38 protein-coding genes and 1 tRNA gene are annotated in these 45,765 nt (G+C 42.9%); 11 read left to right on the top strand and 28 right to left on the bottom strand.

Annotation, left to right across the window (positions count from 1 at the left end; translation table 11 throughout):
• Positions 1–12: 12 nt before the first annotated feature.
• Positions 13–86 (top strand) — tRNA-Asp (locus RG47T_RS02415).
• Between the two features lie 144 nt (positions 87–230).
• Here RG47T_RS02415 and RG47T_RS02410 read toward each other — a convergent pair.
• The 5 genes from RG47T_RS02410 to RG47T_RS02385 form a co-directional block, all read right to left on the bottom strand.
• Positions 231–1,097: an alpha/beta hydrolase gene (locus RG47T_RS02410; protein WP_074487859.1), complete on the bottom strand. Its 867-nt coding sequence runs from the start codon at positions 1,095–1,097 to the stop codon at positions 231–233.
• A gap of 29 nt (positions 1,098–1,126) precedes the next feature.
• Positions 1,127–2,764 carry a L,D-transpeptidase family protein gene (locus RG47T_RS02405; RefSeq protein ID WP_074493058.1) on the bottom strand — a complete coding sequence of 546 codons (1,638 nt, stop codon included), beginning with the start codon at positions 2,762–2,764 and terminating at the stop codon, positions 1,127–1,129.
• 175 nt (positions 2,765–2,939) lie between these two features.
• Positions 2,940–3,164, bottom strand: coding sequence for a hypothetical protein (locus RG47T_RS02400; RefSeq protein WP_074487858.1), 225 nt, complete (start codon positions 3,162–3,164; stop codon positions 2,940–2,942).
• Between the two features lie 227 nt (positions 3,165–3,391).
• A complete protein-coding gene (gene dacB, locus RG47T_RS02395) occupies positions 3,392–4,762 on the bottom strand; it encodes a D-alanyl-D-alanine carboxypeptidase/D-alanyl-D-alanine endopeptidase (protein ID WP_245770775.1) in 1,371 nt (456 codons plus the stop codon).
• A 322-nt stretch (positions 4,763–5,084) separates the two neighbouring features.
• Positions 5,085–6,527, bottom strand: a complete 1,443-nt coding sequence (locus RG47T_RS02385; protein WP_074487855.1) for an APC family permease — start codon at positions 6,525–6,527, stop codon at positions 5,085–5,087.
• Between the two features lie 140 nt (positions 6,528–6,667).
• On the opposite strand from RG47T_RS02385, the gene RG47T_RS02380 reads away from it, so the two are divergent.
• The 7 genes from RG47T_RS02380 (at position 6,668) to RG47T_RS25910 (ending at position 16,387) form a co-directional block, all read left to right on the top strand.
• The gene (locus tag RG47T_RS02380; RefSeq protein ID WP_074487854.1) at positions 6,668–8,905 is read left to right on the top strand and encodes a sodium-translocating pyrophosphatase; all 2,238 of its coding nucleotides are present in this window, start codon (positions 6,668–6,670) and stop codon (positions 8,903–8,905) included.
• A 567-nt stretch (positions 8,906–9,472) separates the two neighbouring features.
• Positions 9,473–11,005: an amino acid permease gene (locus RG47T_RS02375; RefSeq protein ID WP_074487853.1), complete on the top strand. Its 1,533-nt coding sequence runs from the start codon at positions 9,473–9,475 to the stop codon at positions 11,003–11,005.
• A 92-nt stretch (positions 11,006–11,097) separates the two neighbouring features.
• Positions 11,098–11,895, top strand: coding sequence for a carbon-nitrogen hydrolase family protein (locus RG47T_RS02370; protein WP_074487851.1), 798 nt, complete (start codon positions 11,098–11,100; stop codon positions 11,893–11,895).
• 11 nt (positions 11,896–11,906) lie between these two features.
• Positions 11,907–13,085: an MFS transporter gene (locus RG47T_RS02365; RefSeq protein ID WP_074487850.1), complete on the top strand. Its 1,179-nt coding sequence runs from the start codon at positions 11,907–11,909 to the stop codon at positions 13,083–13,085.
• Positions 13,082–13,651 (top strand): MarC family protein, encoded by a 570-nt coding sequence (locus RG47T_RS02360; RefSeq protein ID WP_091690710.1) that lies wholly within the window; start codon positions 13,082–13,084, stop codon positions 13,649–13,651. Before RG47T_RS02365 ends, RG47T_RS02360 begins: the two co-directional genes overlap by 4 nt.
• A gap of 131 nt (positions 13,652–13,782) precedes the next feature.
• Positions 13,783–16,143 carry a TonB-dependent receptor gene (locus tag RG47T_RS02355; RefSeq protein WP_074487848.1) on the top strand — a complete coding sequence of 787 codons (2,361 nt, stop codon included), beginning with the start codon at positions 13,783–13,785 and terminating at the stop codon, positions 16,141–16,143.
• A gap of 70 nt (positions 16,144–16,213) precedes the next feature.
• Complete coding sequence (locus tag RG47T_RS25910; RefSeq protein ID WP_171972461.1) at positions 16,214–16,387, top strand: hypothetical protein; 174 nt, start codon at positions 16,214–16,216, stop codon at positions 16,385–16,387.
• A gap of 12 nt (positions 16,388–16,399) precedes the next feature.
• Here the strand turns inward: RG47T_RS25910 and RG47T_RS02350 are convergent, their stop codons facing one another.
• From RG47T_RS02350 to RG47T_RS02330, 5 genes are all read right to left on the bottom strand, one after another.
• Complete coding sequence (locus tag RG47T_RS02350) at positions 16,400–17,359, bottom strand: ligand-gated ion channel (protein WP_074487847.1); 960 nt, start codon at positions 17,357–17,359, stop codon at positions 16,400–16,402.
• 67 nt (positions 17,360–17,426) lie between these two features.
• Positions 17,427–18,647: an RsmB/NOP family class I SAM-dependent RNA methyltransferase gene (locus RG47T_RS02345; protein WP_074487845.1), complete on the bottom strand. Its 1,221-nt coding sequence runs from the start codon at positions 18,645–18,647 to the stop codon at positions 17,427–17,429.
• Positions 18,644–19,927, bottom strand: a complete 1,284-nt coding sequence (locus RG47T_RS02340; RefSeq protein ID WP_083627273.1) for an ABC transporter substrate-binding protein — start codon at positions 19,925–19,927, stop codon at positions 18,644–18,646. The genes RG47T_RS02345 and RG47T_RS02340 overlap by 4 nt, the downstream gene beginning before the upstream one ends.
• The gene (guaA, locus tag RG47T_RS02335) at positions 19,884–21,413 is read right to left on the bottom strand and encodes a glutamine-hydrolyzing GMP synthase (protein WP_074487843.1); all 1,530 of its coding nucleotides are present in this window, start codon (positions 21,411–21,413) and stop codon (positions 19,884–19,886) included. Before guaA ends, RG47T_RS02340 begins: the two co-directional genes overlap by 44 nt.
• A gap of 167 nt (positions 21,414–21,580) precedes the next feature.
• A complete protein-coding gene (locus RG47T_RS02330; protein WP_074487841.1) occupies positions 21,581–22,432 on the bottom strand; it encodes a ComEA family DNA-binding protein in 852 nt (283 codons plus the stop codon).
• Between the two features lie 58 nt (positions 22,433–22,490).
• Between RG47T_RS02330 and RG47T_RS02325 the strand changes: the two genes are divergently transcribed.
• Positions 22,491–24,245, top strand: a complete 1,755-nt coding sequence (locus tag RG47T_RS02325; RefSeq protein ID WP_074487840.1) for a bifunctional lysophospholipid acyltransferase family protein/GNAT family N-acetyltransferase — start codon at positions 22,491–22,493, stop codon at positions 24,243–24,245.
• Positions 24,246–24,553: 308 nt separating this feature from the next.
• On the top strand, positions 24,554–24,874 hold the full coding sequence (locus tag RG47T_RS02320) for a hypothetical protein (protein ID WP_074493052.1): 321 nt from the start codon (positions 24,554–24,556) through the stop codon (positions 24,872–24,874).
• Positions 24,875–24,951: 77 nt separating this feature from the next.
• Here the strand turns inward: RG47T_RS02320 and RG47T_RS02315 are convergent, their stop codons facing one another.
• The 10 genes from RG47T_RS02315 to rpsT all read right to left on the bottom strand — a co-directional run bounded on the left by RG47T_RS02315 (position 24,952) and on the right by rpsT (position 36,309).
• Positions 24,952–25,416, bottom strand: coding sequence for an RES family NAD+ phosphorylase (locus RG47T_RS02315; RefSeq protein ID WP_074487839.1), 465 nt, complete (start codon positions 25,414–25,416; stop codon positions 24,952–24,954).
• Positions 25,416–25,925, bottom strand: coding sequence for an Xre family toxin-antitoxin system antitoxin (locus RG47T_RS02310; RefSeq protein ID WP_139235624.1), 510 nt, complete (start codon positions 25,923–25,925; stop codon positions 25,416–25,418). Before RG47T_RS02310 ends, RG47T_RS02315 begins: the two co-directional genes overlap by 1 nt.
• Before the next feature lie 250 nt (positions 25,926–26,175).
• Entirely contained in the window at positions 26,176–29,460 is a 3,285-nt protein-coding gene (locus RG47T_RS02305; RefSeq protein ID WP_074487837.1) for a TonB-dependent receptor, read from the bottom strand.
• Positions 29,461–29,625: 165 nt separating this feature from the next.
• On the bottom strand, positions 29,626–30,141 hold the full coding sequence (locus RG47T_RS02300; protein WP_083627271.1) for a hypothetical protein: 516 nt from the start codon (positions 30,139–30,141) through the stop codon (positions 29,626–29,628).
• 64 nt (positions 30,142–30,205) lie between these two features.
• Positions 30,206–31,768: a ribonuclease Y gene (gene rny / locus RG47T_RS02295; RefSeq protein WP_074487836.1), complete on the bottom strand. Its 1,563-nt coding sequence runs from the start codon at positions 31,766–31,768 to the stop codon at positions 30,206–30,208.
• 194 nt (positions 31,769–31,962) lie between these two features.
• Positions 31,963–32,253: a cell division protein ZapA gene (locus RG47T_RS02290; RefSeq protein ID WP_074487835.1), complete on the bottom strand. Its 291-nt coding sequence runs from the start codon at positions 32,251–32,253 to the stop codon at positions 31,963–31,965.
• 22 nt (positions 32,254–32,275) lie between these two features.
• Positions 32,276–32,566 carry a hypothetical protein gene (locus RG47T_RS02285; protein ID WP_074487833.1) on the bottom strand — a complete coding sequence of 97 codons (291 nt, stop codon included), beginning with the start codon at positions 32,564–32,566 and terminating at the stop codon, positions 32,276–32,278.
• A 98-nt stretch (positions 32,567–32,664) separates the two neighbouring features.
• Positions 32,665–35,064 (bottom strand): phenylalanine--tRNA ligase subunit beta, encoded by a 2,400-nt coding sequence (gene pheT, locus RG47T_RS02280; RefSeq protein ID WP_074487832.1) that lies wholly within the window; start codon positions 35,062–35,064, stop codon positions 32,665–32,667.
• Positions 35,065–35,274: 210 nt separating this feature from the next.
• Entirely contained in the window at positions 35,275–35,973 is a 699-nt protein-coding gene (radC, locus tag RG47T_RS02275; protein ID WP_074487831.1) for a RadC family protein, read from the bottom strand.
• Between the two features lie 81 nt (positions 35,974–36,054).
• The gene (rpsT, locus tag RG47T_RS02270) at positions 36,055–36,309 is read right to left on the bottom strand and encodes a 30S ribosomal protein S20 (RefSeq protein ID WP_074487830.1); all 255 of its coding nucleotides are present in this window, start codon (positions 36,307–36,309) and stop codon (positions 36,055–36,057) included.
• Positions 36,310–36,495: 186 nt separating this feature from the next.
• On the opposite strand from rpsT, the gene RG47T_RS02265 reads away from it, so the two are divergent.
• Positions 36,496–37,461: a zinc dependent phospholipase C family protein gene (locus RG47T_RS02265; protein ID WP_074487828.1), complete on the top strand. Its 966-nt coding sequence runs from the start codon at positions 36,496–36,498 to the stop codon at positions 37,459–37,461.
• A 157-nt stretch (positions 37,462–37,618) separates the two neighbouring features.
• Here RG47T_RS02265 and RG47T_RS02260 read toward each other — a convergent pair whose 3' ends face one another.
• From RG47T_RS02260 to RG47T_RS02225, 8 genes are all read right to left on the bottom strand, one after another.
• The gene (locus RG47T_RS02260) at positions 37,619–38,263 is read right to left on the bottom strand and encodes a DedA family protein (protein WP_074487826.1); all 645 of its coding nucleotides are present in this window, start codon (positions 38,261–38,263) and stop codon (positions 37,619–37,621) included.
• 54 nt (positions 38,264–38,317) lie between these two features.
• Positions 38,318–39,073, bottom strand: coding sequence for a DUF4397 domain-containing protein (locus tag RG47T_RS02255; protein ID WP_074487824.1), 756 nt, complete (start codon positions 39,071–39,073; stop codon positions 38,318–38,320).
• An 11-nt stretch (positions 39,074–39,084) separates the two neighbouring features.
• Positions 39,085–39,828 (bottom strand): DUF4397 domain-containing protein, encoded by a 744-nt coding sequence (locus RG47T_RS02250; RefSeq protein ID WP_074487822.1) that lies wholly within the window; start codon positions 39,826–39,828, stop codon positions 39,085–39,087.
• Between the two features lie 104 nt (positions 39,829–39,932).
• Positions 39,933–41,057 carry a DNA polymerase III subunit beta gene (dnaN, locus tag RG47T_RS02245; RefSeq protein WP_074487820.1) on the bottom strand — a complete coding sequence of 375 codons (1,125 nt, stop codon included), beginning with the start codon at positions 41,055–41,057 and terminating at the stop codon, positions 39,933–39,935.
• 307 nt (positions 41,058–41,364) lie between these two features.
• Positions 41,365–41,967: a hypothetical protein gene (locus tag RG47T_RS02240; RefSeq protein WP_074487818.1), complete on the bottom strand. Its 603-nt coding sequence runs from the start codon at positions 41,965–41,967 to the stop codon at positions 41,365–41,367.
• A gap of 41 nt (positions 41,968–42,008) precedes the next feature.
• The gene (gene gldG / locus RG47T_RS02235) at positions 42,009–44,405 is read right to left on the bottom strand and encodes a gliding motility-associated ABC transporter substrate-binding protein GldG (protein WP_074487816.1); all 2,397 of its coding nucleotides are present in this window, start codon (positions 44,403–44,405) and stop codon (positions 42,009–42,011) included.
• A gap of 97 nt (positions 44,406–44,502) precedes the next feature.
• The gene (locus tag RG47T_RS02230) at positions 44,503–44,802 is read right to left on the bottom strand and encodes a GIY-YIG nuclease family protein (protein ID WP_074487815.1); all 300 of its coding nucleotides are present in this window, start codon (positions 44,800–44,802) and stop codon (positions 44,503–44,505) included.
• A 132-nt stretch (positions 44,803–44,934) separates the two neighbouring features.
• Positions 44,935–45,639 (bottom strand): ATP-binding cassette domain-containing protein, encoded by a 705-nt coding sequence (locus tag RG47T_RS02225; RefSeq protein WP_074487813.1) that lies wholly within the window; start codon positions 45,637–45,639, stop codon positions 44,935–44,937.
• Positions 45,640–45,765 lie beyond the last annotated feature (126 nt).

Genomic DNA, 45,765 nt, shown 5'->3' with positions numbered 1-45,765 from the left:
TCCCAAACGGGAGGAGTGGTAGTTCAGCTGGTTAGAATGCCTGCCTGTCACGCAGGAGGTCGCGGGTTCGAGTCCCGTCCATTCCGCTAAATATGTTAGCAAAAACATCAAAAAGGCCTTTAATCGATGATTAAGGGCCTTTTTTTATGTCAAAGAACCCGTATCAAACCAATAAATATGACTTATCCGGTTACGTTATTCGGTTAAACTCTAAAGAACTTATGCAGCTGTTAATGTTTATCACCGGGATAGATCAATCTTAGAGCATTAAATATGGCCTGGTGAGAAATAGTTGCATGGTCTTCTGCCGGGAGGTAATCAAAATAAACTGTTACCGTTTTGCTTTGCGTCTTTTTTATTTTCTCTGCTAATAAATTGGCATCTACCTCCATCACCCGGGAAACTTGTGTAGGTGTAAGTCCTTCTTTACCCACTCCAATATAAATTGCTATTTTTTGCGAAAAAGCACTTAACAGCATGGGAGAAGATTGAGTTAGTAACGAACCATTATCCCACCAGATACTCGGGCTAACTATGATATATTTACCAAAGAGTGTTGGTTTTTTGAGCAAAATCTCTGTGGCTAACAGCCCGCCTAATGATTGGCCAATGATAGTTTTATTGCTATTTGCCTTGTATTTTTTTTCTATAAACGGCTGCAGCTCTTTTTCAATAAATGCAATGAATTTATCAGAATGGCCTGCCGTTGGATATCTCTTTTTATCGGCGTCGATAGTGGTTGGATAGGTGTAATCCCTTTTCCTGTCTACCGTAGCTATACCAACTACAATAGATTTAGGCACGCGGTTTATCCATTCGAAACTATTAAATTGATACAAGCCTACAACATGGATAAAATCCTCATCGGCCGAGCCATCAAGGAGGTAGGTAACGGGATACGAAACAGTATCCTTTTTGTTATAACCTTCCGGAAGATAGATATTCAAAACCCGCTTCTCTCCCAGCTCATTTGAATTAATTTCATCAGTAACCCCAAGTACAAAGGGTTTGGCTTTATCGGCTTTAACCGCATCTTTAGTTTGGCAGAAGGCCTGAATGGTTAGAAAGGCGATAAAAATGGTTGTAATTATTTTCATTAGTAGTGTATAACCTGGCTGTATTTTTTTTAGTATTTTCCCTTGCCAGATACGATCATCGATGCCAGGTGGTCATCCAGGTTATAAATATCCTTGCGGAAGTTTACTTTACCGTCGCGGTCTACAAATGAGGTTAGATAGGCGATATAAACAGGCACTTTTTTAGTGAGCGTAAAATACTGCTCCCGGCCCTGGTGCATGGCTTTATCTATTTTTTCGGGCGACCATTGCGTGTAATCTTTTAGCAGAAAGTTGGCCAGCTTAACCGGCTCTCCCACCCTGATGCAGCCGTGGCTAAACGCCCTGGTGGTTTCGCCGAATAATGATTTAGAAGGCGTATCGTGCAAATAAATATTATAGCTGTTGGGGAACAGAAACTTAACCAGTCCCAGTGAATTTTCTGGGCCAGGCTTTTGCCTTACCGCCGGCAAACCACCTTCATATCCGGTTAGTTCCATATTATGCTGCGCCAAATAGTTTTTATTGCGTTTCATCCCCGGGATGATCTCTTTTTGTAATATCCCCGGCGGGATGTTCCAGTAAGGGCTGAATACTACATACTTAATCTCGCCCGAAAATACCGTGGTTTGATGCACCGTTTGGCCCACCACCACATTACAGCTCCACAACAAACTATCGGCATTGTACACATGTAGTTTAAATTCGGGGATGTTAACGGCTAAATAATAAGAATCCATACTTACAGGCAGCCAGCGACTACGTTCCATGTTCACTAAAATGGTGGTAATACGCTTATTAAGCGGCACATTAAGTTCGGCTATGGTGGCCTTGTTCAATATCCCGTTACCGGTAAGGCCATGTGTTTCCTGAAAGCTCTTTACAGCGGTTTGCAATTCGGGCGTAAATACCTTGTTTGTGGTATCGCCCTTAAAATCTTCGAGCAGGTATAAGCGCCTTTTTATGGTTGTTATAACCGCAGATGAATCGCCTGCTTTGTAAGCCTTTGTTGCCGCTATTGGCGCCCAGCTTTCGTCTTTTTCTAATTTACGATATTTGCGTAAGTAGCTTCGCAATAACTCGTACTGGCGATATACAGGCTCGTTAATGTGGCCTTTACCAGCGGGCTCACTTAAAAGGCTATCGAGGTATTGGTTATAATCAACCTTTTTGCGCGGCACATACCACTTTGCAGATTTACTTGCCGACTCGTCCATCCCTCTCCATACCAGTTGCGAGAAAGCAAAGTACTGGTACGTAAGCATCAGCTCGAGTTTAATATCGGTTTGTTTTTTCTTTGGGCTGATGTTATTAATCAGCGAATCGAGCGTTTTTTGATAGGGTAATTCTTTGTAAACCCCGTTTCTTTCTAAATTACCTACACGGTTGGCCAGGTTAGCTGCTTGTTCTATCAGCGTGCCGTTCTCAAACCAGGCATAAGCATAATTTCTTTTTTTGTAAAACTCGGCAACATCGCCGGTATAAGTCTTGAGGTTGGGATACAGCTTAACAAACGAGTTAATCTGTGTACTATCAAACACAGAACTCACTTGCTCGCTAAAGTTACCGGGGATGGTTTTATCCCATGCTTTGGCTAAAGAATCTTTCTTGGCAGGCTTTTTAGCCGGTTGATTCTGGCTACAGCTGCTTAACGAAAAGCTACTGATTAATACAATAAATAGTAAATAAGAGAATTGCCTAAACCTCATAACCTGCATAACAACTAAAGCATTGTGATAAATTCACAATAATTGAATGTAGCTTTTTTTAGAGATAAATAAGCGAAACGAACACCTTTTTTAGTTGTGTTACTACGAAAAGGTATGGTTAACAAAATTGATCCGCCATAACCGGCGAATATGATAACTTGTTTAAAGGTTTTTTTTAGATCCTGTAGCGCAAAGCAATCATGTTACCAATTGCATTGATAACACCGTGCTTAGGTTCGCTGGCATTATCGGTACCCCATTTACCGGCGAGTTTACGCAACTGATAGTTTTCACCATCCAACATAATATCTATTTGCTGGTTGTTGAAAGATGGCTTTTTATTCAGGATGTAAAACGTTACATCCGAGTTTCCATAAGTTAAACGTAAAGGCTGGCTCATATCAATTTGCTTTTGTATTTAACTATAAGCCAATAGCATACCAAACTCAACAGTTAACCATAGTGAAACTTATTACAACTATAGGTTGAATTTTGAGGCCATTACTTGATTGAGTAATAAAAGTGTTGTATCGTTTAATATGCAAGAGGTGTAGCAAATACACAATTACCTCGCAATAACGTGCTGGTTGGTATCATCTTGATTCTTGGCTCTCTATTCCTGGCTCTCTATTTCAGTTCATCCAAAACCCTGAACATTTTTTGCTTAATGCCCGCTGATGGCCCGTTATAATTATTAACGATGATAGAAAAGCAAAGCTCGCGGCCATTATAGGTTTGATAGCCTGCGTAAGCCAGGGTGTTATTAATGGTACCGCTCTTCATGTGCATGTTATTGTAAACGGGCAGGCTTTCGTAAAAGTCAGCAAACCAGGCTTCCTTTTTAGCCGTTTGCAAGATGCGGGCCATGGTCATGGTGGTAATGCGGTTGCCGGGCGATAGGCCGCTGCCATCAACAATATTTAAAGAATTAATGTCGATACCATGCGCTTTCCAGTAATTACGGGTAACGGATGGATAATCCTTAGTCTTCAACGAATCGGCCATGGCCAGCAGTAATTGCTCGGCATACAGGTTGATACTTTTTTGATTGAGCCAGTAAATGATCTTTCGTAATGGCGGCGAATAATGGGTAATGAAAACTTTTCCTAAAGCAATATCTACAGGAGCATTCGCGGTTGTCAACGTTGTCTCTGATTCTGTTTTGCCGGTTACCGTAATACCAGCACTCACTAAAGTATCTTTTAAGCGCCGTGCTGCTTCATAAGCAGGGTCGGGTAAGGCAGCGGCAATCTTTTTTTTCTCCTGGTCGATGGCATAAGTACCTTGCAAAAGAACCTTGTTGCTATTAACCGGTAGTGTAGCATAAGCATTATCGCCACTCCCTGCCGAACCCGTAATTAGCTCGTTTATAAATTGCAGATAAGGCATTGCCGGTACAGTACCTGCCATGGTAACAGGTTTACCAACCTGGCCGGGCTTCAGCAAAACATCATACGAATTTTCGCGCCAGCATAAATTATTAGGAAAGGCACCGTAATAATTACCCATATCCTGCCAGATCCATCCCTGTGGTGGGTGGTTGGTGCCCGTGGCTATGATAGAACCATTGATCTTTTTAACACCTGCCTTTTTTAAGCCGTCTACAAATTGGCGTAACACAATACGCTCTGTAGTCTCTTCCCAACGAAAACTACCCAAAGTAGGATCATCGCCACAACTAATGATGACATTACCATTCCAGATACCACCCGCGCTTAACGAACCGCCTGCGCTACCAGCTATAGTGGTTTTAAAACGATAATCGGGCCCTAATAAATTCATGGCCGTAATGGTAGTCACGGTTTTTAAGGTGGATGCCGGGGCCAGGCCCATGTTTGGATTGGCAGAGAATATAACTTCACCTGTTTTAGCATCAAGTACAGTTAGCGAGATTGACGCGTAAGTATTTTGCGCATCCTGCTGAAGATGAGATACCGCCGATTGTAGTTTTTGATTGAGGGTTTGAGCTTTTGAAATGCTAATCGATAGTAAAAGCAAGATGGCTAAAACACACCCCTTATTAAGTGTTAGTGCTAAAACTTCTGCCCTACAATTCCCCTCTCGAGAGGGGATAGTACTGTCATTGCAACTTGCAGTAAGCGTTGATTGGGGTGTGTTCTTTAAACTAATGCTTCTATTTCTTCTTCTACCTTTATTCATAACAAACTTCCAACTGCTCCACAGAACCCCTAATAACCTAAGAACACCGTTATTGCAAGGTACGAAGCAATCCCCGACTGTGCAGTTCTAATCTACAGAGCCGCTCTGTATGTTTGAGATTGCTTCGTACCTTAATAACGTGGTATATTATCGCATGTTACTAAACCGGACTTTCATAAACCGCTTCTCCACCATTCTTCACATTCCGTTGCGATATATAATAAATAGGGATACCTATCAGCACGATGATAAAACCGGGCCAGGTAAACTCTGGTTTGTAAATAATTAACAAGATACAAAAAGCCAGCCCCATCACTACATAAATGGCAGGCAGTACCGGGTAACCGAAAGCTTTGTAAGGGCGTTCTGCATTGGGTCTTTTTACGCGCAGTATGTAAATACCGACGATGGTAAGCACATAAAACAGCACAACCACAAATGAGATCATATCCAGCAAATCACCATATCTGCCACTGAGGCAAAGTAAGGAAGCCACAATGCACTGTAACCACAAGCCAAATTCGGGTACGGCATTTTTATTTAAGTGGCCGGTACGTTCAAAAAACACACCGTCTTTAGCCATCGTGTAATACACACGGGCACCAGCAAGGATTAAGCCGTTATTACAGCCGAACGTGGAAACCATGATCATCAGCGCGATAACCACCGTACCAATATTCCCGAATATTACATGCGATGCCGCTACCGCAACACGGTCTTTTTCGGCATTGGCAATATCGTGCAAAGGCAAAACAGCAGTGTACATTACGTTGGCCGCTACATAGATCAGCGTTACAATTAAGGTGCCTAAAAATAAGCTTAAGCCAACATTGCGTTGTGGGTTTTTCATTTCCCCGGCAATAAAGGTTACACTGTTCCAGGCATCGCTACTGAAAATTGAACCCACCATTGATGCTGCAATAGCACCCAAAGCAGCTGTAATACCCAGGCCTGCAACCGTTCCGCCTGTACTAAACTCGTGGATATTCCAGGGGTTTGTCCAGTTGGCATGCCATACATCACCTTTAAACATAATGAAACCGAAGATGATCAGCCCGAATAAACTGGCCAGCTTAGTTAAGGTAAATGTAGTTTGGATAATTTTACCGGTTTTAACACCTCTTGTATTGATATAGGTAAGCAGGATAATCAATATGATTGATACCACCTGCGCAGCACTAATGTGAAACTTACCCGCCTGAAAAAGGATATTATCCTCGCTAACAGCAGGAATCAAATAGGCAGTAAATTTCGAGAATGCAACTCCTACTGCAGCTATGGTACCAGTTTGTATTACGGCAAAAAAGCTCCACCCGTATAAAAAGGCGATCAGTTTGTTGTAAGCTTCTTTCAAATACACATATTGACCGCCTGCTTTGGGGAACATGGCGCTTAATTCGCCATAGCTTACGGCGGCGGTAAGCGTCATAAAACCGGTAAGCAGCCAGATGGCAATAAGCCAGCCGGCCGAGCCTACGTGCCTGATAATGTCGGCACTTACAATAAAAATACCAGAGCCAATCATAGAGCCTGCTACCAGCATGGTGCCGTCGAGCAAGCCCAGCTCGTGCTTCATTTCTTTCTTTTCGGTAGTGTGTTTCATCAATAGTTTGTGATTTGGACTCCTAAGCTATTTAAAAAAATTTACATGCCCATACATACGCTACAAATTCAGGCTCAAATACTTGCAAGTCCCAAAAATTTTACGAACATTCGTTTTATACCAATTATAAAACCGACCATATGGATTTCTTGAACACTTACTTAATTTATCTGATCCCTGTTTTCGGTCTCATCAGTATTGCCGTAATGATCGGCAAATCTGCATGGGTAACCAAACAGGATGCGGGCGACGAGGGTATGCAAACCCTTGCAGGTTACATTGCCGATGGGGCGATGGCATTTTTACGTGCAGAATGGAAAGTGATGGGTTACTTTGCCGTTATTGCCGTTATTTTACTGGCCTGGTCGGGTACTACGGTACCAACCTCTAGTCCGGTTATTGCCATCTCGTTTCTTATCGGGGCATTTTTATCGGCTTTTGCAGGCTTTTTAGGGATGCGCATTGCTACCAAAGCCAATGTGCGTACCACACAAGCAGCCAAAACAAGTTTGGCGCAGGCACTAAAAGTATCGTTTACCGGCGGCACCGTGATGGGCCTTGGTGTTGCCGGTTTGGCGGTAATAGGGATAGGGTCGCTATTCATTGTTTTTTACACCATTTATGTTAAAAATGTACATGGCAACGTAAACGGCGAAGAAATGCAGAAAGCCCTCGAGGTTTTAGCCGGATTTTCATTAGGGGCCGAATCTATCGCCTTATTTGCCCGTGTGGGCGGCGGTATTTACACCAAGGCTGCCGATGTAGGCGCCGACCTGGTGGGTAAGGTTGAAGCCGGCATCCCCGAAGATGACGTGCGTAACCCTGCCACCATTGCCGATAACGTAGGCGATAACGTGGGCGACGTAGCCGGCATGGGTGCCGATTTATTTGGCTCGTATGTAGCCACCATGCTGGCCACCATGGTACTGGGGCGCGAAATTGTATCGCATGATAATTTTGGTGGCATTGCCCCTGTTTTGCTCCCGATGGTTATTGCCGGTGTGGGTTTAATATTTTCAATTATCAGTGCCTCTTTTGTGCGGATAAAGAAAGAAACCGACAGCGTACAAACCGCACTAAATATGGGTAACTGGATGAGCATCATACTTACCGCAATTGCCACATTTTTTGTAGTAAGGTGGATGCTGCCATCTGGCAATATGTACCTCACCCGCGATCTGGACCTTAGCGGCAACATTAAAACCGGCTCGCTGGTATTTACCAAAACCGGCGTGTTCCTTTCAATTGTTGTGGGGCTTATTGTGGGCACGCTAATGTCTATCATTACCGAATATTATACAGCCATGGGCAAGCGCCCGGTGATGAGCATCATCAGGCAATCGTCAACCGGGCATGCTACCAATATTATTGCAGGTTTGGCCGTGGGGATGGAATCAACCGTGCTGCCTATCCTGGTTTTAGCCTCGGGCATTTATGGTTCTTACCACTTTGCCGGTTTATACGGTGTGGCTATTGCCGCAGCAGGGATGATGGCAACCACGGCAATGCAGTTAGCTATCGATGCCTTTGGGCCGATTGCCGATAACGCCGGTGGTATTGCCGAAATGAACCAGCTACCCGAAGAAGTACGCCACCGTACAGACAACCTGGATGCCGTAGGTAACACTACCGCTGCTACAGGCAAGGGATTCGCCATTGCTTCGGCGGCGTTAACCTCACTGGCTTTATTTGCGGCATTTGTGGGTGTTGCCGGCATCGACCATATTGATATTTACAAGGCCGATGTATTAGCCGGGTTATTTGTAGGCGGGATGATCCCGTTCATCTTCTCTGCCTTGTGTATTGCGGCTGTAGGCCGCGCCGCGATGGCCATGGTTGAAGAAGTGCGCCGACAGTTTCGCGAAATTCCCGGCATTATGGAATACAAGGCCAAGCCCGAGTACGAAAAATGCGTGGCCATCTCTACCAAGGCTTCTATCCGCGAAATGATTGCCCCCGGCGCCATTGCGCTCATCACTCCGATTATCATCGGTTTCGCTTTCGGCCCCGAAGTATTGGGTGGTTTGCTTGCCGGTGTAACCGTATCAGGTGTGCTGATGGGTATGTTCCAGAGCAATGCCGGCGGTGCCTGGGATAACGCTAAAAAATCATTCGAAAAAGGTGTGGAGATCAATGGCGAGATCTTCTACAAAAAATCTGAGCCACATAAAGCATCTGTTACCGGCGATACCGTGGGCGATCCGTTCAAGGACACCTCCGGCCCGTCGATGAATATTCTGATCAAGCTGATGTCTATCGTTTCGCTGGTAATTGCACCGCATTTACACAAGGAGGTTGATACCAACAAGCATATTCAGAAAGAGATTAAAATACAATCGATGATTGTGCATGGGGTTAAGGTAGAGAAGAAAATATAAATAATTAAGGAGGCGTTTCGTCTCCCTTTTTCATTCTCACCTTTACGTCATTGCGAAGAGGTACGACAAAGCAATCCCCGATCTACAGAGCCACTAAGTAAGTTTGATCTGCAAAGTTGGGGATTACTTCGTACCTCGCAATGACGTACTTAAGTAATTACCGATACCTAAACCCGATTGAAGTGGATACCGGCCCGCGCCTAATGCCAGTGTAGTATGAGCGTAAAGCGGGACCAGCGGAACATCAGTGCTACCACCTTAAATTTTAAAATACCCAACCACTACATCTCTAAAATTCTGTAGATTTTATAGTCATTCATAGATTAAACAAACTATCAGGAACCATTGCCGGCTATCACTTCACATTTTGCCATTTTCCACCAATAAATTAACAACAAAACATTAGTTCTGCCTTTATTTAATACCCAAATAGCATACCGATACATGTATTTAGGCTTTTTGTTTTCTTATTCTTGATTGTTACAAGTGTACTATTCTGTTTTTGGAGAAAATTAAGTACGTTTGGGCTGCTAAACATGATTAAATCTTTACAACAGATCAAAAACAATGAGTTTATTTATTAAGAAGTCCATTCAGTCGTTGTTGGCGGCATCTGCCGAATCAGAAAAAACACTTAAGCGAACGCTTGGACCAACTGCACTAATTGCTTTAGGCATAGGTGCTATTATTGGTGCAGGTTTATTTGTACGTACTGCTGCTGCTGCCGGTGGCAACGCAGGCCCTGCCGTAACCATATCTTTTATTATAGCCGCTATTGGTTGTGCGCTTGCAGGCCTTTGCTATGCTGAATTTGCGAGTATGATCCCGATTGCGGGTAGTGCTTATACTTATTCTTATGCCACCATGGGCGAATTTATTGCCTGGATAATCGGCTGGGATTTGGTTTTAGAATATGCACTGGGTGCAGCTACCGTAGCCATAGGCTGGTCGCAATACCTCAATGATTTACTGCAAACGTTTTTCGGGCTCTCCATACCCTATCAGTACTGCCATTCGCCTTTCCAGGTATCTGAAGCGGGCGTACATGGTTTGGTTAACTTACCAGCCATACTCATTATCTTTTTACTAACCCTGTTATTGATCCGCGGTACGGCCGAGTCTGCAGCGGTTAACAACGTTATCGTATTGGTAAAAGTAGCCATCGTATTGCTGATCATCGGTTTCGGCTGGCAGTTTATTAACCCGCTTAACCATACACCATATATGATACCTGCAAATGCCGGTACTATTAAACTAAATACAGGTGTGCTGCATGATTATGCAGCCAGTGGTAACCACGGCTGGTTTGGGGTATTGCGCGGCGCGAGTATCGTATTCTTTGCCTTTATTGGTTTTGATGCCGTATCTACTGCTGCACAAGAGGCTAAAAACCCACAGAAAGATATGCCGATGGGTATCTTAATTTCGTTGGTTATCTGTACTGCTTTATATATCCTGTTTTCGCACGTGCTAACCGGTATAGCATCTTACAAAGAGTTTTTAACCCAGGGCAGCGAGGCTTCTGTATCATACGCAATCCGCCATCACATGCCGGGTTTCGAATGGTTGGCCAAACTGGTTACGGTTGCAATTCTGGCAGGTTTTTCATCAGTAATACTGGTGATGTTAATGGGACAAACCCGTGTATTTTATACCATGAGCACAGACGGATTGGTACCGGGCGTATTTGCAAAACTGCACCCTAAACACCGCACCCCATACAAATCGCAATGGTTATTTTTTGGTTTCGTATCTATTTTTGCCGGCTTTGTGCCAGATAGCATTGTAGGCGACATGGTGAGCATCGGTACACTATTTGCGTTTGTATTGGTATGCATCGGTATTTTCATTCTTCGCAGAACCGACCCTAACATTAACCGCCCTTTTAAAACACCTTTATACTACATTGTTTGCCCGCTTGGCGCACTGGTTTGTTTAGGTATGATTTTTAGCGAAGGCTGGGAAAACTGGGCACGTTTAATTGTATGGTTAATTATTGGCTTTATCGTTTACTTTGGTTACAGTATTAAGCACTCTAAGGTTCGCCACGGTGTAAACGAGCTTCCTAAAGATCCGCCAAACCCACATTACGTAGACTAAATTTATTATTTTAATAATATTGAAAAAGGTTCTGTGAAAACAGAACCTTTTTTGTTGATATTGCCTAAAAATTACCACCAGTTATTAAATCAATGAAAATAGCGTTAGCCTCGCCCCCCTTCCCAAAATCTATCAACGACGGTTTGTACTGGGTAGATAAACTAACAAAAGAGGCTGCAGACCAGGGTGCGGAAATTATCTGCTTCCCCGAATCATACATACCGGGATACCCGGCAACGGAGTTTACGATAGAAACGCATGCGCAGGAAAAATTGGAAATAGCCTTAAAACGAATCTGTGAAATTGCAAAACAACATCAGCTCGCCATCATTATCCCGATGGACTGGGAAACCGGGGAAGGAATTTTTAATGTTGCCTTTGTAGTATCTGCCCTGGGCGAAATACTGGGTTATCAGACTAAAAACCAACTCGACCCGACAGAAGATAACAGGTGGATGCCTGGTAAAGAACGGCACCTGTTTGAAGTAAATGGCCTAAAGTTTGGCATTGTAATTTGCCACGAGGGTTTCAGATACCCGGAAACTACCCGGTGGGCTGCGCGGCATGGTGCGCAAATTGTGTTTCATCCGCATTTTGCAGGCAGCAATAGCAGTGGCGTTAAGCCTACGCAATGGGGTGCTCCGGAAAACCCTTATTACGAAAAAGCGATGATGATGCGCAGCATCGAAAACACCATTTATTTTGCCAGCTCAAATTATGCAACAGATTTCCCAGAGTCGGCCACCTCAATGATTGACCCGGATGGAAAGTGCATAGCCTACCAGCCATACGGCAAAATTGGCGTACTTGTTACCGAAATAGACCCTGCATTAGCCACCGGATTTTTGGCTAAAAGATTAAAGCCGGAACTGTACCCCAATAATATCTAAGAATATATTTAATGAAAGCTGATAAAAATCTGTGGGTACTTATTTGTGTTTGCGTAATTAACTCGCTGGGGTTCGGCATCATTGTTCCGCTCATTTACTCGTACGGCAAAACGTTTGGTATTAATCAGCAAACGGTTGGCTATCTTACAGCATCATTCTCTATCGCACAGTTTTTTGCTACACCATTGTTAGGCGCTATTTCAGACAAATGGGGGCGTAAACCTGTTTTGGCCATCAGCCTCGCCGGTACCTGCCTGTCGTTTATCATGTTTGCTACCGCACATAGCCTGGTTATGCTGTTTGCTGCGCGGATATTAGATGGCATTACAGGCGGTAATATATCCGTAGCGCAGGCCATGGTATCTGATACAGCTACCCCTAAAGACAGGGCCAAGAAGTTTGGCTACCTCAGTTCGGCTTTTGGTTTCGGCTTTATAGGGGGGCCTGCAATAGGGGGATTACTAAGCAGGTTTGGCTTGCAGTTTCCATTTTACTTTGCAGCCGGCATAGCCCTGTTGGGTACATTGGCTACCGTTTTTCTACTGAAAGAAACTTACACTAAGGATAAACGCGCACAAAGCGAAAAAAGCAGGTTCACTTTTGTATCCCTGCTAACGGCTATGAAAAAACCGGTTATCGGCACAGCTGTATTTACCGGTTTCCTCCTTACCATGGCACAGTTTACCATGATTGTGGGCTTCCAAACCTTCAGTGTAGATGTACTAAAATTTAGCCCTACCGGTATCGGTTTATTTTATGCAGGTTTTGCGGTAACCGGTATCATTATGCAAATGTGCGTATCTTTATTTACCAAGATCTTCCCCTCGAAATCGGTCATATTGCTGCTTTCAACCATGCTGTGTATGGTAGCTATGTTTATGGCCGGATTTACGCAAACCTTTTTACTGTTTGGCGCATGCCTGTTTGTATATGGCATGTTTAACGGCTTACGCAACCCTATGCTCAACGCCATTATAGCCGACCATAACGACCCACGGAAACAGGGTGAAATACTAGGTGTTAATCAATCTTACGCATCTATCGGACAAACCTTAGGCCCGATTGGTGCCGGGCTTATCAGTGCCATATCCATCCATTCGGTATTTTTTCTGGCTTCATTCTACATTTTAATAGGTTTTTTACTTACTTTCAGGTTAAAATCTAAAGAACAACAAAACCGCATAGCGTGACCTATTTTAACTTTAACCAAATACTTTCTGTAACCATGATCCTTTTTGCCATCATTGATGTGCTGGGGACCATACCTGTTATCATTGAATTGAGAAGCCGCGTTGGCCACATTCAATCAGAGCGGGCAAGTATTGCGGCATTAGTTTTAATGATTGGTTTTCTTTACGCAGGCGAAGCTATATTGAAGGTGATAGGCCTTGATATCGCCTCGTTTGCTATTGCAGGTTCATTAGTGATCTTTATTATTGCCATGGAAATGATACTGGGCATCAACCTTTTTAAAGAGGAAATGTCTACCACCGTATCTATTGTACCCATCGCGTTTCCGCTTATAGCCGGTGCCGGTACCATGACTACCCTTTTGTCCCTTAAATCGCAATATCAAACCCAAAATATTGTAGTAGGTATTGTGCTCAACACCATAGTAGTTTACCTGGTACTTAAAAACGTACAATGGCTCGAAAGGCTGCTCGGCCCAACCGGGGTTAATATTTTACGTAAAGCCTTTGGTGTAATTTTGTTAGCCATTGCTATAAAGCTGTTTAGAAGCAATACGCATTTATAGCTCTTAAATGCCAGCCCGCTATTAAAAATTATACGCATTTAGGCTTAAAAAATATCTTAAACCTAAACCATACATTTACCATGTGTAAACATTTAAATTTGTAGTGCATATACATCGGTGCGGTTAACTACATGAAAATAACTTTTACTTTTTTGCTGCTGGCTTTTATAGCTACGTCTGCTAAAAGCCAGGCATTAATCAATTTATCGGGCTCGGTATCCGACAAACAAAACCACCCGATAGCCGGGGCTGCTGCTCACCTTTTAAATACCAACTATTATAGTCTTAGTGATAAAGACGGCAAGTTTAGCTTTAAACAAATTACAAAAGGTAGCTATATACTTCACGTTAATGCTGTTGGTTATGCTGATAAAAATTATTCTGTAAACTTAACGGGGCAAAATCAGGCTGTCACTATTCAGCTTAGTCCGTTCAACATGCAGCTGGATGAAGTGACCGTTACAGCACAAAATTTTGAACAAGATGAGCAAGTGGTACCATCAGCCATTACCACATTAACCGCCAAACAGGTGCGTGATTACGGACTACGGGATTTAAAGGATTTAACTGCCATAGCGCCCAACCTCTACTCGGCCGGGCCAGGCGATAACCGTACCGTTACCGGGATAAGGGGCATTGTAACCACTTCGTATGATCCTGCTGTTGCCACCTATGTAGATGGTGTAAACCAATACAACCTGGATACTTACATCCCCCAGCTGCTGGATGTTGAGCGTGTTGAAGTTTTAAGTGGCCCGCAAGGTACACTGTACGGCCGCAACGCTACCGGTGGTGTAATTAATATCATTACCAAACAGCCATCCAATACATTAAGCGGTTTTGCCGGTTTGGATTTTGGCAATTACGGTGCGCAGCGTTACACGCTCGGCATTAAGGCCCCTTTAATAAATGATAAGTTATACCTCGGCATCGCCGGCGTTTATTCGGCGTTTAATGGCTTCTATACCAACACTTATAATAACAGCCATTTTGATAAACAGCACTTTTTTTTAGGTAATTACTTCTTAAAGTTTCTGGCAAGCTCCAGGCTGGCTTTAACTTTAAATGTTAAAAACTACAACAACCGCAATAACGGCGCTTTCCCCCTGGCGGGCACACCTGCCGATGCCCTGGCTAACCCGTACCAGGTTAACCAGGACGCTACCACCAAAATGGTTGACAATACTTTCTATACTTCGCTGGCTGTTAATTATACAGGGCGTAATTTCAACTTTACGTCATTATCATCATACCAGGTTAATAACCGCTATTACACTACCCCTATCGATGGTGATTTCTCACCACTCGATGCGGTTTCTGTCGTGAATAATTATGGTGCCGATTGGAACAAGGTAAAAACCGGGATCCAGGAATTTCGATTCAGTTCGCCTGCTTCATCTACTTCTAAATTAAAATGGACCGGCGGTGTTTATGGCTTTTATCATTATGCGCCCAACCGCGTAGGTACACATTACGGTGCCGATGCGGCAGCTGTAGGTTCTCCGGTAAGCGATTTTACCAGTATTAACACCAATACCGACAGAAACTTTGGCCTCGCAGCCTACGCGCAGGCAACTTACTCCCTAAACGCCAATCTGGATATTACTGCCGGTTTACGGTACGATTACGAACACAAGAAAGAAAACGTACTGGGAGAATATCAGCCTAATGGACAGTCCTCTATCATTATCCGGCCGGATACCGCTGCAAAAGCTAACTTTAAGGCATTTTCGCCCAAGGTTAATATCGCTTACCGGCTTTCGGCCAGTAACAATTTATATGCCGGTTACAGCAGGGGTTTCAGGGCGGGCGGCATTACAGAACTATCGTCAGACCCATCGCAGCCACCACTGTATACCTTTAATCCCGAATACAGTAACAACTTCGAGATTGGCTCAAAAAATACCTTCTTTAATAATATGCTGCGATTGAATGTAGCCGCATTTTACATTCATGTAAACAACGCCCAGGTGCCTACGCTCATTTTGCCCGATGCCATAACGGTTACCAAAAATGCGGGCAGGTTGAACAGCAAGGGTGCCGAGCTAAGGCTTAACGCCACACCTGTTAAGTGGATTGCATTCGACTACAACTTTGGCTATACCCATGCCCGTTATACCGACCTGGTTATTGGCGACAACGGTGCCGTGGCAGATCTGAAAGGCAACCATCAAATTTATACGCCTAATATAACCTCTATGCTGGCCGCGCAATACAACTACGCTTTGGGAGGCCCGCAGATGGCAAGGCTTATTGCCCGTGCCGAATGGCGTTACCTGGGTGATCAATACTTTGATCTGGCTAACCAGATTGAGCAAAAAGCTTATAGTAAGTTTAACGGCCGTATTGGCTTAGAAACCAAAAACTTCAGCTTGTTTTTGTGGGAAAGTAACATAGCCAATAAAAAAGTTATTGACTACGCTTATGATTTTGGTGCTTCGCATCTGGCTAATCCACGCACTTACGGGGTATCTTTAAGTACTAATTTTTAATTGGAGGCACTATAGGCGTGTTGGTTCCTATCGATTTAAAACCATCCTTTCAAATACCTGTTAAAGCCATATGAACAATTTTTTCAGAACTATTATAGCGGCATGGGGTGCTAAGAAACTAGGCGGCGGTTGCCTGTCTACCATCATCATATTTGTTTTAATCTACACGTTGCTGGGCAAATGCAATAACCCATCTCGCGCCGCAGCTATTAACCCTGCTCATTTAAAAACGCAGTCACGTTAATCAGTTTGCTGATTAACCCTGGTTGGCTTTATAAATAAAGTAAGTATTTAATAACAGGTAAATAGCCAATACCACTTGTGCTGAGATGAGATCGAACCTGCGGGCTTGATCTACCTTTTCGGCTTTAACCATTTTAAGGCTGAATGAGGTGGCAATAATCACCGTGAGGATAAATAAGAGCGTGATGCCGTGCAGGGTATCAACCAGGGTAAAGGTGGTAGACTCGGGCAGAGACGAATCGATAATATACTTGTTACCGATTACCGCAAAAAGCGCACCCACGCTTAACCCAAACCGCGAATCGATACTGTCCCGGTGGATGTAAAAGCACATATAGGCAATCAGGAAAGCCACATACATGCCCAAAAACATTTTCCAAAACAAGCCCATGGCGTCCCGGTTAATCACCATCCTAACCTTATAATTACTGTATTCTGTATGCGGTTTTTTAACGCTCTCATCACCAAAGGCGGTTTCATAAGCTTTAGTGCCCGTAGAGGCCTCCAGAGTATCAATACGCCATCCCCTGAGCGTAAAGCGGGGGTCGAAATGCTTGCCTAAAGTATCGGCAGCAAAAACCAGTGAATGCGAATCGAACTGCGAATTTTCGATAGAAAACCTCAGCCTCTGCTTGTCAAAAGGGAAGTTATCAATCGCCCAGGAATCTTTCATTACACACTGCAGTTTCATTAGTATGTAGTATTTACCCCCTGTAGAGTCGATTGTAGAAAATGAAGTGGTCACCGTTTTGGCCTGTGGCACCTCGAGGTTCTTCAGAAAATCAAAATCTTTGTTTTTGTATTTGAGCCAAAGCCAAAGGGTTATGGTGTACTCTTTGTCTTTAAAATTAATGTCATGGATGCTGGTGATGTAGATGCCGGTTTTTACAGTATCGGGGGCGCTATGCTGAGCCCTGGCTGCTGCAGAAACAAACAATGCGATAATAAATAGAAATACCAGTTTATACTTCATTGCCAGGCAGCTTATGGTTATACCGAAGGTAACACAAATTAAGAAATAATGTTTATTGGCTTCTCGCTTAAGACAATACCATATTCATATCAAAGGGTACTTGCTCGGGTTCTATCACCGGTCGTGGGTTTTGAATCAGCCTTGCCGCAAACATGGTATCAGATTTATGCTCGTAGCCTTGCAAAACGCGCTGGTCTTCCAGCCTGAGATTAAGGTTCTTTACCAGGTAATTAACAACATCTTCGTTTTCGGCTTTAAAGGCAGAGCAGGTAATGTAGATCAATGGCTTGCCCTCTTTTAAGTATTTAACCACGTTTGGGGTGATGGTTTTTTGCAGACGCTGGAAAAATTCCATACGGTGCGTTTCGAACTGACTGATCATCTCGGGCGTTCGGCCCCAGGTACCAGAGCCGCTGCAAGGCGCATCAAGGATAATCCCATCAAACTCGTAGCCATGCAGCTCGGGTTCCACGTTACCGGTTAAATCAACTAACTTCTTCTGATATTTACGGATGCCAACCTGCTCAAAACGCTCATCGAGGTTGGCCAGTATGCTTTCGCGGATGTCTGATACTACCAGTTTAATGCTGGGCTCCATCTCGTACAGTAATAATGATTTACCGCCCGATGCTGCGCAGGCATCCCACCAGTGCTCCCACTTCTGGGGCTGAAAAAATTGCGCTGTTTGCTGAGATGATCTGTCTTGCACCTCAAACCAATGCTGTTTTTGAAATATGGCTTCGAGCCGGGTACCGTTTGGCAAAGCCAGGCAACCGTCGCCTTCATCACGGAAGGTAACTTCAGCATTTTTGAGTTCGCTTTTAACCTGTTGCTCAAAACCTTTGCGCACACGGATAAAAAGATCGGGTTGAATAAAAAATGATTTCAGGAATGCTTCGCGATCTATCCCGGCCGATAACTGCGTAGACCAGGGGAATATATCTTCCAGTTTAAAGTCCGGATAAGAAGCCTTAACAATGTTCAGCTTCTCGTCTAAAGCAAAACCGATACAGGCCGCCCAGTCGGGCCTAAAATGTTGGATAAAAGAGTTGAGTTGGTTATTGCACAAAAATTCGGCAACCATTAACCGGTCTTCATCGGGGTGGTTGGCTAGTGCCCTGCCCAAACGAAAATAATTGTATACCAAACGGCTGGCTACCTTTCTATCGGTAGAGCCCATTTGTTTGTTTTGCCTGAAAAAGCCGGGTAGAAATTTACTTAAAGGTACATCAGCCGGGTACTCGGCCAAAATGCGTTGAAAGGTTTTAAGCTGATTCAGTGCCTTCATTCTATCGCTTTTAGCTCAAAGTTAACGTATTTCAACATATAAACATGGGTGTTTACCCAGCCTGTCGCCGGTTTTTTAACAAAATGAAACTTATTATGCAAGCCTTCAAAATCGTGCTGCTCGGGTTTCATGGCGCCGGTTTCATCTTCGGCTAATAGCTGCCCAAAGTATAATCCTTCATCAAAACCTTTGATGGCAAACTCACTTGGCTCCAAATGATAAGCCTTGCGGTAAGTTTTAATAAAAGCAATCATGCTGCCCGATTTGTAGTTTACATGATCTGACGAGGTGATCACCGTTTTTAACCGCTGCAACAGATCAGCCTTTAAAAAGGCTAATTTTTCCCAGCTTGGGTGGCCTATCAATATCACCGGATAACTTTTTATCAGCGTATCCAGCGAGCGCAGGGTCACCTGCAAAAATGCCTGATTGGTAGACGGCAATAAAAACACATTCGGCTCTGTTTTCGATAATTGCGGAAGCAGCGCCGCTAAGTCGCCACGTACCACGGTAAACGGGATAATCTTGGTTTTTAGTTTACTCAGGCTGTCCAATTGCTGCTTAAACGGTGTAATGTATTTGTTATCTTCAGAAAAACCAGATTTTAAAACAAATACCTTTTTGGCTTTCAGCCGCTCGTAAACATATTGGGCGCTTCTGCGGGCATGGTAATCCAATGGTGGAATTACCGTAATTAATGATGGATTTCGGAACGCAGCGGGCGAAGATGGCGACAATGGCGATACCATTGGATTTTTATTAGCGGTTACACCTGTGCCAAAGGCTTTAATCCCATCCGGAAATATCGGGCCGACAATGAGATCGCTGTTACGTACTTTGGGGTTAAGTGCCAGGTTACGGGCCTCTGCGGGCTTGTCTTTAGCATCAAATAATTGCAGGCGATAGTTATAGCCATTGGCCGTAAGTGAATCGAGCGCGAGTTTGAAACCCTGGTAATATTCTACAGCCATATTAGCCTTTTGCATATCGGCCTTGCTGTATTTACCCCCAACATTCAGATTATCCAGGTTAAATGGCAGCAGCATAGCAATGGCAGATACCTTTTGCTGCGCTGCAGGTGCAGTTATTTTTACCGGTGGCTTATTAACCGGCTTCTCGATAGCCTTAGCAGCCGGAACCGCGGGTTGGGCTTGCTGCGGCCTGGTGGCTACCGGCCGTGTTTTAGGCGAACATGCTGCCGCCAAAAACACAACCAATAGTATCAGCAGCCTATATTTATTCCCACTCAATGGTAGCCGGTGGTTTCGAACTAATGTCATATACTACCCGGTTAATACCTTTTACGTTGTTAATGATCTCGTTTGATATTTTAGCCAGCAGATCGTAAGGTAAGTGGCACCAGTCGGCTGTCATACCGTCTAATGATTCTACTGCGCGTAAGCAAACTACGTTTTCATAAGTACGCTCATCGCCCATTACCCCTACCGACTGTACAGGCAAATAAATTGCGCCTGCCTGCCAAACTTTATCATAAACACCAGCCGACTTTAAATTGTTGATATAAATCGCATCGGCCTGTTGCAGAATGTCAACTTTCTCGGGCGTAATTTCACCTAAGATCCTGATAGCCAGACCCGGACCAGGAAAAGGGTGGCGGCCTAAAATATTTGGATCAATACCCAGGGCTTTACCCACTTTACGCACTTCGTCTTTAAACAGGGTGTTTAATGGCTCAACCACTTTCAGTTTCATAAAGTCGGGTAAACCGCCCACGTTATGGTGCGATTTAATGGTGGCCGACGGGCCTTTAACCGATATAGATTCGATCACATCGGGATAAATAGTACCCTGACCTAACCACTTTACATCCTGTACCTGGTGTGCCTCATCATCAAATACCTCTATAAATACGCGGCCAATGGCTTTACGCTTTTTCTCGGGATCTGATAAGCCGTTCAACGCATCGTAGAAACGTTGTTTGGCATTAACACCTTTTATATTTAAGCCCATGTGTTTGTACGATTCGAGCACCGACTCAAATTCGTCCTTACGCAGCAGGCCGTTATCAACAAAAATACAATGCAGATTCTTACCAATGGCATGGTGCAGCAATACGGCCGCAACCGATGAATCTACCCCGCCTGATAAACCTAAAACTACTTTATCATCACCTAATTTTTCTTTCAGGGCGGCAATAGTAGTTTCCACGAACGAATCCGGGGTCCAGTCTTGTGCGCAACCGCAAATATCAACCAAAAAGTTTTGCAGCAATTGCTTGCCATCAATACTGTGGGTAACCTCTGGGTGAAACTGAATACCGAAAGTTTTTGTGCCTTTAATCTGGTAGGCAGCAACCTCCACATTATCTGTACTGGCAATAATCTCGAAATTATCTGCAATGCGCTTAATGGTATCTGCATGCGACATCCATACCTGCGAATTACCCGGAACATCTTTAAACAGCGGGTTTTGCTGGTTAATATAGTGCAAATTGGCACGGCCATATTCGCGGGTGTTTGATGCCATTACTTCGCCACCGTTAAAATGGGCTACATATTGTGCACCGTAACAAACCCCTAAAATTGGCAGGTTGGTATGGTGTTTGGCAAATTCGAAATGCGGCGCATCTTCCTGACGTACAGAATACGGGCTACCCGAAAGGATGATACCTTTTACTGTGCTGTCTACTTCGGGAAAGTTATTGAAGGGATGGATCTCGCAATAGATATTGAGCTCCCTGACCCGGCGTGCAATGAGTTGTGTAAACTGTGAGCCAAAGTCAAGAATGAGGATTTTTTCTTGCATGGGCAAAGATAATATTTTTAGAGTCAAGAGCCAAGAATTTTAGACATATCAAACACGTCATTGCGAGGTACAAGCAATCTCAAACTATGCAGATCAATCTCTCTAAACGGCTCCGTATGTCGGGGATTGCTTCGTACCTCGCAATGACGTGTTTGATATAATCTACACTACCTAAACACCAAATATGGCTTCACTTTCATCAATGTAGCATCATCCAAAATAGCTACATCTTTCATATCATTCAGATTATCATAATCGCCATGCTCGCTGCGATATTGGATAATGGCATTGATCTGCTTGTAACTGAGGTATGGGTATCTGCGCAGATCATCAAACGTAGCTTTATTAATGTTTACTTTATGAATAGCAAACGGGTTCAACTTAATACCGTCTTTAATCAGCAAGTAGTGTTCTTCATCGATTCCGAAAACTTCTTTTAACTGTTCTTTGCTGTAAAAACCACCCAGTTTTGTGCGATAGCGGATAATTCGCATAGCATAAGCCGGGCCTATACCTTTAAGAGTTACCAGGCTGGCAGAGTCGGCATGGTTAATATCTATAATAGTTGCCGGGCCATCTGCCGGTAATTGAATGTAGGGTTCAAGGCGTTTGTAGTCTTCAGCAGTTATGCAATAGATCTTTTGCAGGTCGGTTTTTTTGCTGAAATGGCCGCCTTTAGCCTCGTAATGTTTCAGTACTTCTATCTGCTGCTGATCGAGGCCGAGTTTGTGCCACTGGTCATCGGGCAGGTGATTGGGGTTAAAAGCAAACAGAACGGGATGGCGGTTTTTTATACCACTGGTATTAGTTTCTGCGTTATTGCTATCAATTGGTGGTAATTGCGCAGCAAGGGCATTAAAGTCATTAAAATTTATTAACTTATCTTTGTGAAAAAGCCGATATGCGTATGGCGCAGCCAAAACCATTATAAGCAATACAATTAGTATTACTAAACCGTTCCAATCTTTTTTGGTGATGGAGAGGTAATTTTTGAGATAAGATTTAATGCCGGCGGCCATAATAGCCGTTAATTTAATAAATTTGACGTTAATACATCAACATCTGTATAAAGAATATATGAAGGTAATTACCACAGAGGAATTTGCAAAAGCCACTAAGTTAGATAAGCTGAAAATGCCCGGACTGGCCGCCCTGCTGATGGAAATTATGAAAATAAACCAGGTGAACGATCTGTTTGCCCAGGCACAACCAAAAGTAGGCCCCGATTTTGTAGATGCTATTTTAGAAGGCTGCGGCGTTAAAATTGAATTTGACGAAAAGGAACTTAAAAATATACCTGCCGATGGCGCTTTTATAGCCATTGCCAACCACCCTTATGGTGGGATTGAAGGCATGGTGCTGCTTAAAATATTATGCATGGCCAGGCCCGATGCTAAAGTAATGGCCAACTTTTTATTAAAAAAGATCCCCAACCTGAGTGATTATTTTGTTGCAGTAAACCCTTTCGAAAATATAGAGCACTCATCGAGCATCAGCGGTATTAAATCAACGCTCGAAATGCTTAACAACGGCATACCGATAGGGATATTCCCGGCGGGCGAGGTATCTACCTTTAAGATAGAGCAACAACAGGTTACAGACAGGCTTTGGCACCCGGTTGTGGGTAAAATAATCCAAAAATCGAAGGTGCCGGTGGTACCCATTTATTTTCATGGCAACAACGGGTTATTGTTTAACTTGCTTAGCTTAATACACCCGGCATTACGCACGGCCAAGCTACCGTCAGAGTTATTTAACAAAAGCGGCCACACCATTAAGCTGCGCATTGGTAAACCAATTAACGTACAGGATGTATCCGATAACAAAGACCCCGTTAAACTGCTTAACTTTTTAAGGGCCAAAACCTATGCCTTAGGCACAGGCCTGGAAGAAGACAAAAAAATATTTAACCCGCGCAACCTGTTTAAGATTAAAAAGAGCGCCGAGGAAATAGAAGAAGCCATCAGTACCGATATTATTTCGGCCGAGGTTGATCAGTTGCGCGAAAATTACCTGGTAACCAAAGAAAAAGCCTATGAGGTTTTTGTAGTACCTACATCGGTTATCCCAAACATTATCCGCGAAATTGGCCGCCTGCGCGAGGTTACCTTCCGCGAGGTTGGCGAGGGCAGCAACAAGAGCATCGACCTGGATGAGTATGATATTTATTACAACCACTTATTTATCTGGGATACCGAAGCCAAAATGGTGGTAGGCGCTTACCGCATTGGTTTGGGCGACGAGATATTTTATAGCCTGGGTAAAAAGGGCTTTTATACCGCTACCCTTTTTAAAATAAAGTCGCAGTTTACCCCGGTATTGAAGCGCAGTTTAGAGCTTGGCCGCTCATGGATCCGTAAGGAGTATCAGCAAAAACCATTACCGTTATTTTTGCTGTGGAAGGGTATTTTGAAGTTTTTAATTGATAACCCACGCTACCGTTACTTAATAGGCCCGGTAAGTATCAGTAATAGTTTTTCGAAGTTTTCTAAATCGCTTATTGTCGATTATATTACCCGTAATCATTTCGACCATGAAATGGCTGAGTACGTAAAGCCGCGTAAACAGTTTAAGGTTGATTTCTCGAGCATTGATGCCGACCTGCTTTTAACCGGCGAAGACAGCTTTAAAAACCTCGACAACCTGATCTCTGAACTGGAAGTACGCAACATGAAAGTACCTGTACTATTGCGCCAGTATATATCACTTAACGCCAAAATAATCTGCTTTAACATAGACCCTAAGTTTGCCGATTGCCTGGATGGTTTTCTGGTACTCGACCTGCAAAAGGTGCCGCAAGAGATGTTAATGAAGCTGGCGAAGAATTTGTAAAGAGCCTTGCCCCAGCCCCTCTCCATTGGAGAGGGGCTTTTTTATGTGTACCATATCGCCATTTTGCTGAACTTGTTCCGGCATCCCACATGCTAAGTATACGGTGAGCAAAGTAGTGGACATATGCAAGTGGGATGCCGGAACAAGTTCAGAATAATGAGCATAAACTTTTTCTTGCTATAATACAACAACTTAGCTTACATAACCCATACTCATCCCCAAACTATTAAACCCTGCGGTACAATACTTGTCATATTACTATAACAACGATGCTGAAAAACATCAATTATTTAGTAATAACAACGAATATGAAACGTATAACCCTTTTAGCAGTAATAGTTGCCTTGTTTACTATCAATGCAGCAAAAGCACAAGTTGGCGTACATGTAGGTTTTAATATCGGTACTCCTTATTATCCACACCGCCACGTGGTTTACTACCCACCGGCCCCGGTTTATTACCCACCGGCACCCGCTTATTGCGCACCGGCTCCGGTTTATTATAATGCCCCGGTTTATGATGATGGCTACTACCGCAGGCCTGTTTATGTAGACCGCGGTTATTATGGCCCGCGCCGTGTAGTTTATTACAACAGGTACTACCACCGTGGTGGTTACAGAAGATGGTAATTTGATTTTGATGATCAATAATAGAAACGTCCTTTAGCGAAAGTTAAAGGGCGTTTTGTTTAATTGCAGATTGTGTTCTACCTCACCAGCCGGGCATCTACCGGCAATGGCGCTACATTCAGAACCTTAACCACGTTATGATACCCCGGAAACAAGGGATTGAGCAAACAATTATATTCTAAAGTATTGATTGCAGATTTTATTTTGATGGCCAAAAACTTTCGTTCGTCCATTAGCTCATCGCCTAGTTGCTTGTTGGCCAGGTTACCTATTTGCTGCCAACTTTGAGGATAGCTATCAACCGGCAGTGTATAAATTAAGCTGTCATCAGCCTTAACGTCGATTGTGATAATGTATAAATTGGGCGGCGTGTTTTCGGCCTCGAAATGCACCAGGCTTTCCAGGTAGGCCAGCGAACTATTTTCTGAGGTGTAAAGCATATACGTGCCAGGATTATTCCAGCGGCCGCCTTCTTTAAAAGCGCCCATGCCGGAGAGGTCTGTTGTACGCTTTTGCACCTTTACAATACGGTAAACCAGCATCAGGAATAAACGCCTTCTTCTATCCTGCCCAAAACATTATCTACCAGCCCCAGGCCGGTGGGCATATAAAACAAATCGAGCGGCTTCATTTGATTAAGCGCCCGGTTGGGTGTACTCAGCCATTTTTGCACTTTTGCTTCATCCTCAAAAACATCAAAAGCATGCTTTACCACTTTGGCTACCTCTATCACATGCGATGAGGTTTGTCTGTCGAGCAGGTCATCGCCTTTCTTGCGTTCTAAAGTTTTGACAGACAGGTTCAGGATGTCTTCGGCAAAGTTTTTCTTGGTCATGCCCATGTGGCCTACCAAAGCATCTAAGGATGCTTTCTTGATCCCTTTATTACTCAGCGTAATTAAATCAAAAGCCGACCCAATCTTTTCAGTGACCAGCTCTACCCCACCCAGTAAACTAACCAGGTTTGTGGTACGAAATTCTTTTTGATGCAAAATAGCCATATCCGACATTTGTATCAAATATAAGAAACATTTGTCGTATTTGTTTTGCACGCTATTAAAAAACACTTTTCCAAATCATTGTATGCTTATAAATTTGGTATGCCCAATTACATGCCTTATAAATGCTTAGGCAAGCAGCACTAACAGTTGTATATTCCACCAAAGGCAGGGGGCAAAGTGCTCCTAACTTGCTTACTTAAATAAGTAATATAAATTGTACCAAATTAAAATCTGCCAACATAAAAAAAGGGCTCCCGAAAAATCGGGAGCCCTTGTTATTATTACAATTGTGAAAAATCGCTTAGAAGCTGTAACGCACTCCAAACTGCATTTGCCAGCGTGAAGCAAAGTAATCAACCGAATACGGTAAGCCCGGATTAGAGAAGGTGTACTTTGGATAAGTAGTTGAAGCATTTGCAAACGAAGGTGTACCTGTACCACTCACCGGTGTTAAACCAACACTTGATGTTGAATTGTAAGTGTTAGGCGAGAAGTAGTATTGACCCCATTTTTTGTTCAACAAATTGGTTAAGTTAACAATATCGTAAGTGAAAGTGATAACCTGTTTGCGTTTGCCATTACCAAATTTAAAGTCTTGTGCAAAACGGAAATCAAGTTGATTGTTCCAAGGTGTAAAGGCAGCATTACGTTGTGTAAAGTCGCCACGGCGGCTTTTCAGGTATTTGCTGGCATCGATAAAGGCATCAAACGCAGCAGCTTGCTGTGCAGCAGTTTGTCCGCCAACGATATCTCTGAAGAAATTAACAGTTTCGCCAGCTTTAGGTATATAAGCTAAACTAACTTGCTGGCCTGTACCATCGATAGCACTTGGATAGATACCATACGTATATGGGTTACCAGATTGCGCGCTAAAGAAGAAGCTAAAGTTTGCAGTGTAGTTTTTAGCAGCATCCCAGTTAACCATATAGTTAACTGTTGATACGATACGGTTACGGATATCAAAGTTTGAGTTAGCCAACCCAGGGTTGTTTGGATTTAAAGCCTGGTTTAACTGCCAGTTAGATTCCATTGAGTTACGGATACCGTTGGTAACATCTTTAGAGTGACCGTAGGTATAAGCTACGGTAGCATTTAAGCTGCTCAATGCACCTAACTGAAACAGTTTGGCAATTTGCGCAGTAGCACTGTAACGGTAACCCTGATTAGTATTTGATAATAAATAAGCGTTAGTGTATGACGAATTTATTTTGCTATTAACAAATATTGGCTGTTGGTGCTGGGTATCGTAAGGATAATAAGTTACATTATCAGTAGTATTAACCTGTTGGAATTTTAAATCGTGGATAACTTTAGTGTAGATACCTTCTACAGTAAATTTCCACTGATCTGGCGTGGTAACGTCAACAGCTAAACTGTTTCTCCAAACCTGTGGCATTTTAAAGTTATTATCAATCATATCCACCTGGGTAGGGCCCGTAGCAGAAGTATTGGCACCTTGCTGGTTAACAAAGCCTAAACCACCATTTGAAGGGGCTTGTACAGGGTTTGTACCTGCCTTGATTGGCGCAGTTGCACTTGGTTTAACATCATAAGCACCATAAGTTGTACCATTGTTGTAAAATGCATAACCAAACCATGCAAAAGGAACACGGCCGGTAAAGAAACCACTACCACCACGTAAAACAACACTTTGATCGCCGTTGATATCATAGTTAAAAGATACACGCGGGTTGATCTCTACATTGTTCAAATATTTGTTTTGGATATCTTTTGGTTTAGTATAAGTGAAGGTATTGCCGTAATTAACGTCAACCGGTGCGCCTGTAGTTTTAGAGCTCAACGGTTGTTTATCCGGTACGCCGGCATAGTCAAAGCGTAAACCTGCGGTTAACTTAAAGTTGTCGGTTAACTGGATTTCATCCTGACCATATACGCTTAACAGATCAACATTAAATTTAGCTGATGGATTGTCAAGGATATAATCGCGGGTGTTATCGGTATAGTTAAAGTTAGCACGGGTACGGGAAGGGATGTTAGCCAGGAAATTAGCAACGCTGCTGTAAGCTATACGGCCGTTCCATGCGTTAACAAAGTTATAAGTGATGTTATAAAACTCGTTGTGTGTACCAAAGGTAAAAGTGTGTTTACCTTTAGTCAAGGTAAAGTTATCAGTTAACTCAGTAGTTTTTTGGCGCATATCAAATATGGCAGCCTCACGGTCGGTACCCATAAATATGGTTGTACCTGGCGTATTACCGGTAATCTCAATCTGTGGTAATGCAGGGTTCGAGTTAGGGTCGCGGTAATCATGTACATTTGAGTAACCTACCAATAAGCTGTTACTTGCGCTGTTTGAAATCCTTGATTTTAACTCGGCAACAGTTGATGATGAGTTGTTGTGTGAAGTATAATCAATACCGCTGAAACGGAAGTTACTTTGATCGCGCTCTAAGTTAGTTGCAGAAGAGCTGATGGTATTGTTACGGATAGTTAACTGGTTTTTATCGTTGATATTCCAGTCTAAACGATTAAAGAATTTGTTTGAGTTTGAGAAGATGGTCGTATTACCATAAGTACCAGCATCCTGACCGCTGTATGTTTTAAATGCTGTAGCCAGGTTTTGTGCATCTTGCAAGCTTAATATTTTGGCAGAACCTGCAGTACCGGCACCCGAAATTACTGGATCCTGGCGGCGATTTATCTCCTCGTTGGTAAAGAAGAATAATTTATTTTTAATGATCGGGAAACCCAAACGGCCACCAACCTGGTAATCATGAAAATCTTTGGGCTCTTTAGCACCATCGCCTCCTGCTGCTGCAGATGCGTTGTTTTTACCAGTTAAGGTTGCGTTACGGCCGTAAGTATAAAGCGAACCTGTAACATCATTTGTACCGCTACGGGTTACAGCGTTAATACTACCACCCAATACGTTACCAATTTTAATATCGAAAGGCGCTACATAAACCTGTATATCCTGTACGGCATCCATTGGTACCGGGCTGGTACGGGTACTGCTACCCACCTGGCCCGATGCATTGTTCTGGCCACCTAATGACGGGCTGAAACCAATTGCATCGTTATTAATGGCACCATCAAGCGTTACGTTATTGTAACGGTAATTGGTACCCTGAAATGAGTTATTGTTACTTTGAGGCGTAGTACGGGTTAAATCCTGAAAGTTACGGTTGATAGACGGCAACGTTTTAATTGCATTTTGACCGATACGGGTGCTGGCACCTGTTTTAGTTGGGCCGCCGGTTGCACGTACAGTAACTTCTTTTAATGCTGTGCTTTCATCCTGCAGCAAAAAGTTAAACGTTGCATTACCTAAGGTTAAGGTAAGGTCGCTACGTTCTTCTTTTTTGTAACCGATAAAAGTAGCAGTAATAGTATAAGGACCGCCCGGGTTAACGTTAGAGATGGTATAACGGCCATCTGTATTGGTTTGTGCACCATAACGTGTACCAGTGCTGGTATTTACAGCCTGGATGGTTACACCCGGCATAGTAACGCCTTTAGAATCTACAACTTTACCACTCAGCACGGTGCTGGTTAGCTGCGCATTGGCAGGTATGGTAAAGCAGATTGTTAGAACGGATAAGAGTAATAAGTAAAGCTTCTTCATGTGTGTTCAATTTGAGCACAAAGGTTCAGCAATAATATTAAGGCAATGTTAACACATTATTATGTTTACCACAAAGAGTGAACTAATATTTAACAATAAATTCAATACCTGATAGTTAACTACTTTAAGGAAAAGTTAACAAAGATACCCCAAACAGATTTAGCCTTATATTTTGGCACCAAAGCCTTTGGCCAAAAAGCTAACCAGCCATACCGGCAAACGGAATATACTGCTCACAAAGTTAACTTGCCTTTTCCGGCTTATCAAAAACAGCGTAATTAAGGCAGCTAGTGCAATGGGGCCACAAATTGTCCATACGGGAGGGCCAACCAATGCCCCTATTTCTGCCAGCTGCGATGCGCCGTACGAAAATGCAAACATCAACAGCAATAAAAAATAAGACAGTATGGGCGATTGCTTATACCAGTAAAATACACTGCCTGCTATAAAAAACGATGCCCAGCTAAAATACCCCTTATAAGTGCCCAGCCAGTTCAGTTGCGGAAACGGGATAATCCACACTAAGCCCATTATGCTAAAAAATAGAAACAGCAAAACGATGCTTAATATTAATTTATCGCCAACTGATGGATATCGCTGGTTATACAGCGGGAAATAAACATCAATGGGGCGCTGAGCCCCACTGATGTTATTAGAAGATTTTGTTGTATTTGGTTTCAATACGATTGAATGTCTTGTATCAAAATTATTAAAAGCCTCCCCTTTGGGGAGGTTGGAGGGGTTCTTACTTAGCAAATGCTACCGAACGGGTTTCCCTGATTACGGTAACCTTGATCTGGCCCGGATAGGTCATCTCTGTCTGGATGCGGTTTGAAATATCTGCTGCCAGTATCTCAGATTGTGCATCGCTTATTTTTTCGCTTTCTACCACAACACGCAGTTCGCGGCCTGCTTGTATAGCGAAGGTTTTTTCTACTCCAGGGTATGATAAAGCCAACTCTTCCAGTTCTTTTAAACGTTTAATATAGCTTTCTACCACCTCGCGGCGTGCACCAGGGCGTGCGCCGGAAATAGCATCACAAGCCTGGATAATCGGCGAAATCATTGAAGTCATCTCAATCTCGTCGTGGTGGGCACCAATGGCATTACACACTTCCGGGTGTTCTTTATATTTTTCGGCCAGTTGCATACCTAAAATTGCGTGTGGCAATTCCGGGTTATCGTCTGGTACTTTTCCAATATCATGTAACAGACCGGCACGTTTAGCCAGTTTTACGTTTAAGCCCAGCTCTGCCGCCATAGTAGCGCAGAAGTTAGCTACCTCGCGCGAGTGTTGCAGCAAGTTTTGGCCGTATGATGAACGGTAACGCATACGACCAACCATACGGATTAGTTCCGGGTGCAGGCCGTGAATACCTAAGTCGATCACGGTACGCTCGCCGATCTCTACAATTTCTTCTTCAATTTGCTTTTTGGTTTTGGCAACCACCTCTTCAATACGGGCCGGGTGGATACGGCCATCTGTTACCAGACGGTGCATAGCCAAACGGGCAATTTCGCGGCGAACCGGGTCGAAACCAGAAAGGATAATAGCCTCCGGTGTATCATCGACAATAATTTCGATACCAGTTGCGGCTTCCAGCGCACGGATGTTACGACCTTCACGACCGATGATACGACCTTTAATTTCGTCGTTCTCGATATTAAAGATAGATACTGTATTCTCGATAGCGCTCTCTGTAGCGGTACGCTGTATGGTTTGAATAACCACTTTCTTAGCCTCTTTAGTAGCAGTAAGTTTAGCTTCGTCAACAATATCCTTAATCTGGATCATGGCTTTGGTACGGGCTTCCTCACGTAGGTTATCTACCAACTGGTTTTTGGCTTCTTCGGCGCTTAAGCCTGCAATAGTTTCCAGCTGTTGTAAATGCTGTTGCTTTAAATGCTCTACTTCTTCCTGTTTTTTAACGGCAAGTTCTGTTTGGCGCTCCAGGTTTTTGCGTACATTATCTACCTCCGCATCGCGGCGGTTAGCGTTTTCCAGCTTAGAATTTAATGATTGTTCTTTTTGCTTAAGTGTATTTTCGCGCTGATTGAGGTTGTTATTTTTAGTATTAACTTCCTGCTCATGCTCTGTTTTAAGCTGTAAAAATTTCTCTTTGGCTTCCAGCAGCTTGTTCTTTTTCAGAATCTCAGCATTGTTTTCTGCCTCTTTTAAGATTTTCTTAACTTTATTTTGAGCCGATGTTTCTTGTTCCTTAAATAGCTTCCGTAGAAGAAACCGGCCGATGATGATCCCGACGATAGCGCCGATCAGCAGTCCGATGATAATATAGAGTGTGTTCATAATGGTTATATATATGTATAAAAAAACCGCATGTAAATTTCAAGTGTCATCGTTTTGGAAACACATTCACAGAGGGACATCACAGCATTAAGCGCCTGCTATTAGTCCGCCCGATCACAGTATTTCCTGTTTTCAGTAGTGAAACTTAAAATTTAACTGCGGTTAAATTTTGCTCTTTGTATGTAAGAACGTTATTACTTTAAGAAAAAATCAGTCAATAATTGGTCTAATTTGTATACGCCGTCGGCTACTTCCGTATCCTCAACCGTAACCTTACGCTCTGCCTTTAATGATGCTGTTGCATAATGAAGCACAGCCATCGAAAGCAGGTCCTGCTTATCCCTAACGGCGTAATTCTCCTGATATTCTTTCAGTCGATCACCGATCAGCTTGGCTGCCCTGCGTATTATTTCTTCTTCTTCCACGCTTACCTTTAAAGGGTAAACTCTGTCAGCAATATTTATTTTTATGGAGATTTCTCCCATTGAGCTTGTTCACTTTTTTGCGTTACTTTTTCAGCAACACAATACACTTATCAATTTCCTGCACAAATTCGTTAATTTTTTGCTTGATGTCAAGGCTTTTTTCACTCGTTTCCGAAAATGATTTGGCCAGTTTCAATACACGAAGCTTCTCTTCCAGTTCAACATGCTTATTCTTACTCTCTTTTACCGAGTTTGTAAGCGCTTCCCTTTCATGTTTCAGCAAATCATTTTCCTGTTGTAAAACAGTACAAAGCTCAATTAAACGCTCCGTTTTTTCTGTAACTGCTGATAACTGTTCTGTTATTGATGCCATGTTTAGTTATTGGTTATTATGTTATTAAGTTATTGGGCTATTCAATAGTCATCTATTTTACAAACAACTTAATAACTCAATACACCTAATAACCCCAACTATTTTCTTATCTCCGCTCCTGCTTCTTTCCCTAAGTTATAAATTAATTTCTGCATTATGCTGTCAATCGCTTTGTCGGTAAGTGTTTTCTCCTCGTCCTGCAAAATAAAGCTTAATGCGTATGATTTTTTACCGGCAGGCAGTTTATCGCCCTGGTAAACATCAAACACATTCACTTCGGTCAACAGCTTACGCTCTGTTTTCTGGGCGATCAGTTTCAGTTGATTAAACGTTACCGCCTGATCTACCAGCATCGATAAATCTCTTCTTACCGCCGGGAATTTAGACACATCCTGGAACGTGATCTTATTTTTTTGCACCAGTTGCAATATCAAATCGAAATTAAACAGGGCGAAGAATACTTCTTTCTCCACATCTGCCTTTTTTAATGCCGATGGCTGTACCGAACCAAACTTAACCAGGGTTTTGCCACCGCGGTAGTTGTATTGCAAACCGTATGATAGTTCATCGTCTGCCACGTCTTCCACGCTGTAATCTTTCAGGTTCAGGCGGTCAACCAGTTCATCAATAGCCCCTTTTAAGTGATAAAAAGATACAGTCTCTGATTTATGGCCCCATTGCTCGCCCTGGTTTGCGCCTGTGATGAACAAGGATAGCTGGCGGTTCTCGCTGTATTTATCTTCTTTAACTCCATATACCTTACCAAACTCATAAAGTTTAAGGTTAGGATTTCTGCGGTTTTGATTATGTGCAATAGCTTCGAGACCCGAAAACAGTAAGGTTTGGCGCATAATATCCAAATCGTTGCTTAACGGGTTCAGGATCTTTACCGCATGTTCCAAATTGGTAGCATAGCTGGAGCTGGTTAACGAATTAGCCAGCATCTCATTAAAGCCATTGGCGGTCAGCAGTTCAGAAACAATGCGCTGAACAGTATCCCGCTCGGGTTTAACTGAGGTATTTAATGATGCTCGGATCTGGGTAGGGATCTCGATATTGTTATATCCGTAAATACGCAATACTTCCTCAATTACGTCAACCTCACGGGTAACATCCACACGATAGGCTGGCACGGCTAATAATAAGCCCTCTGCGCTCTCTTCTTCTACTTTAATATCCAAGGCCTCAATAATTGCCTTAATTTCGGCAGCGGGGATATCTTTACCAATCAGCCGAACCGCATTTTTGTAGCTGAACTCTACCTTGAAAGGCTCAGCTCTGGCCGGATATATGTCGGATATATCAGATGAGATTGTTCCGCCGGCAATTTCTTTTATTAATAGTGCAGCGCGTTTCAACGCAAAAACGGTCATATCCGGGTCAGTGCCTCTCTCAAAACGGAAAGAAGAATCAGTTTTCAACCCAAAACGTTTTGATGTTTTACGTACCGAAACCGGGTTAAAGTAAGCGCTCTCTAAAAATATATTAATAGTAGCATCGCTTACGCCCGATGTTGCCCCACCAAAAACCCCTGCAATACACATGGGTTCAACGGCATTACAGATCATCAGATCGTCCTGATGCAGCTTACGCTCTACGCCATCCAGCGTAATAAAAGGAGTACTTTCTGCAACCGTTTTAACAATTACCTTACCACCTGTTACCTTGTCGGCATCAAAAGCATGCATCGGCTGGCCAAGATCATGCAGTACATAATTGGTAATATCAACCACGTTGTTAATAGCCCGTACACCAATAACAGCCAAACGTTCTTTTAGCCAGGCAGGCGATTCGGCCACCTTAATGCCCGAAATAGTTAAACTACTATAACGGATAGCGGCCTTGCTCTCCACCTCAACAGGGATTACCAGGTTGTTATTATCTACCGCAAAGGCAGAAACATCCGGCTTAGTAATGTGGGTACGTAAAAAAGCAGCAATATCACGCGCAGTACCCAGGTGCGAAGTAGCATCGGCACGGTTTGGCGTTAAGCCAATCTCGTACATATAATCGTCGTTCAGGCTAAAGTAATCTTTAGCGAGGATGCCAACAACTGCCTCTTCCGGCAATACCATAATCCCGGCATGCGATTCGCCCAAGCCAATCTCGTCATCAGCGCAGATCATCCCTTCGGATACCTCTCCCCTGATCTTAGATTTACTGATCTTAAACGGTTCGCCATGTGTAGGGTATACAGTGGTACTAACTACGGCAACAACTACTTTTTGCCCGGCTGCCACATTGGGCGCACCGCAAACAATTTGCAGGTCATCGCCAGTACCTACATCAACGTGGGTAATGCGCAGGCGGTCGGCATTGGGGTGTTGGGCACAGTCTTTCACGTAGCCAATCACCAGGCCTTCCAGTCCGCCCGGTATTGCCTGTACTTTTTCCAGGCTTTCCACCTCTAAACCGGTACCGGTTAAGATCTGTGAAATTTCTGCCGGGGTTTTATCTGTTTGTATAAAATCTTTAAGCCAATTATAAGATATCTTCATTAGATGTGATGATAATCGGCAAAGATAAGATTTTTTGATGTGCAGATGTGAAAATATGCAGATGTGCAGATGGTTTTTATGTGTATCGGCAAAAAGGCATTGAAACTACCAATTGCCTTCACGAGAGGGGCGCAAAAGGAAGCGCCGAGGCAGGGGTGTGTTTATACGCCGGGAACACATCCATAACCCCTCTCAAGATGAGAATAAGAATTATAACAACCCTTCATCCGCAAAACTCAGAAAACCATCATCGGTAATAATCAAATGATCAAACACATTAATCTCCAGGATCTTCCCCGCCTGGTACAGCTTTTTAGTAAGATCAATATCCTGCTGACTGGGTTTCAAATTCCCCGAGGGATGATTGTGCGCCAGTATAATAGATGAGGCCTGGTGCTGTAACGCTATGTGGAAGATAATCTTTGGGTCGGCAACCGTGCCAGACAAGCCACCTTTGCTAATCAGTTCTTTGCCGATAACTTTGTTATTTCGGCTTAATAGCAGTATCCAAAACTCTTCGTGGTTTAAATCAACCAGGTGCCTGCGAAGAATTTGCCAGGCGCTGTTACTGCCTGTAATTACATCGGCTACTTTGGTTTCGGTATCGCTACGGCGGCGGCCAAGTTCGAGGGCGGCTATGATAGAAATTGCTTTGGCTTCGCCGATGCCCTTAAATTTGGAGAGCTCGGCTACCGAAACCTTACCCAGTTTATTCAAATCATTATTATAATGATGTAAAATGCGTTTACTGAGCTCAACTGCAGACTCGTCGCGGCTGCCCGAGCCGATGAGGATGGCAACAAGTTCGGCATCGCTTAGGGCGCGGCGGCCCTGGGTATTCAGCTTTTCGCGGGGGCGGTCTTCTTCGGCCCAGGCTTTAATGCTGATCTTGGTTTCATATGGTTCCACGATGGGAAGTTATTAAAAATCGTGGCAACAAAAAAGGGACAATGCTTGCGCATTATCCCTTTTGTATATTGGTAGTTTAGCTTATGCTAAAGTGTTAACAAATTTTGTAAGCTTTGATTTATTGTTCGAAGCTTTGTTTTTGTGGATCACGTTTTTCTTAGCTAAACGATCAAGCATAGAAATTACCTTGCTTAAAAGCGGAGTTGCATCCGTTTTAGTGGTAGTTGCTCTTAATCTCTTAATAGCGGTTCTGGTAGTTTTAGCCTGATATCTATTGCGTAAACGCTTTGTTGCGTTGGCCCTTATCCTTTTAATTGATGATTTATGATTTGCCATTTTAGCTAAGTATTCTTAATTATTTTTCGGACTGCAAATATATGATGAATATTTTAAAAATCAAATACCTTTTCAAATATTTTTCGACACTAAATGCTTCAGTGCCTTTAACATCACAAAGGTAAATAAATTTATTTAAAGCCCATACTTTGAAGCCGGTTTGAGTGAGGTTATTATATTTGAGCAATGAAACCTGCCTTGCGGCTATGCTTAGCACTCATCATCCTGCTATCTTGTTCCTCCTGGGGCTTTTTTGCGCATTACCGTATCCACCATCTGGCTGTTTTTATTTTACCCAAAGGTATGGCAGCTTTTTACAAAAGCAACATCGATTACATTACCGAACACGCCATTACTGCCGATAAACGCCGCTATAACGACAGCACAGAAGCACCTCGACATTTTTTTGATGCCGACTATTATGGCAAAACACCATTTAAAACCGTACCCCATAAATGGAATGATGCCGTTGCCTGTTACAGTAAAGACACACTCATTAAATATGGCACCGTACCCTGGAGCATCCAATACCAATACTACAAACTGGTACGTGCTTTTAAAGCGCATGATACCACGGGCATTTTGCATGCCTCGGCAGATCTGGGCCATTATGTATCTGATGCCTGCGTGCCCCTGCATTTAACCAAAAACTATGATGGGCAACTTACCAACCAGAAAGGTATCCACTCGTTATGGGAAAGCCGCCTGCCCGAGCAGTTTGCCAGCCATTACCATTTATATATTGGCAAAGCCCGGTATATCGACAACCCATTATCCGAAGCGTTTATCATCTGCCGGGGCTCTTACAAAGCGGTTGATTCGGTAATTAGTTTTGACCAGCTACTCAGCAAAACTTTTCCTGCCGATAAAAAGTACACCTTGCAGCAACGCGGTGCCCATAAAATTAACGACTACTCGCCTGCCTATTGCGCAGCCTACAACAAACTGATGCACGACATGGTAGAACGCCGCATGCGTACCGCCATACTGGCCGTGGGCAGCTATTGGTACTCTGCCTGGGTAGATGCCGGCCAACCTGACCTGAACAAACTGATTGCGGTTAAAATGAGCGTGGAAGAGAAAGGGAAATTAGACAAAGAGGAAGCGGCGTTTAAAGAACCCCTCCTAACCTCCCCAAAGGCAAGGAAATAATATAAAAAGCGCTTGGTTAATTCTGGAGTCAAATGCTCCCGCAAGCGCCCCGCTTGTGGACTTACTTAAATATGCATTTAGCACAAGCGAGACGTCTGCGGGAGCGATAGTACTGACAGATTAGAAAGCAAGGCTATTGTCTTATTTCTTGTTTCTTTTACTTCCCTTCTCTTCTTCCCTTAATAATCCCCCAAATAACAGGGACTATAGACACCAGTATAATACCGATGGTAACTACTGAGAAATGAGTTTTAAAGAAAGGCAGATTGCCAAACAGGTAACCGGCAAACAGAAACAGGATAATCCATGCTGTACCGCCGATGATGTTATAGATGCTGTAACGAATAAAAGACATACGCCCTACCCCGGCCACAAATGGCGCGATAGTACGGATGATGGGGATAAAGCGGCTTAATATTACCGCTATGGGGCCATGCTTATCAAAAAAAGCCTGGGTTTTAATATAATATTCGAGTTTTAAAACCTTGTTTTCTGGCTTAAATACCTTTTCGCCCAGGTAACTGCCTAAGAAATAGTTTAGCGTATTACCTGTAAACGCAGCTATAATTAATATAACGGCCAGCAGATAAATATTTAAACCGGTAGTACCGGCAGCTATTAAAGCCCCTGCTGCAAACAACAAAGAATCGCCGGGAAGAAACGGGGTAACCACAAAGCCGGTTTCGGCAAAAATGATTACAAAAAGAATAAGATAAGTCCAACCCTGGTACTGGCTTATTACCGGGCTCAGGTGTTTATCAATGTGAAGAACGAAATCGATGATACTTTTTACTACTTCCAAAATGTGGGCTATTTGGAGCAAAAATAAAAATATAGCTTAATATCAGCCTACTAATTATTTATTAATAATAATACCCGTGTTAAAAGCGGCACTATCTGTGCGGCCCACAATGCCATAAGTATAAATAGTATATAACTTACCGTCGCCAACAGTTTGTTTCACTTCACCCAAAACCGTACTAAAATCTCCTGTAGCATAGATCTTAAAATCATAATCTCCCACAGGCATCTCTACAAAAGGCGAATAGGCATTAAGCGCAATATTGGCACAAAGGCTGGTTTGGTTGGCATATACGTCAAATGCACCAGAACGTGGCGAAGCATTAATAAACCTAACCTTGCCTCTGCCCACACCAGAAAGCTTGGAAGTATCTACCAGGAATAAAAAGTTTAGTTTACCATCTGCCTTTACCCCGGTAACAAATAGCGTATATTTCGCGTTTCGGTTAACCGTGCTATCCGTTACCATTAACTTGAAAGTTTTTTTATCAGGATTTAATATTCCGGTAGATAATATTGACTTATTTCCCGTATCAGACCTTATTTGTATTGGATAGCCAACGGTATTCATGTAAAAGTATGCACCCAGTGTAGGATAACGGTATGGCGTAAGGCCGTTTTGGATATTATTATTGATATATAAATCTACAGGCCCTATATCCGGAGATAAGTTAGCTACTGTTAATTGCGAATTGTAGCCATTTACCGTACCGTCTGATGATTTACCGCATGAAGCCATAAGCGGCACAACGATAACAGCCACTAGCAATAGCATTAATGTGTTGTATATATATTTACTTTTGTTAGCCATGTTTTATTCTACTATTGACTATTTATAAACACCCCTACCGTAAGTGCAGACTTACCAACCCCACCAGGCACACCTTTAACATAAAATGTATAAGCTGTACCACCCAGCAAAGTAAGTTTTTGTGTAATATTTATTACGCTGCTACCTGTTAAATTAACCGTTATTACTTTATTAGCACCAGCAAGCTGGGTTTTAAATTTACTGGTATTACCATAGCTTTGATTAGTAAAGCTGGCATCGCCAACATGCATATCGAGTGCAGCAACACCATTAGCTGTATGCACAAAACGCACAGTTGCACTATCGGAGTTAACTTTAACAGTATCTAGCTTTAAAAAGGTTTTATCGGTGCTTTCGCCATTTACATATAGCGAATAACCTTTTATAGTGGTGGTATTTATAGTTGTAGCGCCGGTAGTAGCATTTTTAGTGGTATCCCTAACAACGTACGCAGTATGGATAGTATCCAGCGTTAATGGCAAACTAAATAATACTGTATTTTGCCCATTCTTTCTAAACTGGTAATTCTGCAGGCCTGACTGGGCCGACAAATACCCGGTAGCACCACCAGTGTAAATACTCGATTGGCTGTTTTGCCTTGTACCGTTAAGGTAATAATTAAGCGTGTCTGAAGTGGTATTAATTACATTTAGCAACGTGGTAGCAGTAGTATCCACAGGGTCATCACTCGCCTTATTGCAGGCATATAAACCTGCAATTGCTATAAATAATATAATTATCGGTCTGAATTTCATGTATTTTCTGCCTGCATTATAACAGCGAAGAGCAGCTTTTAGTATTACTCAACAAAAAAGTCCGGCTTTTGAAGTCCGGACTTGTTAAATATTTTCAATATTGCTTATGCGTAGCTATTCAGCATTACCGGCATAACCAGCATTAACACATCTTCGTTCTCATCACCGCCTACAGGCAATAATAAGCCCGCGCGGTTAGGGGTCGACATTTCAAGGTTAACTTCTTCGCATGCCAGGTTCTTCAACATCTCGATCAGAAAACGGGCGTTAAAACCAATCTCCAGGTCTTCGCCTTCGTACTGGCAGGTTAAGCGCTCATGCGCTTCGTTGGCAAAATCAATATCCTCTGATGAGATGTTCAGTTCGCTGCCGCTGATCTTTAACCTTACCTGGTGGGTGGTTTTATTAGCATAAATAGCCACACGGCTTAATGAACCCAGGAACGATAAACGATCGATAGTTAGTTTATTGGTATTATTCTGCGGAATAACAGCTTCATAATCCGGGTAACGCTCATCAATTAAGCGGCATACTAAATTAATGTGGCCAAATTTAAAAAAGGCGCTGGTGTTGTTATACTCTATAGCCACGTTAACATCATCAGCAGGTAGCGATGATTTTAACAGGTTTAATGCTTTTTTAGGCAGGATGAATGATGTAGTGCTTTCGGCCTTGGCATCTTTACGGCGGTAACGTACCAGCTTGTGGGCATCGGTAGCTACGAAGGTAAAGTACTGGGTTGATAACTGCGCGTAAACACCTGTCATGGCCGGGCGAAGCTCATCATTACTAACCGCAAAAATGGTTTTGTTGATAGCCTCTGCCAAAACAGATGCAGGCAGGTTAACCGATGTTGCGTTTTCTACAACCGGGATCTTCGGGAAATCTTCACCGTTCTCGCCACTTAGTTTGTATTTACCATCGCCTGCGTTAATTTCTATCGCAAAGGTTTTGTCATCAACAGAGAAAGCCACCGGCTGCTCTGGCAATGACTTAAGGGTATCGAGCAATATACGCGACGGGATAGCTATACGGCCGTTCTCTTTAGCTTCAACAGCCAGCGATGTGGTCATGCTGGTTTGCAAATCAGTTGCTGATATGGTTAGCGTGCCGTCTTTTATTTCAAATAAAAAGTTTTCCAGAATGGGCAATACGGTGCTGTTACTTAACGCGCCGCTTACTGACTGTAGTTGCTTTAATAGTGTTGATGTAGAAACAATAAATCTCATTCCAGATGTAGCTTTAATCAATCAAAAGTAAAAAAATTAATGCGCATACTTTCGTCTGCGGGCATAATGTTGAAAAATAGCAAATATTAACAAACACTAACTATTAAGCCCCTGAATAAACAGAGGCTTAATAATAGAATGCTATGTGATATAAATTTTATTTCTTTCCACTAGGAGGAGTTGGTCTGGGTGGCGGAGGTGCCTGGACAGCAGCAGGACCAGGTTTTGAATGTCCTTTTGTACTGCCATTTGATGATTTGTCTATACCTCTCTGATTATAATCTCTTGTTGACATAATTTTTGATTTTTATGGAACTTCAATAAAGATAGTGTTTTTTGGTCTACTAATAAAAACGATGGGCATGTCGTATAAATAAGTTGACGTTTGATATTCATAAACTTTAACGTTTCTTAATGACAATTCGCATATGTCTTGTGTTTCAGAAAATGAATCAATAATTCCATGAAAAGTTTTATCATACTCTACATCTCGCACGTAAACTTCAGTAATATGTGGTTGATTTAAGAAAAATGAATAGAGATTTTCTTCTCCATATTTTGAACCGATACCTATAAATTGTGCAAATCTCGTGATATATTTTTTTGTTTCAATTACAGATGCGATGAACCCGATAAATATAGAACAGATAGATGCTCTTAAAATTTCTGATAAACTAATCCCTTTATCATCTATAACATGATTCCAGAATGCTACTATCTCATTTTTTAAAAAGAAATAGCACACACTATCCGAAATAAGATAACATATACCTCCAAAGAAAATTGCGTTTACTATAAACTTAAATGAGGACCATTTCTGATACGCTGTTAATTTTTCAAAAATCAATGTAGCTAATCCACCGGGTATTGTAATTAATATAATTTTGATGGTTAGAGCAGAGACATCCATTTGCTTTAGGTTATTAAGGTTACCCTACTAACTTAAAAAAATTAATGCGCATACTTTCGTCTGCGGACATAATGTTGAAAAATAGCAAATATTAACACTAATGCCGGCGGCACTATATTATTTACCAACTGCCAGTATAGTTTTTCGTTTCTAATACGGGGCTTATTTAGTAATCTTATCTGTATTTCTTTGGTACGCAGGGCAATTAAACGGGTATCGCCGATTAAATAGTCTACCATATTTAGCAAAAGAGTTTTGTTACCCGAAGTTTGCTGGGTATAATGATCATAGCCTAACGGATAAGGCGAACCATCTGCCCCCAATTGATTCTTAAATACATCGCCATCACTAATCACAATCATTTTTGCGGGCTTGCTTTGCGGCAAAACCTCTCCCTGCCCGCTAATGCCCTCGGGCACGGGACGGTTCATAAAGTCTGATTTGAATTGACCCTCCAGCAATACCGCAACCGTTTTAGGCACACTTTGAAATGCCTTTGGGTCAGGTTGCTGCTCAATAGATGTCAGCGACAACATATGCGGCGCTGTAAGCTTAGTATTATAGGGCGAACTGGTTAGCAGGATCGTTTTTTTAATATTCTTAACAGCCAATGTATCCATAGTACTGATAAACTGTGTGGTAATACCATCAACATTTTTCACAATCGGGTTGTGCGATACCGGTACCAGTAGTGGGTAAAACAACCAGGGTACCATCTGGATCTGCGGCTGCCCGCCAACACTACCAGTGGCCACCGGGATCTGCGAACTGTTCAGATCAGCAATAAGATCATAATTGATCCGTATGCCGTAGGTAAATAACTGGTCGTCGAGGTTTAACTGTTTGCCGAAGGCAAGCTGCTCTCCGCCATGCCCGCGCAGGCTGTCCAGCTCTGCGCTTACCTGGTCAATACTCCAGAGTATGCTGCCGCCATGCATCAGGTATTGGTCAATCTTAAATTTTTCGGGCTCGGTAAAAGGTTTTTCGGGCTTGGCAATTACCACTAATTTAACTTTGAGCAAATCTGGTAAAGAGATTTTGGTGAGATCAACCCTGCCCACCATAAAACTGCTGGATAGTGTGTTAATGGCATCATGCATTTGCACATCATCCAGTTCGCCATGGCCTTCAATAATACCTATTTGCTGGTTACCGCCGGTTATGGCTTTTTTAATGCCCGAAGCAAAAGCATACTCGAGGTTTTGGATAGAATTATTCAATACTTCATCTTCGCCCAAACCAATGCGGCGCTGCAATAAATTAACAGGCACCTGCTTATCGCCTGCCGTAATTACAGCCGCCGGGACAATCAGTTTCTGAATCAACCCGTCATCAGTTTTTACCGACAGGTTGGTGGGCTCTATCCCCCCACCCATCATATTTTTAATGGTCGAATCCTGCTCGCTCTGATTTTGCCCTTTCAGCGGGTCAATAAATTCAAACTGTAATTTACGATGGCTGTAGGCTTGCATGTCACTCAGCATGTCGCGCGTGGCGCGTTGCAAGCGTTTAAATCCTCCGGGCAGGTTATCTCCCTGTAAATATACCGTAACCTTAACGGGTGTGCTCAGACTGTCCATCATATCGCGGCTTACGGTGGAGAGTGTAAAGCGTTTTTCCTTGGTAAAATCTATCCGGGTAAAGCCAATTTGGGCAGCAATGATGCCCGCTACAAATACACCCGCATAAATATAAACATCGGGTTGCAGCAGCTTGCGCTGCATTTGCAGTTTAAGGGTAACCAATGCCAGCAGAATAAACAGCGCGGTAAGAGCGATAAAGTAAAACAAATCGCGCGTATCCAATACACCCCGGCTTACTGAGCTGTAATGCGAACTAATACCCAGTTGATCTATTCCGCTGTTTTGCAAACTGAGCAATTGGCTCAAAGAATCGAATCCACTATAAACAAAGAATGAAAGGAATACTGCTATAGTAAAAGCAATGATCTGATTTTTGGTTATAGCAGAAGCAAACAAGCCTATAGCCACAAACGACGAACCCAGTAAAAACAGACCGATATATGAGCCGATAACAGCGCCGCTATCTATATTACCTTGCGGGCTACCCAGCACCGTAACCGAATAATAGTAAACACAAGTAGGCAATAAGGCAAACAACACCAGCGCTACACAGGCAAAGTATTTGCCCATAATAATTTGCCCGAAGGTAACCGGCCGTGTAGCCAGCAATTCAAATGTACCTTCCCTTCGTTCCTCTGCCAATGACCGCATGGTAATGGCCGGGATTAAAAACATAAAAAGGTAAGGCGCCGTACTAAAAAGACTTTCTAAAGTGGCATACCCATATTCTAATATGCTGGTATCCGGAAATACCCATAAGAATAGCCCTAACACTATTAAAAATACGCCAATGGTAATGTAAGCCACCATTGAGCTGAGGTATAGTACTATTTCTTTTTTTAGTATGGTGAACATTTATATGTTTTTGTCTTTTTAAACTTCTTTTCGTATATCGCGTCATTGCGAGGTACGAAGCAATCTCAGACCGACAACGCACCAACTCTAAAATAACTTACTGAACTAACAACTCATCATACAAATCCTTCCATTGAGGATTCATCGAATTAATAAGCGCTTCTTTACTTTTCCTATTACCGCCCTTTATCGCTTTTTCAGCAGTTATTGCCTCTTCAATGTGTGGATAGAAACAATGATAAACTAACCTATCGCAATTATACCTGTCCGTAAAGCTTCCAGGATGCACTCTATTCTTATGATCCCTAGTTCTTGCAACAATATCAGATGTTATTCCTGTATATAAAACGCTTTGACGTTTATTAGTCATGATGTAAACACAACCGCCTCGTTCCATTGCGCTAAAATAATAAAAAGGTTGTGCTTAATTTTTGTTAGTACTAATGGGGCTGAGATTGCTTCGTACCTCGCAATGACGTGAGTTATGAACGTATTGTTTACCCACTACTCTACAGCAATATATCCCTTCTTAATTCGTCAGCTTAATAAAAATCTGCTCCAACGATTCCCCTCCATTATCCGCACGTAATTGCTCCAATATATCATCTGCCACAATATTACCTTTATTAATGATGATCACCTGGTTGCAAACCGCCTCAACCTCCTGCATAATATGGGTAGAAAGGATAATGGTTTTTGTTTTACCAAGTTCGGTAATCAGCTGACGGATACCTACCAGTTGATTAGGATCGAGGCCTGACGTCGGCTCATCCAATACTAAAACTTCTGGATTATGAATAATGGCCTGAGCCAAGCCTACCCGCTGGCGATAACCTTTTGATAGCTGTCCTAGCTTTTTGTGCTGCTCTGGTCCTAAACCTGTTTGCTCGATAACCTCGGCAATGCGGGCATCGGGCGAAGTGATTTTGTGAATCCCAGCAATAAACGCGAGCGACTCTTTCACATACATATCCAGGTAAAGCGGGTTACTCTCGGGCAGGTAACCTATGTTACGCCTAACATCTAATGACTGCTTACTTATATCAAACCCAGCAACGCTTGCACTACCCGATGTTTGCGGAATAAAGCCCGTCAGAATTTTCATGGTGGTAGATTTACCGGCGCCATTGGGGCCTAAAAAACCGGTTACACCTTTGCCTGCACTAAAGCTAATACCATCTACCGCCTTTTGCGTACCATAAATTTTGGTTAATGCTTCAACCCGGATACTCATGCTGTAAAAGTAGATGTTAGATATGAGATTTGAGATATGTTTTTTTAGTTCATAGTTGATGGTTCATAGATCATAGTCAAATACCCCCGCCGTCATGCCGAACTTGTTTCGGCACCCCACTTGCTA

The sequence above is a fragment of the Mucilaginibacter polytrichastri genome (assembly GCF_001911425.1).
Classification (GTDB): domain Bacteria; phylum Bacteroidota; class Bacteroidia; order Sphingobacteriales; family Sphingobacteriaceae; genus Mucilaginibacter; species Mucilaginibacter polytrichastri.
The sequence above is the reverse complement of the archived record's forward strand: the minus strand, read 5'-3'. Positions and strand labels throughout refer to the sequence as shown.

Coding starts and splice junctions, on each gene's coding strand:
- RG47T_RS02410 (WP_074487859.1), bottom strand. CDS start 1,097: ATGAAAATAATTACAACCATTTTTATCGCCTTTCTAACCATTCAGGCC.
- RG47T_RS02405 (WP_074493058.1), bottom strand. CDS start 2,764: ATGAGGTTTAGGCAATTCTCTTATTTACTATTTATTGTATTAATCAGT.
- RG47T_RS02400 (WP_074487858.1), bottom strand. CDS start 3,164: ATGAGCCAGCCTTTACGTTTAACTTATGGAAACTCGGATGTAACGTTT.
- RG47T_RS02385 (WP_074487855.1), bottom strand. CDS start 6,527: ATGAAACACACTACCGAAAAGAAAGAAATGAAGCACGAGCTGGGCTTG.
- RG47T_RS02380 (WP_074487854.1), top strand. CDS start 6,668: ATGGATTTCTTGAACACTTACTTAATTTATCTGATCCCTGTTTTCGGT.
- RG47T_RS02375 (WP_074487853.1), top strand. CDS start 9,473: ATGAGTTTATTTATTAAGAAGTCCATTCAGTCGTTGTTGGCGGCATCT.
- RG47T_RS02370 (WP_074487851.1), top strand. CDS start 11,098: ATGAAAATAGCGTTAGCCTCGCCCCCCTTCCCAAAATCTATCAACGAC.
- RG47T_RS02365 (WP_074487850.1), top strand. CDS start 11,907: ATGAAAGCTGATAAAAATCTGTGGGTACTTATTTGTGTTTGCGTAATT.
- RG47T_RS02355 (WP_074487848.1), top strand. CDS start 13,783: ATGAAAATAACTTTTACTTTTTTGCTGCTGGCTTTTATAGCTACGTCT.
- RG47T_RS25910 (WP_171972461.1), top strand. CDS start 16,214: ATGAACAATTTTTTCAGAACTATTATAGCGGCATGGGGTGCTAAGAAA.
- RG47T_RS02350 (WP_074487847.1), bottom strand. CDS start 17,359: ATGAAGTATAAACTGGTATTTCTATTTATTATCGCATTGTTTGTTTCT.
- RG47T_RS02345 (WP_074487845.1), bottom strand. CDS start 18,647: ATGAAGGCACTGAATCAGCTTAAAACCTTTCAACGCATTTTGGCCGAG.
- RG47T_RS02340 (WP_083627273.1), bottom strand. CDS start 19,927: ATGACATTAGTTCGAAACCACCGGCTACCATTGAGTGGGAATAAATAT.
- guaA (WP_074487843.1), bottom strand. CDS start 21,413: ATGCAAGAAAAAATCCTCATTCTTGACTTTGGCTCACAGTTTACACAA.
- RG47T_RS02330 (WP_074487841.1), bottom strand. CDS start 22,432: ATGGCCGCCGGCATTAAATCTTATCTCAAAAATTACCTCTCCATCACC.
- RG47T_RS02325 (WP_074487840.1), top strand. CDS start 22,491: ATGAAGGTAATTACCACAGAGGAATTTGCAAAAGCCACTAAGTTAGAT.
- RG47T_RS02320 (WP_074493052.1), top strand. CDS start 24,554: ATGAAACGTATAACCCTTTTAGCAGTAATAGTTGCCTTGTTTACTATC.
- RG47T_RS02315 (WP_074487839.1), bottom strand. CDS start 25,416: ATGCTGGTTTACCGTATTGTAAAGGTGCAAAAGCGTACAACAGACCTC.
- RG47T_RS02305 (WP_074487837.1), bottom strand. CDS start 29,460: ATGAAGAAGCTTTACTTATTACTCTTATCCGTTCTAACAATCTGCTTT.
- rny (WP_074487836.1), bottom strand. CDS start 31,768: ATGAACACACTCTATATTATCATCGGACTGCTGATCGGCGCTATCGTC.
- RG47T_RS02290 (WP_074487835.1), bottom strand. CDS start 32,253: ATGGGAGAAATCTCCATAAAAATAAATATTGCTGACAGAGTTTACCCT.
- RG47T_RS02285 (WP_074487833.1), bottom strand. CDS start 32,566: ATGGCATCAATAACAGAACAGTTATCAGCAGTTACAGAAAAAACGGAG.
- pheT (WP_074487832.1), bottom strand. CDS start 35,064: ATGAAGATATCTTATAATTGGCTTAAAGATTTTATACAAACAGATAAA.
- rpsT (WP_074487830.1), bottom strand. CDS start 36,309: ATGGCAAATCATAAATCATCAATTAAAAGGATAAGGGCCAACGCAACA.
- RG47T_RS02265 (WP_074487828.1), top strand. CDS start 36,496: ATGAAACCTGCCTTGCGGCTATGCTTAGCACTCATCATCCTGCTATCT.
- RG47T_RS02255 (WP_074487824.1), bottom strand. CDS start 39,073: ATGGCTAACAAAAGTAAATATATATACAACACATTAATGCTATTGCTA.
- RG47T_RS02250 (WP_074487822.1), bottom strand. CDS start 39,828: ATGAAATTCAGACCGATAATTATATTATTTATAGCAATTGCAGGTTTA.
- dnaN (WP_074487820.1), bottom strand. CDS start 41,057: ATGAGATTTATTGTTTCTACATCAACACTATTAAAGCAACTACAGTCA.
- RG47T_RS02240 (WP_074487818.1), bottom strand. CDS start 41,967: ATGGATGTCTCTGCTCTAACCATCAAAATTATATTAATTACAATACCC.
- gldG (WP_074487816.1), bottom strand. CDS start 44,405: ATGTTCACCATACTAAAAAAAGAAATAGTACTATACCTCAGCTCAATG.
- RG47T_RS02230 (WP_074487815.1), bottom strand. CDS start 44,802: ATGGAACGAGGCGGTTGTGTTTACATCATGACTAATAAACGTCAAAGC.
- RG47T_RS02225 (WP_074487813.1), bottom strand. CDS start 45,639: ATGAGTATCCGGGTTGAAGCATTAACCAAAATTTATGGTACGCAAAAG.